General features: G+C 33.0%; 66 protein-coding genes and 1 pseudogene (1 of these 67 cut by a window edge). 48 read left to right on the top strand and 19 right to left on the bottom strand.

Annotated features, from left to right (window positions below):
* On the bottom strand, window positions 1–867 hold the start of the coding sequence (locus QZN33_RS01440) for a YhgE/Pip domain-containing protein (RefSeq protein WP_296788816.1). The gene continues 972 nt to the left of window position 1, outside the view; only the first 867 of its 1839 coding nucleotides appear in the window; its start codon is at window positions 865–867; its stop codon lies beyond the left edge, outside the window.
* Window positions 868–1255: 388 nt separating this feature from the next.
* Here QZN33_RS01440 and iorA point away from each other — a divergent pair, with 388 nt between their 5' ends.
* Genes iorA through QZN33_RS01425 form a run of 3 tightly spaced genes read left to right on the top strand, consistent with a single transcriptional unit; the run spans window position 1256 to window position 4070 of the window.
* Window positions 1256–3148 (top strand): indolepyruvate ferredoxin oxidoreductase subunit alpha, encoded by a 1893-nt coding sequence (gene iorA / locus QZN33_RS01435; protein WP_296788814.1) that lies wholly within the window; start codon window positions 1256–1258, stop codon window positions 3146–3148.
* Window positions 3149–3152: 4 nt separating this feature from the next.
* Complete coding sequence (locus QZN33_RS01430; RefSeq protein ID WP_296788812.1) at window positions 3153–3737, top strand: indolepyruvate oxidoreductase subunit beta; 585 nt, start codon at window positions 3153–3155, stop codon at window positions 3735–3737.
* Window positions 3738–3791: 54 nt separating this feature from the next.
* The gene (locus tag QZN33_RS01425) at window positions 3792–4070 is read left to right on the top strand and encodes a hypothetical protein (protein WP_296788810.1); all 279 of its coding nucleotides are present in this window, start codon (window positions 3792–3794) and stop codon (window positions 4068–4070) included.
* 198 nt (window positions 4071–4268) lie between these two features.
* Here QZN33_RS01425 and QZN33_RS01420 read toward each other — a convergent pair whose 3' ends face one another.
* Genes QZN33_RS01420 through QZN33_RS01410 form a run of 3 tightly spaced genes read right to left on the bottom strand, consistent with a single transcriptional unit; the run spans window position 4269 to window position 6749 of the window.
* Window positions 4269–4973 carry a DUF4013 domain-containing protein gene (locus QZN33_RS01420; protein WP_296788808.1) on the bottom strand — a complete coding sequence of 235 codons (705 nt, stop codon included), beginning with the start codon at window positions 4971–4973 and terminating at the stop codon, window positions 4269–4271.
* A 35-nt stretch (window positions 4974–5008) separates the two neighbouring features.
* The gene (locus tag QZN33_RS01415) at window positions 5009–5440 is read right to left on the bottom strand and encodes an amino acid-binding protein (RefSeq protein WP_296788806.1); all 432 of its coding nucleotides are present in this window, start codon (window positions 5438–5440) and stop codon (window positions 5009–5011) included.
* A 10-nt stretch (window positions 5441–5450) separates the two neighbouring features.
* Complete coding sequence (locus QZN33_RS01410) at window positions 5451–6749, bottom strand: phenylacetate--CoA ligase family protein (RefSeq protein ID WP_296788805.1); 1299 nt, start codon at window positions 6747–6749, stop codon at window positions 5451–5453.
* 208 nt (window positions 6750–6957) lie between these two features.
* Between QZN33_RS01410 and QZN33_RS01405 the strand changes: the two genes are divergently transcribed.
* From QZN33_RS01405 to QZN33_RS11715, 3 genes are all read left to right on the top strand, one after another.
* Window positions 6958–7749: a lipopolysaccharide assembly protein LapB gene (locus QZN33_RS01405; RefSeq protein WP_296788804.1), complete on the top strand. Its 792-nt coding sequence runs from the start codon at window positions 6958–6960 to the stop codon at window positions 7747–7749.
* Window positions 7750–7881: 132 nt separating this feature from the next.
* Window positions 7882–9492, top strand: a complete 1611-nt coding sequence (locus tag QZN33_RS01400; protein ID WP_296788801.1) for a sodium:solute symporter — start codon at window positions 7882–7884, stop codon at window positions 9490–9492.
* The gene (locus QZN33_RS11715; RefSeq protein ID WP_342764127.1) at window positions 9492–9605 is read left to right on the top strand and encodes a symporter small accessory protein; all 114 of its coding nucleotides are present in this window, start codon (window positions 9492–9494) and stop codon (window positions 9603–9605) included. Before QZN33_RS01400 ends, QZN33_RS11715 begins: the two co-directional genes overlap by 1 nt.
* Before the next feature lie 309 nt (window positions 9606–9914).
* Here the strand turns inward: QZN33_RS11715 and QZN33_RS01395 are convergent, their stop codons facing one another.
* On the bottom strand, window positions 9915–10523 hold the full coding sequence (locus QZN33_RS01395) for a carboxypeptidase-like regulatory domain-containing protein (RefSeq protein WP_296788798.1): 609 nt from the start codon (window positions 10521–10523) through the stop codon (window positions 9915–9917).
* A 407-nt stretch (window positions 10524–10930) separates the two neighbouring features.
* Here QZN33_RS01395 and QZN33_RS01390 point away from each other — a divergent pair, with 407 nt between their 5' ends.
* The 6 genes from QZN33_RS01390 (at window position 10931) to QZN33_RS01365 (ending at window position 15979) form a co-directional block, all read left to right on the top strand.
* Window positions 10931–11254 (top strand): hypothetical protein, encoded by a 324-nt coding sequence (locus tag QZN33_RS01390; RefSeq protein ID WP_296788795.1) that lies wholly within the window; start codon window positions 10931–10933, stop codon window positions 11252–11254.
* A 459-nt stretch (window positions 11255–11713) separates the two neighbouring features.
* Window positions 11714–12544: a molybdate ABC transporter substrate-binding protein gene (gene modA / locus QZN33_RS01385; protein WP_296788792.1), complete on the top strand. Its 831-nt coding sequence runs from the start codon at window positions 11714–11716 to the stop codon at window positions 12542–12544.
* A 61-nt stretch (window positions 12545–12605) separates the two neighbouring features.
* Complete coding sequence (gene modB / locus QZN33_RS01380; RefSeq protein WP_296788789.1) at window positions 12606–13283, top strand: molybdate ABC transporter permease subunit; 678 nt, start codon at window positions 12606–12608, stop codon at window positions 13281–13283.
* A 63-nt stretch (window positions 13284–13346) separates the two neighbouring features.
* On the top strand, window positions 13347–14384 hold the full coding sequence (locus tag QZN33_RS01375) for a sulfate/molybdate ABC transporter ATP-binding protein (protein WP_296788786.1): 1038 nt from the start codon (window positions 13347–13349) through the stop codon (window positions 14382–14384).
* Window positions 14385–14794: 410 nt separating this feature from the next.
* Window positions 14795–15514 (top strand): carboxymuconolactone decarboxylase family protein, encoded by a 720-nt coding sequence (locus tag QZN33_RS01370; protein ID WP_296788784.1) that lies wholly within the window; start codon window positions 14795–14797, stop codon window positions 15512–15514.
* A 324-nt stretch (window positions 15515–15838) separates the two neighbouring features.
* Window positions 15839–15979 carry a hypothetical protein gene (locus QZN33_RS01365; RefSeq protein WP_296788781.1) on the top strand — a complete coding sequence of 47 codons (141 nt, stop codon included), beginning with the start codon at window positions 15839–15841 and terminating at the stop codon, window positions 15977–15979.
* A 24-nt stretch (window positions 15980–16003) separates the two neighbouring features.
* On the opposite strand, the gene QZN33_RS01360 is transcribed toward QZN33_RS01365, so the two are convergent.
* Both QZN33_RS01360 and QZN33_RS01355 read right to left on the bottom strand, forming a co-directional pair.
* Window positions 16004–16585, bottom strand: a complete 582-nt coding sequence (locus QZN33_RS01360; RefSeq protein ID WP_296788778.1) for a GNAT family N-acetyltransferase — start codon at window positions 16583–16585, stop codon at window positions 16004–16006.
* 113 nt (window positions 16586–16698) lie between these two features.
* On the bottom strand, window positions 16699–17238 hold the full coding sequence (locus QZN33_RS01355; protein ID WP_296788775.1) for a DNA-3-methyladenine glycosylase I: 540 nt from the start codon (window positions 17236–17238) through the stop codon (window positions 16699–16701).
* Between the two features lie 185 nt (window positions 17239–17423).
* On the opposite strand from QZN33_RS01355, the pseudogene QZN33_RS01350 reads away from it, so the two are divergent.
* Window positions 17424–18494, top strand: a pseudogene (locus QZN33_RS01350) (aldo/keto reductase); the annotation flags it as partial.
* Here the strand turns inward: QZN33_RS01350 and QZN33_RS11735 are convergent.
* Window positions 18453–18569 carry a virulence factor TspB C-terminal domain-related protein gene (locus tag QZN33_RS11735; RefSeq protein WP_369333247.1) on the bottom strand — a complete coding sequence of 39 codons (117 nt, stop codon included), beginning with the start codon at window positions 18567–18569 and terminating at the stop codon, window positions 18453–18455. The pseudogene QZN33_RS01350 and the gene QZN33_RS11735 sit on opposite strands and share 42 nt — an antisense overlap.
* Before the next feature lie 92 nt (window positions 18570–18661).
* On the opposite strand from QZN33_RS11735, the gene QZN33_RS01345 reads away from it, so the two are divergent.
* The 9 genes from QZN33_RS01345 to QZN33_RS01305 all read left to right on the top strand — a co-directional run bounded on the left by QZN33_RS01345 (window position 18662) and on the right by QZN33_RS01305 (window position 26517).
* Window positions 18662–19012, top strand: coding sequence for a nascent polypeptide-associated complex protein (locus QZN33_RS01345; protein WP_296788770.1), 351 nt, complete (start codon window positions 18662–18664; stop codon window positions 19010–19012).
* Between the two features lie 5 nt (window positions 19013–19017).
* Window positions 19018–19761 (top strand): metallophosphoesterase, encoded by a 744-nt coding sequence (locus QZN33_RS01340; protein ID WP_296788768.1) that lies wholly within the window; start codon window positions 19018–19020, stop codon window positions 19759–19761.
* A 77-nt stretch (window positions 19762–19838) separates the two neighbouring features.
* A complete protein-coding gene (locus QZN33_RS01335) occupies window positions 19839–20864 on the top strand; it encodes a Zc3h12a-like ribonuclease (protein ID WP_296788765.1) in 1026 nt (341 codons plus the stop codon).
* Window positions 20857–22059, top strand: coding sequence for a hypothetical protein (locus tag QZN33_RS01330; protein ID WP_296788761.1), 1203 nt, complete (start codon window positions 20857–20859; stop codon window positions 22057–22059). The genes QZN33_RS01335 and QZN33_RS01330 overlap by 8 nt, the downstream gene beginning before the upstream one ends.
* 23 nt (window positions 22060–22082) lie before the next feature.
* On the top strand, window positions 22083–22544 hold the full coding sequence (locus tag QZN33_RS01325) for a hypothetical protein (protein ID WP_296788759.1): 462 nt from the start codon (window positions 22083–22085) through the stop codon (window positions 22542–22544).
* 11 nt (window positions 22545–22555) lie between these two features.
* Complete coding sequence (argJ, locus tag QZN33_RS01320; protein ID WP_296788756.1) at window positions 22556–23779, top strand: bifunctional ornithine acetyltransferase/N-acetylglutamate synthase; 1224 nt, start codon at window positions 22556–22558, stop codon at window positions 23777–23779.
* Window positions 23780–24089: 310 nt separating this feature from the next.
* Window positions 24090–24692, top strand: a complete 603-nt coding sequence (locus tag QZN33_RS01315) for a class I SAM-dependent methyltransferase (RefSeq protein ID WP_296788753.1) — start codon at window positions 24090–24092, stop codon at window positions 24690–24692.
* A 105-nt stretch (window positions 24693–24797) separates the two neighbouring features.
* The gene (locus QZN33_RS01310; protein WP_296788751.1) at window positions 24798–25508 is read left to right on the top strand and encodes a 2-C-methyl-D-erythritol 4-phosphate cytidylyltransferase; all 711 of its coding nucleotides are present in this window, start codon (window positions 24798–24800) and stop codon (window positions 25506–25508) included.
* Entirely contained in the window at window positions 25501–26517 is a 1017-nt protein-coding gene (locus tag QZN33_RS01305) for an alcohol dehydrogenase catalytic domain-containing protein (RefSeq protein WP_296788749.1), read from the top strand. The genes QZN33_RS01310 and QZN33_RS01305 overlap by 8 nt, the downstream gene beginning before the upstream one ends.
* On the opposite strand, the gene QZN33_RS01300 is transcribed toward QZN33_RS01305, so the two are convergent.
* The gene (locus QZN33_RS01300; protein WP_296788747.1) at window positions 26518–27045 is read right to left on the bottom strand and encodes a hypothetical protein; all 528 of its coding nucleotides are present in this window, start codon (window positions 27043–27045) and stop codon (window positions 26518–26520) included. It lies immediately after the preceding gene.
* A gap of 234 nt (window positions 27046–27279) precedes the next feature.
* Between QZN33_RS01300 and QZN33_RS01295 the strand changes: the two genes are divergently transcribed.
* Window positions 27280–27606, top strand: coding sequence for a hypothetical protein (locus QZN33_RS01295; RefSeq protein ID WP_296788744.1), 327 nt, complete (start codon window positions 27280–27282; stop codon window positions 27604–27606).
* Window positions 27607–27654: 48 nt separating this feature from the next.
* On the opposite strand, the gene QZN33_RS01290 is transcribed toward QZN33_RS01295, so the two are convergent.
* Window positions 27655–27831, bottom strand: a complete 177-nt coding sequence (locus QZN33_RS01290; RefSeq protein ID WP_296788742.1) for a hypothetical protein — start codon at window positions 27829–27831, stop codon at window positions 27655–27657.
* A gap of 106 nt (window positions 27832–27937) precedes the next feature.
* Here QZN33_RS01290 and QZN33_RS01285 point away from each other — a divergent pair, with 106 nt between their 5' ends.
* From QZN33_RS01285 to QZN33_RS01255, 7 genes are all read left to right on the top strand, one after another.
* Window positions 27938–28195, top strand: coding sequence for a hypothetical protein (locus QZN33_RS01285; RefSeq protein WP_296788739.1), 258 nt, complete (start codon window positions 27938–27940; stop codon window positions 28193–28195).
* A 283-nt stretch (window positions 28196–28478) separates the two neighbouring features.
* Complete coding sequence (locus QZN33_RS01280; protein WP_296788736.1) at window positions 28479–29294, top strand: hypothetical protein; 816 nt, start codon at window positions 28479–28481, stop codon at window positions 29292–29294.
* Window positions 29284–29541, top strand: coding sequence for a hypothetical protein (locus QZN33_RS01275; protein ID WP_296788734.1), 258 nt, complete (start codon window positions 29284–29286; stop codon window positions 29539–29541). Before QZN33_RS01280 ends, QZN33_RS01275 begins: the two co-directional genes overlap by 11 nt.
* Before the next feature lie 305 nt (window positions 29542–29846).
* Window positions 29847–31136, top strand: a complete 1290-nt coding sequence (locus QZN33_RS01270) for a hypothetical protein (RefSeq protein ID WP_296788732.1) — start codon at window positions 29847–29849, stop codon at window positions 31134–31136.
* Window positions 31137–31460: 324 nt separating this feature from the next.
* Complete coding sequence (locus QZN33_RS01265; protein WP_296788729.1) at window positions 31461–32405, top strand: SAP domain-containing protein; 945 nt, start codon at window positions 31461–31463, stop codon at window positions 32403–32405.
* A 52-nt stretch (window positions 32406–32457) separates the two neighbouring features.
* The gene (locus QZN33_RS01260) at window positions 32458–32994 is read left to right on the top strand and encodes a DUF998 domain-containing protein (RefSeq protein WP_342764129.1); all 537 of its coding nucleotides are present in this window, start codon (window positions 32458–32460) and stop codon (window positions 32992–32994) included.
* 171 nt (window positions 32995–33165) lie between these two features.
* Entirely contained in the window at window positions 33166–33414 is a 249-nt protein-coding gene (locus tag QZN33_RS01255; RefSeq protein WP_296788726.1) for a hypothetical protein, read from the top strand.
* A gap of 101 nt (window positions 33415–33515) precedes the next feature.
* Here the strand turns inward: QZN33_RS01255 and QZN33_RS01250 are convergent, their stop codons facing one another.
* Entirely contained in the window at window positions 33516–34193 is a 678-nt protein-coding gene (locus QZN33_RS01250) for a reductive dehalogenase domain-containing protein (RefSeq protein WP_296788721.1), read from the bottom strand.
* Between the two features lie 78 nt (window positions 34194–34271).
* On the opposite strand from QZN33_RS01250, the gene argB reads away from it, so the two are divergent.
* Window positions 34272–35135, top strand: a complete 864-nt coding sequence (gene argB / locus QZN33_RS01245) for an acetylglutamate kinase (protein WP_296788718.1) — start codon at window positions 34272–34274, stop codon at window positions 35133–35135.
* Between the two features lie 10 nt (window positions 35136–35145).
* Here argB and QZN33_RS01240 read toward each other — a convergent pair whose 3' ends face one another.
* The 3 genes from QZN33_RS01240 to aksF are packed head-to-tail and all read right to left on the bottom strand — an operon-like array spanning window position 35146 to window position 38012.
* The gene (locus tag QZN33_RS01240; RefSeq protein ID WP_296788716.1) at window positions 35146–35550 is read right to left on the bottom strand and encodes a GNAT family N-acetyltransferase; all 405 of its coding nucleotides are present in this window, start codon (window positions 35548–35550) and stop codon (window positions 35146–35148) included.
* Window positions 35551–35552: 2 nt separating this feature from the next.
* Window positions 35553–37022, bottom strand: coding sequence for a class I adenylate-forming enzyme family protein (locus QZN33_RS01235; RefSeq protein WP_296788713.1), 1470 nt, complete (start codon window positions 37020–37022; stop codon window positions 35553–35555).
* Entirely contained in the window at window positions 37023–38012 is a 990-nt protein-coding gene (gene aksF, locus QZN33_RS01230) for a homoisocitrate dehydrogenase (RefSeq protein WP_296788711.1), read from the bottom strand.
* Between the two features lie 183 nt (window positions 38013–38195).
* On the opposite strand from aksF, the gene QZN33_RS01225 reads away from it, so the two are divergent.
* The gene (locus QZN33_RS01225) at window positions 38196–38660 is read left to right on the top strand and encodes a HEAT repeat domain-containing protein (RefSeq protein WP_296788707.1); all 465 of its coding nucleotides are present in this window, start codon (window positions 38196–38198) and stop codon (window positions 38658–38660) included.
* A gap of 985 nt (window positions 38661–39645) precedes the next feature.
* Window positions 39646–39840: a hypothetical protein gene (locus QZN33_RS01220; RefSeq protein WP_296788704.1), complete on the top strand. Its 195-nt coding sequence runs from the start codon at window positions 39646–39648 to the stop codon at window positions 39838–39840.
* A 49-nt stretch (window positions 39841–39889) separates the two neighbouring features.
* On the opposite strand, the gene QZN33_RS01215 is transcribed toward QZN33_RS01220, so the two are convergent.
* Window positions 39890–40345, bottom strand: a complete 456-nt coding sequence (locus QZN33_RS01215) for a hypothetical protein (RefSeq protein WP_296788701.1) — start codon at window positions 40343–40345, stop codon at window positions 39890–39892.
* 76 nt (window positions 40346–40421) lie between these two features.
* Here QZN33_RS01215 and QZN33_RS01210 point away from each other — a divergent pair, with 76 nt between their 5' ends.
* Window positions 40422–40955, top strand: coding sequence for a flavodoxin family protein (locus QZN33_RS01210; RefSeq protein WP_296788698.1), 534 nt, complete (start codon window positions 40422–40424; stop codon window positions 40953–40955).
* 40 nt (window positions 40956–40995) lie between these two features.
* Here QZN33_RS01210 and QZN33_RS01205 read toward each other — a convergent pair whose 3' ends face one another.
* The 3 genes from QZN33_RS01205 to QZN33_RS01195 are packed head-to-tail and all read right to left on the bottom strand — an operon-like array spanning window position 40996 to window position 42748.
* On the bottom strand, window positions 40996–41643 hold the full coding sequence (locus QZN33_RS01205) for a hypothetical protein (protein WP_296788695.1): 648 nt from the start codon (window positions 41641–41643) through the stop codon (window positions 40996–40998).
* A gap of 17 nt (window positions 41644–41660) precedes the next feature.
* Window positions 41661–42188: a TIGR00730 family Rossman fold protein gene (locus QZN33_RS01200; protein WP_296788692.1), complete on the bottom strand. Its 528-nt coding sequence runs from the start codon at window positions 42186–42188 to the stop codon at window positions 41661–41663.
* Between the two features lie 8 nt (window positions 42189–42196).
* Window positions 42197–42748: a DUF2115 domain-containing protein gene (locus QZN33_RS01195; protein WP_296788689.1), complete on the bottom strand. Its 552-nt coding sequence runs from the start codon at window positions 42746–42748 to the stop codon at window positions 42197–42199.
* Window positions 42749–42809: 61 nt separating this feature from the next.
* On the opposite strand from QZN33_RS01195, the gene QZN33_RS01190 reads away from it, so the two are divergent.
* From QZN33_RS01190 to QZN33_RS01140, 11 genes are all read left to right on the top strand, one after another.
* Window positions 42810–43454: a hypothetical protein gene (locus QZN33_RS01190; protein WP_296788687.1), complete on the top strand. Its 645-nt coding sequence runs from the start codon at window positions 42810–42812 to the stop codon at window positions 43452–43454.
* A gap of 56 nt (window positions 43455–43510) precedes the next feature.
* Window positions 43511–43978 (top strand): hypothetical protein, encoded by a 468-nt coding sequence (locus tag QZN33_RS01185; RefSeq protein ID WP_296788685.1) that lies wholly within the window; start codon window positions 43511–43513, stop codon window positions 43976–43978.
* A gap of 105 nt (window positions 43979–44083) precedes the next feature.
* The gene (nikR, locus tag QZN33_RS01180; RefSeq protein ID WP_296788682.1) at window positions 44084–44536 is read left to right on the top strand and encodes a nickel-responsive transcriptional regulator NikR; all 453 of its coding nucleotides are present in this window, start codon (window positions 44084–44086) and stop codon (window positions 44534–44536) included.
* A 6-nt stretch (window positions 44537–44542) separates the two neighbouring features.
* Window positions 44543–45310: a methyltransferase domain-containing protein gene (locus tag QZN33_RS01175; RefSeq protein ID WP_296788679.1), complete on the top strand. Its 768-nt coding sequence runs from the start codon at window positions 44543–44545 to the stop codon at window positions 45308–45310.
* Window positions 45311–45379: 69 nt separating this feature from the next.
* A complete protein-coding gene (gene hycI / locus QZN33_RS01170; protein ID WP_342764128.1) occupies window positions 45380–45808 on the top strand; it encodes a hydrogenase maturation peptidase HycI in 429 nt (142 codons plus the stop codon).
* A complete protein-coding gene (locus tag QZN33_RS01165) occupies window positions 45805–46899 on the top strand; it encodes an acetyl-CoA carboxylase biotin carboxylase subunit family protein (RefSeq protein WP_296788674.1) in 1095 nt (364 codons plus the stop codon). The genes hycI and QZN33_RS01165 overlap by 4 nt, the downstream gene beginning before the upstream one ends.
* 65 nt (window positions 46900–46964) lie before the next feature.
* Window positions 46965–48047 carry a glycosyltransferase family 4 protein gene (locus tag QZN33_RS01160; RefSeq protein WP_296788671.1) on the top strand — a complete coding sequence of 361 codons (1083 nt, stop codon included), beginning with the start codon at window positions 46965–46967 and terminating at the stop codon, window positions 48045–48047.
* Window positions 48048–48071: 24 nt separating this feature from the next.
* On the top strand, window positions 48072–49502 hold the full coding sequence (locus QZN33_RS01155; protein WP_296788668.1) for a Mur ligase family protein: 1431 nt from the start codon (window positions 48072–48074) through the stop codon (window positions 49500–49502).
* Window positions 49503–49583: 81 nt separating this feature from the next.
* Window positions 49584–50024 (top strand): hypothetical protein, encoded by a 441-nt coding sequence (locus QZN33_RS01150; RefSeq protein WP_296788666.1) that lies wholly within the window; start codon window positions 49584–49586, stop codon window positions 50022–50024.
* A complete protein-coding gene (locus tag QZN33_RS01145) occupies window positions 50024–51289 on the top strand; it encodes a hypothetical protein (protein ID WP_296788664.1) in 1266 nt (421 codons plus the stop codon). The genes QZN33_RS01150 and QZN33_RS01145 overlap by 1 nt, the downstream gene beginning before the upstream one ends.
* 39 nt (window positions 51290–51328) lie before the next feature.
* Complete coding sequence (locus QZN33_RS01140) at window positions 51329–51763, top strand: DUF356 domain-containing protein (protein WP_296788663.1); 435 nt, start codon at window positions 51329–51331, stop codon at window positions 51761–51763.
* On the opposite strand, the gene QZN33_RS01135 is transcribed toward QZN33_RS01140, so the two are convergent.
* A complete protein-coding gene (locus QZN33_RS01135; RefSeq protein WP_296788661.1) occupies window positions 51764–52252 on the bottom strand; it encodes a multiprotein bridging factor aMBF1 in 489 nt (162 codons plus the stop codon).
* 388 nt (window positions 52253–52640) lie between these two features.
* On the opposite strand from QZN33_RS01135, the gene QZN33_RS01130 reads away from it, so the two are divergent.
* From QZN33_RS01130 to QZN33_RS01120, 3 genes are all read left to right on the top strand, one after another.
* Complete coding sequence (locus QZN33_RS01130; RefSeq protein WP_394347039.1) at window positions 52641–53897, top strand: proteasome-activating nucleotidase; 1257 nt, start codon at window positions 52641–52643, stop codon at window positions 53895–53897.
* A 150-nt stretch (window positions 53898–54047) separates the two neighbouring features.
* A complete protein-coding gene (locus QZN33_RS01125; RefSeq protein WP_296788659.1) occupies window positions 54048–55082 on the top strand; it encodes a PH domain-containing protein in 1035 nt (344 codons plus the stop codon).
* A 26-nt stretch (window positions 55083–55108) separates the two neighbouring features.
* Window positions 55109–56146 carry a TIGR01177 family methyltransferase gene (locus tag QZN33_RS01120; protein ID WP_296788654.1) on the top strand — a complete coding sequence of 346 codons (1038 nt, stop codon included), beginning with the start codon at window positions 55109–55111 and terminating at the stop codon, window positions 56144–56146.
* The last annotated feature ends 615 nt before the right edge of the window (window positions 56147–56761 follow it).

Raw genomic sequence — 56761 nt, 5'->3', positions numbered from 1 at the left:
ATATTCTTTTACAGGTCCGTCTGGAATTAATGATGGATCTACCGCTGAGTCTAATTCTTCAGAACCTTTTTGAACTTGGCTTGCACCTTGCTGAACTGCACTGGAACCTTGTTTTACTTGGCTTGCACCTTGCTGAACTGCACTTTTTCCCTGTTGTACTTGGCTTGCACCGTCTTTAACTTGACTGGCTCCATCCTGAACCTGGCTAACTCCTGATGAAACCTGACTTGCACCTGATGAAACCTGCGCAGCACCAGCTTGAAGTTGGCCTCCACCACTGGCCAATTGGCCTGCACCCGCTGCAAGACCTTCCTGTAATTCTCCAAGTTTTCCATATGCTGCAAGGTTAATAATTTGGATAATTTTTGCGTTAAGTGTTGTATAAACAGTATTTGCACCGGTATCTGTCAATTTGGTAGCTACAGGGTTGGATTTAACATTTACGACATATTCCAATTCTGCCTGTTTCGGGTCATCTCCTGCAATCGAAACAACGTTTTCCGTCAAATTTTTGGGTATTACTATGCCTGCATAATACCGCCCGCTATGCACTCCATCTCGCAGTTCGTCTTCTGTGACAAATGTCCATTTGAATTTGTCATTCTTCTTCAAATCTTTAACAAGTTCATTTCCAACATTTATGTTCGCACCCTCAAAAGATGAACCATTGTCCAAATTGGCAATTGCAAATTCCACGTTTCCCGTATTTCCATAAGGGTCCCAACATGCCTGTATGTTTAAAAGAGCATAAAGGGATGGGAGAATAATTATTCCAATTAAAACAAGGGTTACAATAGGGTTTGAAAATACTGATTTGAAATCATTTTTCATTATCTCGATAATATTGCCTATATCTTTACTACCCATATATTCTCACTTTATATATTGGTTAAAAAAATTAAAAATAAAGTTTCTAAAGTTTTAACATGTTTTATAATTCAGATATAAATCTAAACTGTTAAGATTTACTTAATTGCTGATGAACTTTACCTATAATTTTTATACATTTTTATTTAAGAAAAAGATTTTATAAAAGAGTTTCTATTATATGTCTAAAATTCATGTCTTTCATTCTAAAAAATAAAAATAATGGGAAATTGATTATTTTTTTTAAAGAGGTTTCCGGAAGAGTTAACTGATTTTGTTGAATTTAAAATTAGATTTTATCATGTAATTTTTTTCATTTTTAATATAATATTTATACTTTGAAGTGAAATATTATATATGTATAAATGATTACTTTGAGGAAAATATAATGAATTTAAAAGAATTAGTCACAGGAGAATCTGGTGATAAACAATTTTTACTAGGTAATGAAGCTGCTGTAAGAGGTGTTATAGAAGCAGGCGTTTCTATTGCAGCTACATATCCAGGTACTCCTTCTTCAGAAATTGGAAATGTATTATCAGTATTGGCAAAAGATGCTAATATTTATTTTGAATTTTCTACTAATGAAAAGGTAGCGATGGAGGTTGCAGCAACTGCCGCCGCTTCAGGTCTCAGGTCATTCACATTCATGAAGCATGTGGGTATGAATGTTGCGGCAGATTCATTCATGACAACTGCATATTCAGGCGTAAATGGTGGAATGGTTATTTTATCCGCTGATGATCCTTCATTGTTTTCATCTCAAAACGAGCAGGACACCCGTAACTATGCAAGATTAGCCAATGTGCCTATTTTGGAACCGTCAAACTGTCAGGAAGTAAAAGATATGGTAAAATACGCATTTGATTTATCTGAACAAATCAATTTGCCTGTAATTGTTAGAACAACAACCCGTGTATCTCACATGAGGGGAGTTGTTGAATTTGGGGATGTTAAAGATAACTCCTCAAACAATGAAAACCATTGGAAAAGAGGTCACTTCAATAAAGACCCTTCAAAATATGTTCCTGTTCCTGCTTTTGCAGGAGATATGCATGTAAGACTATGGGATAAGATTCACAAACTTGAAGAAGAAACCAATAAAAGTGAATTTAACAAAGAAATTGATTTTGCTGATGATAAAAAATATGGTTTAATCGCTTCAAGCAGTGCATATAACTATGCTCATGATGTTGTCAAATTCAACAATCTGGATGTTGACATTTTAAAATTAGGATTTTCATATCCGTTCCCGCAGGAAAAGGTCGCTGAATTTTTAGAAGGCATTGACGAAGTATTCATTGTTGAAGAAGTTGACCCGATTATGGAAAGGGAAACTTTAGCTACCATAGGTGCTAAAAACTTAAATGTTTCTGTTCACGGTAAGTTAGATGGAACATTCCCGCTTTATCATGAATTCAATTCTGATGTTGTTGCAAACGGTTTAAATAAAATATTGAATTTCTCTGATAATATTGATCTCAAATTTTCATCAAGTTTGGAAAAATTACAGGAGGATATTCCAAACAGAGCTCCGGTTTTATGTGCAGGATGTCCTCACAGAGCGATGTATTATGGAATAAACAAAGCTATTGAAGAATTAGGTTTACAAACTTCAGATGTGGTATTCGCTTCAGATATAGGATGTTATACATTAGGTATCAACCCGCCTTATAACGCTGCAGATTATCTTCTGTCAATGGGTTCAAGCGTAGGGGACGGTTGCGGATTTTCAGTATCAACTGACCAAAAAGTTGCAAGCTTTATCGGTGATTCAACATTTTTCCACAGCGGTGTTTCACCATTGATTAATGCAGTTCACAACAAACATAACTTTGTCCTGACTGTTTTGGACAACAGAATTACAGCAATGACTGGCGGTCAGCCAAATCCGGGTATTCCTGTTGATGGAATGGGGGATGATGCTCCTGAAGTTTCCATTCGTAAATTAGCTCTTGCTTGCGGATGTGATTATGTACGTGTAATCAACCCATTTAATCTGGAACAGGTTGTTAAAACTTATGTTGAAGCATTCCAAAGAGATGATACAGCAGTTATTATTTCTAAAGCTCCATGTACATTAATTAAAGGTTTAACCAAAAAACCACCAGTTAATTTAATTGAAAAGAATTGTAATAATTGTGACAAATGTGTCAGTGAACTGGCATGTCCTGCTATTTCAAAAATCAATGGAAAAATTGTTATTGATAAAGCACAATGTGACGGATGCAATGTATGTATTCAGGTCTGTAAATATGGTGCACTAGAGGCAGGTAGGTGAGAAAATGGATAATCATTATAGTATTTATATTTGTGGCGTAGGGGGCCAAGGAATTATTAAAACCTCTACAATAATCGGTGAAGCTGCTATGAATCAGGGTTTGGATGTAGTAATGAGTGAAATTCACGGAATGTCTCAAAGAGGAGGTTCTGTTTCTACAGAATTAAAAATAGGTGGATTTAACTCTTCAATTATCCCAAATCAGGGTGCAAATATGTTGCTTGCTTTTGAGCCAATTGAAACAATTAGGGGACTTGATAAAGTTAACGAAGATACTAAAATTGTTTACAATACCCATCCGATCATTCCGTCTTCAACAGATAAACCTTATCCGAGTGTTGACAGTATAACCAAAACATTAAAGGAAAACTTTAAACATGTTCTTCCTATTGACGGAACTCAGCTGGCTATTGATGCAGGCAGTGTCCTGTCATTGAATATGGTACTTTTAGGTGCAGTAACTGCTGATGATAAGTTTCCTCTTACAAAAGATTCAGTTATTGATGCAATGAAAAATAATTTAAAACCTAAATTCCATGAAATGAATTTAAAAGCTATTGAAAGCGGTTATAAATCTATCAAAGGTTAAATTTTATATAGTATTTTAAATAAACTTTTAATTAGATAACAACGTTGTGGTATTATGGCTTACAAAATTGACAATGCAATTGTAAAAAAAGATATGGCAGGTAACTTAACATTAATTGACCCGGATAATGTTTTTGATGAGGAAGATGCATTCATTGCTGTTAAAAGTGATGATTTAATTACTATTCAACTTTTAATTAATGGGATTTTAAAAAATGATTTTAAAAGCTGGAGAGAATTAGGTGTTGTTCCTGAAACTGATCCGCTCAAAAGTCTTTTTGTACGTTTAGGTTACTCAAAAGAAGATATAGCTAACATGTTGAAAGAATTATAGCTATTTTCTTTACTTTTTTTATATTTCAGCGCTTTTTTTTAGTTGATACTCTCATTTTTTTTCATAATCATGCATGTATTGAGCAAATCATTTTAAATTTACTTAAATCCGATGAAAAACCGGGAGATCTCTTAAAAAATTGTGTTCCTTTAGAAAAGGTACTTAAAATTAAAGAAAAATATTTTAAGTCTTTTCTTTTCAATTTTTTGGAATAATTTCTTTAAATGTTAATCCGATTAATCGTTTTGTTGAAATTAATGTAAGTGGGGCTAAAAAGAAAGTTAAAATTGCTAGTATTACGTCAATAATTGTTAATCCTGGATGAATATCCACAATACATGAAATTACAAAGGACTGTGAAATAAGTATGCTGATTATTACGTAGATTAATTTTTTTAGTTTATACTGTTTAAATAACATCAGCATTTCCTTCAAGTTGAAAGCTTTTTTAAACTCGTTGTTGTGTATAAATTTATTAATCATACCTAAACTCAATAAAACGTTAACAACAATAATTAAAAAGTCGCAAACAGCAGCTTCTATGCTGTAAAATGGAAAATATGTTTCTATTCTGAATAATAATATAGAAATCAATCCATAGGCTAAATAAATTAAAGTTCTCTTAAATCCTTCTTTAATTAATTCCCATATGTTAGTTAACTTGGGAGGAGTATCATGTCCCAAATAACTTGTTCTAATGATTTCTGCACCGTATCCAACTTCAATAAAAATCAATATGTCTAAAAGGATTGCTGCTATGGGAGATATGATGTCAGAACGGTTTTCTGAAATATATCCCAAAGCTGAAATAACAAGCATTAATGTCGCAATCAGAAGAACAGTCTTATAATTGCTGAAAGTATATCTTATAATGTCTTTTAAGGTGATTTTTACAGATGTCATTTTAAAAAAAGTAGTAGAAAAGAGGTTAATCTTTTCTAAAGGTCTTTAATATCGCTTTCATCTAAAATTTTAATATCGCTATTATTTAAAGCTTCGATAGCTTTTTCCATGTTTTCTAATCTCATAACTACTATAGCTTCATCTGTTTTGCTGCTTACAAATGCATATAAGTATTCCAGATTAATGTTTTTATCATCGAAAATAGCTAAAGTGGAGTTTAATCCATTAGGTTCATCAGGAACAGCTAAGATAATTACTTCGTTTTCTTTAACAATGAAACCATCAGCTTCAAGAGCTTCAATCGCTTTTTCATTGTCTGAAACGATTAATCTTAAAATTCCATATTTTGTGGTATCTGCTATTGAAAGTGCACGAATGTTAATATTCTGTTTTGCTAATGTATCAATAGCTTTTTTAATTCTTCCCTCTTTGTTTTCTACAAAAATTGAAATTTGTTTTACTGCCATTTTATCACCTTTATAAATTCCTTTCATCGATTACACGGACAGCTTTACCTTCACTTCTTGGAAGTGATTCCGGTTCGACAATACTTACATCTACTCTTATACCTGTTTCAGATCTGATTGATGCCTGAATTTCTTTTTCTACTCTTTCCATCTCTTTCATTTCATCTGAGAACAGTTCTTTTGTAGCTTCAACTTTAACTTCAACTTCATCTAAGATATCAGGTCTTGTTACGTGAATCATATAGTTAGGACTGATTCCGCTAACTTTAAGCAAAGCCTTTTCGATTTGTGATGGGAATACCATAACACCTTTGATTTTTAACATGTCGTCACTTCTACCTGTGATTCTTGTCATTCTAACTGTTGTTCTTCCGCATTCACATTTTTCTGCAATTAGTGAAGTCAGGTCTTTAGTTCTAAATCTTAAAATAGGCATTCCTGTTTTGGTTAATGATGTTAAAACCAGTTCTCCTTTTTCACCAGGATTTAATGTTTCTCCGGTTTCAGGGTTGATGATTTCGGGATAGAATAAATCATCCTGAATGTGCATTCCGTTCTGGTATTCACATTCCTGAGCAACACCAGGTCCCATAACTTCTGTTAAACCGTAGATATTATGGGTTTTTATTCCAAGAGATGCTTCGATTCTTTTTCTCATTTCATCGGTCCACATTTCTGCTCCGTGAATTCCCGCTTTCAGATTAATGTCTTCTAGTGGAATTCCTGCTTTTTCTCTTGATTCACCAAGATACATTGCATAGGAAGGAGTACATGTTAGGATATCACTTTGGAAGTCGACCATGGTATCGAGTTGCCTTTTTGTATTTCCTGCTGAAATAGGTATTGTAATTGCACCCATTTTATTTCCACCGTGGTGAATTCCAAAACCTCCTGTAAATAATCCGTATCCGTAAGCATTTTGGATAATGTAGTCTTTTTCAGCACCTGCCATTTTAAGACCTCTTGCAATACATTCTCCCCAGATGTCCAAGTCATTTCTGGTGTATGCTGTTACTGTAGGTTTTCCGGTGGTTCCTGAAGATGCGTGTACTTCTACAATTTCTTCACGTGGGACTGCAAGCAATCCTAAAGGATAAGCTTCTCTTAAATCACTTTTGGTAGTGTATGGGATTTTTTCAATGTCTTCTAGTGTTTTAATGTCTTCTGGTTTCAGTCCAATAGCGTCAAATCTTTTTTTGTAAAACTCAACATTGTCATATGCGAGTTTCACAGTCTTTTGAAGTCTTTCTAGTTGTATTTTTTCTTTTTCTTCTTTTTCCATACATTCTGCTTTTTCATTCCAAAACATTTTATCCCTATTTTAAAATTTTATCACTGTTTAATTATAGTGTTCATTTCATTTAAAACTTTGTTGTACTGTTTAATTTTAGTATTTTTACATGCTGAAATAAAAATTGATTTAAGTTTGTAATATTTTATTTTAACATCAATAATTACTTTATTTTTTCAATAAACTATTTATAAGTCTTTAATCATAAAATAAATTGGTGATTATCATGAATTCCAATATTGTAAATGGTAAAAGGGAGTATGATGAAAAAAATTATGATGCGGCTTTAAAATATTTTGACAGGGTATCAAGCAGTGATGAGGATTACTCATACATGCTGATATATAAGATAAATTCTCTCATGGAGCTGGAGGAATATGAAAAATGCCTGAAACTTTTAAATTCATTAATTGAAGATATGCCTTACGACAGGCTGTTGTGGTATGAAAAAATCAGATGCCATATTTTCCTAAAACAGGATGAAAAGGCTTTCAAGTCATTATCTGAGTTTGAAAGGCTGATTGATGAGGATGACAAATATTTCACATTGTCTGTCGCTAAATTTTATGATGTGCTCGGGGATTCAGAATCTGCTTTAAAGTTCTGCAATAGAGCACTTGAAATCGATGAAAACTATGAGGAGGCTCTTCAGCAGAAAGCTCAAATTGCATGTCTCAATAAGAATGAGGATCTTATGATGGAATGCAGTGAAAAACTAATCGAACTTGCCAAAGGGGACATAATAAAGCTCATGCTTCCATTTCTTTTGAACTTGTTTTCCGGAAATTACATAAGGGCATATGAAATTATTCCTATGATGGATGAAATAGATGATGAGCACAGTGAACTGTTGAAATCAGCTATCTATCAGCATATGGTGGATGATTTAAAACTTGAAATCAGGCTGACATCTCCTGCTGAATGGCATGTTGATGATGCGTTGAAATTGCTGTTTAAATATAAATATGAGGGCATTGAAGCAGGCATCTTTAAGGGTGTCGGCTATTTCATTGTCTAATTTTTTTTAATTATTATTTTCATAGTACAAAAATGTACATTATTGTATTTTAGTAATCTTTATATAAGTTATATTTCAAATTACTTAATGTAATATTAAAAATAATTTAATATTTCTTAGAGGTAATTATTTATGGACGTTATGATTTTAGCAATTGTATTTATAATCTACATATTCGCACTTGTTTTCGTAGGTTATTATGCATACAAAAAGACTAATTCCTCTGAAGACTTCATGATTGCTGGTAAAGATACACATCCATTTATCATGGCAATGAGTTATGGTGCTACATTTATCTCGACAGCGGCTATTGTCGGTTTCGGAGGTGTTGCGGGCCAATATGGTATGAGTGTTTTATGGTTAGCATTCTTAAACATTATTATTGGTGTATTCATCGCATTTGTATTTTTAGGAAAAAGAACTCGTCGTATGGGTCATGCTTTGGAATCACTGACCTTCCCTGAGTTTTTAGGAAAACGTTTTGACTCAAAATTTATCCAATATGCTTCAGGATTAATTATTTTCTGCGCAATGCCGATTTATGCAGCTGTAGTATTGATTGGGGCTGCAAGATTTTTAGAATCTTCCTTACTGATTGATTTCAGTATTGCACTTTTAATCTTATCAATTATTATCACATTCTATGTACTGTTTGGTGGAATCCGTGGAGTAATGTATACCGATGCTCTTCAAGGAACAATCATGGTTATTGCAATGGTATTCCTTTTAGTATTCGTATATTGGTTACTTGGAGGAGTTGACACTGCAAACACTGCATTAACAAATATGGGTAATCTATATCCTGCAGATGCTATGGCAACTGGAGGTACGGGATGGACGTCGTTCCCAGAGTTTGGAAGTCCGTTCTGGTGGTCTTTAGTTTCATCCACATTAATCGGTGTAGGTATTGGGGTACTCGCACAACCTTCATTGATTGTAAGGTTCATGACTGTTAAATCAGACAAAGAACTCAACAGGTCTGTTTTAATTGGAGGAATCTTCATTGCAATAATGCCTACTACTGCATATATCGTCGGATCTCTTTCAAATGTATATTTCTTCGACAAAGTGGGAAAAATCGCTGTGGATGTAGTTGGAGGAAACATTGATAAAATCATTCCAACATTTATTACAATGGCGCTACCTGAATGGTTTGTATATATCTTCCTGTTATCCCTGATTGCAGCTGCAATGTCTACAATATCTTCACAATTGCACACACAGGGAACAGCTTTCGGTGTTGATATTTACTCTGTAATAAGGGACAAATCCAAACAGAAACTTGATCAGGTATCTATTTCAAGAGTGGGTATTTTAATAGCTATTATTTTAGCATTGATTATGGCATATTCACTTCCTGGAAGTGTAGTTGCACTCGGTACAAGTCTGTTCTTTGAAATCTGTGCAGCAGCATTCCTGCCAGTATTTTTAGGTGCACTTTACTGGAAAGGCATTACAAGACTGGGAGCTATTGCAGGAATAGTATCCGGAACATTAGTAAGTTTGTTCTGGCTGATATTTGTATTTAAGAAAACTGCTGTTGGGCTTGGAATCTGTAAATTCATATTTGGCGTAGAAACAATTTTACCTCAGGCTCCATGGCCATTTATGGACGTAATGTTGATAGCAGTTCCTGTTGCAGCAATATTTACAATTGTTGTAAGTTTACTTACCAAACCTCCTGCTCAAGAGGTTGTTGATAAAGCATTTTCAAACATAGACAAAAAAGGAAGTGATGCATAATGATGATTTTAGGTATTGAAGATCCTCTGATTTGGGGTGTTTACATTGGAATTATCTTATCCACACTTTTATGTATTGTTTATGGAATTGTAAACTGGAATAAGGGAGATTAGATTCTCCTTCTTTTTTTATTTTTTTCAATAGCATATTTTTTTTAATTTGTTTGATATGTAGGTTATTTTGTATACTTTTTAATTAAAGCCAATATTTTAATATTGGCTGTCTTATTGTCTATTTTTTAGAAGAATGTTTCATTATCTTTTTTAATTTAATATATAACTAGAACGTATATTTTGATACAAATCATAGTAATATATTTTTTTAGTAAACTGATTTATCATATATATCTTACCAATTTCCCAAAAAACTTGAAAAAATAGAAAAATATAGATGCATAGGCATCTATTAATTATTTAACTTCTTTATTTTGATTTATCAATATATTTTGCTCCAGATTCGGCATTTGGGTAATTGACACTGTTAGGATTGTTAGGATAATATTTTTGACTTGGTCCTAAAGTTTGAATATGGTTTCCGTTGTCATCTACTACATAGTAATATCCGTCTTCTCCCATAATTGTATGTGTATTACTGCTCTGACTGCTACTTTGACTGCTGCTTGAACTTGTTGTTTGGGATTCAACAACTTTTTCTTCAATTGTTATCTTTTTAGTGGCATTACATCCTGCATAATTGTCATTTCCGTTATAAGTAACTGTAACATTATATTTTCCAGGACTTTTTTCAAGTTTTAATGTGCCTATACCTTTGTCATTAGTAACAACAGTGTGATAATCTTTTGATTTATCTTTGTTTGTAATTGTTATATTAACTGTCTGATTAGCTATTGCGGTTTTGTTTTCATCGGTTAATTTAATTTTCAATGAATCTCCCTCGGTTAATGTGGAGTTACTCTTAAATGTTAATTTTGTATCTTTTTTAGTTGTATTAGGCATCACTGCAACTATTCCGACTAGTAGTGCAGCAATAATTACTATTAATGCAATTATCATTATTTTGTTCTTTTCCATATTTTCACATCCATTTTATTGGAATAATCTTCCATATATTTCTTCAGTTTTTAAATCTACAATATTAGGTAATTTTTGTGTTCTATTTTACCATCTGTTTCATACATTTGTATGTATTAATCACATCATATATTATTTGCTAATATATTGATAATAAATGGCTTATTATTGAAGGGGATAGTGTTATTTTCGAAATATGTTTCAGGCAAGTCATGGTTCATCAATCTTTGCAAGATTATTTTGACCTTTATTAATTTTCTTTCAATGAGTTTGAAGAATAGGAACAAATGTTCATTAATTTGCAGAATATCTGAAATTTGATTATTTTAAGTTTTAGCAGTTATTGTAAAACTATTAATAGTTAAATAATTAAACTATTATACTAATTAGAAAATTATGGTGAAATTATGAGTGAAAAACTTTCATATGATGATGTTAAACAGTATGAACATCTTTTTTCATTAGTACCTTCATTCATGCTTGAAAGAATGGCTAAAAAGAATAGGAATTTAGTGGATAAATTCAAATCAAAAATTCAGCCTCGTCTGGAATCATTATCCGATAATCAAAGAAATAAATATGAAATGATTCTAAACAGTGACGTTGACGAGTTACAGTCCATAATGGCTGAAGCTTATGAAAAGACAGATAAAAAACAGTATAAGATATTGGCAAATCCTGAATACAGGAAATTTATTGAGACTAATATCGAAGAATTAAAAAAATTATAATTCTTTTCTAATTATTTTTTTTTAAATAGCCTATATATGGTTTTTAGGTTTTTTTTTTGTTTCTTATTTTTTTTAGATGATAGTGTTCTTTTAACTATCGAATGTGAATGAAATTCACAATGTAATAAATATGTGGCATATTTTTCAAATGAAACTGCTCGATATGATAATATTTATATATCATAATTTTATAAATTATAATTGCTAATCATGATATTTATTTAATGATTTAAGGTTATAGAGCTGATGGTTGAAAATTGTTGGGAATTTGAATAAAAATCATTGTTTTATTAATTCTATTCAGTTTCTTTTATGTTTATTTTCTCAAGCTCATGCAGGATGTAAATGTGTAATATCATTGCTCTTTGGATATGTATGAGTTTATCTGTCGGCATATTATTTAATCTTGGATTATTGAATTTCTGATATAGTGCTTATATAATTTAAAGGAGAATAATCATGAAATATAATAAACTATTACTCATTGGTATTATCGCTTTGGTAGCGATTATTAGTGTAGGTTCAGTTTCCGCTGGTTTATTTGATTTTTTAGGCGGTGACTCCAGTAATGCTTCTAATTCTAATTTAACTGGAAAAGATGTTAACTTGGCTGCTGCAGCTAGTTTGAAAAATGCTTTTGACGAAAAATTAATCCCTATGTTTGAACAAAAATATCCTGGCGTAAAAGTTACTCCAACTTATGCTTCAAGCGGAGATTTGCAGACCCAAATTGAAAACGGTTTGGAAGCGGATGTATTTATGTCTGCTGCTAATAAACAGATGAATGCTTTAGCTGAAAAAGGTTTAGTTGATAACTCCACTAACCTCCAGTTCTTGGAAAACAAAGTTGTTTTAATTGTCCCTGCTAACTCAAGCAGCAACATTTCTTCATTCGATGACTTGAAAAATTTAAGCGGTAACATCGCTATCGGAGACCCTGAATCTGTACCTGCAGGACAATACGCTAAAGAAGTGTTAAACAACACAGGCATATGGAATGATGTTGAATCCAAATTATCATTAGGTACTGATGTAACTGCAGTATTAAACCAGGTAGCTCAAGGATCTGCTGAATGCGGTATTGTATATGCGACCGATGCTAAATCCACTAATGATGTAAAAGTAGTCTGTGAAGCTCCTGAAAATGCTTTAAAAACTCCAGTTATTTACCCAGTAGCTGCTTTGAAAAATTCCACTGATGACGATGCTACAAAAGCATTCATGGACTTCTTACAAACTAAAGAAGCTAAAGATGTATTTGTAGAATATGGATTTACAATTCATGAATAAATTTTAATATTGGATTCATGCAGATATATAATTAACAAAAAATTTTAAAGGAAATATAAACATGGCAACAGATTGGTCACCAATTTTCATTTCAATGAAAACAGCAAGCTTATCAATTTTAATAACCTTTTTTGTAGGGTTGATTGTTGCTTGGGCTATTGTCATGATTAAAAATGATACAATAAAGAGTGTACTTGACGGTATTTTTACATTGCCGTTAGTATTGCCTCCTACTGTAGTAGGGTTCTTTTTGCTGTATATTTTTGGTGTCAGAGGACCTATCGGAAGTTTCTTTATAGAATTTTTCGCTGTAAAAATAGCTTTCTCATGGCATGCGACAGTTATTGCCGCAGTTGTCATGTCTTTTCCTTTAATGTATCGTTCCGCTCGAAGTGCATTTGAACAGGTGGATTCCAACCTGCTTGATGCCGGCCGTACATTGGGCATGTCCGAGTGGAAAATCTTCTGGAAAATTTTATTTGCAAATGCACTGCCTGGAATTATCGGTGGAGGAATTCTTGCATATGCCCGTGGTTTGGGCGAATTCGGTGCTACCGCTATGCTTGCAGGTAACATTGCAGGTTTAACCAGAACACTCCCTATGGCAGTATACTCTGAAGTGGCTGCCGGAAATATGGGGGAAGCATTCAATTACGTAATTGTAATTGTTGTTATAGCATTTGTAGCTATTTTTATCATGGATTATGTTTCTATACGTAAGGAAAAGCAATGGAGATAATTTTATATTTTCGAAGTATAGAAATATATTTAAATATTTTTTTAATGTCTGCGGGGAAGGATTATGGCCAATAAATCATTGAAAGTAAACATCCATAAAAAACTTAAAGAATTTGACTTAGATATTGATTTTGAATTGAAAGAAGGGTGTTTGGGCATTCTTGGTCCTTCTGGCTGCGGTAAAAGTATGACATTGAAATCCGTTGCAGGTATTGTCAATCCTGATAGCGGTTTTGTAAGTTTGAATACTGGCGAAGAACATGTTTATTTTGATTCTGAAAAAAAGATTAATTTAAAACCTCAAAAAAGAAATGTGGGTTATCTATTTCAGAATTATGCTTTATTTCCAAATATGACTGTTGAGGAAAATGTTGCTGCCGGTTTGTCAAAAAATTATGATAAAGGAATCGTTTCTGAAATGATTAAGCGTTTTCATTTGGAAGGGCTTGAAAAAAGATATCCCAGACAGCTTTCCGGAGGTCAGCAGCAAAGGGTTGCTTTAGCCCGTATATTGGCTTATGGGCCTGATGTATTATTGTTAGATGAACCGTTTAGTGCAATGGATACAGTTCTAAAAGGGCAGTTACGTATGGAACTTGTCAATCTGTTAACAGGTTTTGACGGATTTTCTATTTTAGTAACTCACGATCGTGATGAGGCTTTCCAGTTCTGTGACGAAATTATAGTGCTGGATAAAGGAAAGATTATAGCAAAGGGAAAGACTCATGAACTGTTTGAAAATCCAAAAAAAGTTGAAGTCGCCAGATTAACAGGATGTAAAAATATCTCTAAAATTGAAATAATTGATGATTATCATCTTAAATCTCTTGACTGGGGAATTACATTTGAAGTATCCAAGAAAATCTCTCCAAATATTACACATATTGGAATAAGAGCTCATGATTTTACTCCGTGTAAAAAGGATGATGTTAATGTAATCGACACTTCAAATGCTTCAAAAATGGAAATGCCATTTGAATGGGAAGTTACTCTTGAAAACGGTTTGTGGTGGATTGTCGATAAGCAGATTCGTGAGCATGAATTTGTAATTCCTGAATATGTAACTGTAAATCCTGAAAACATAATTCTGCTTGAAGAGTAGTTAATTATATCATTTTCACTTTAACATCCAAAATCTTACATTTTGCATCTTTTTTTAATCTTGGATATATATCTTAATTTTTAATTAAAGTAAAATTTCAATATGCTTCATGTTAATGTAAAAACCTATTGATATTTTTCATCATTTCTCTGTAACTATTAATATAATAAACTCTATTTTTAATTAAAAAGCACACTTGATGGTGTTGGATTTTCAATAGTGTGGTGATGAAAACTAGTCAATGCAATGACCTGTGAATATTTTTTCACTGGATTATTAATATGGCATGAAAAGAACTTAAAAAGATATTTTCACGGTTTGAAAAGTTTAAACAGTATTGTGCAGGGATTTTTAAGAATTCTATGTTAGATACGATATGTTTTTATATTTATTTTTTTAAATTTTAATTCATGAAATATTTATTTGACAATTTTGGAAGAATCGAGAAAAACGACCCTGAATTTCATGAAATTTTCAAAAACTTTGCTTTTGGAGAAGTATTTGAGCACTCAACATTATCTGAAAAAGACAGCGTTCTGGCTATTTTGGCAAGTTTAATTGCCTGTCAGTCACCTAAGGCATTTAAAAAGATTTTACTTTCCGCTCTGGATAAGGATATAACTCCGCAGGAAGTTAAAGAACTGCTCTACCAGTCTGTTGCTTATGTAGGATTTGGAAGGGCGCACAATTTCTTTGGCGTTGTAATTAAGGTATTTGACAAAAAAGGAATCGAGATGCCTTTGGAAAACAGATCAAATACCAATCCTCAAAACAGGTATGAAAAAGGTCTGGAAATTCAAAACAGGTACTTTGGAGAAGATTTTATAAAAGCAATGAAAGAAAACACTCCTGAAGACCAGCAGCACTTCAACAGGTTTTTGGAAGGTTACTGCTTCGGTGATTTTTACACTCGTGACGGTTTAAATGACCAGCAAAGGGAACTGATAACCTTTGTATTTCTTTCAAGTTTGGGCGGCTGTGAAAATCAGTTGAGTGGACATACTCAGGGCAATCTCTCAGTAGGTAATGATAAGGAAAAATTAATTTCAGCAATAACAGTTATCATGCCTTACATTGGTTTTCCAAGAACTCTTAATGCATTGGCTATCGTCAATGAGATTTGCAAGTGAGTATTAATGTATTGTGTTAATATTTAAGAGTATATCTTCTTAAATATTCATTTTTTCCTCATTGTGGGTGATTTTGTAGAAATACTCTAACTTGGGTCATTGTAAAAAAATTATCATTTTAATTTGATATTTGATATATGAGCGTTCTTAATTTTGATTTTTGTTATTTATTATCAATTAATTCAATGATTTGGGGTCTTTTGTGGAGTATGATAAAATTTGATGTAAAAGAAAAATATATTAGAGGTATTATACAAAATATAATTTGTGTAATAATTGTGGATTGTATAGGAAAATTATCAATGAAACAATGGATGTGTAAAAATGGCTAAACCAATAGGACCAACACCAGAATTGGAAGGAAAAGATGCAATTGAATTTTTAAAAAGGATGTATGAACCACCTAGTGAAAAAGATAAGGAGTTTGCAAAGAAAATAAAATCCCAAAGGAATGTTCCATTTTAGGTTAAACATTAAGATTTGGAATTTTCATTCTAAATCTTTCAAATCAAAATACAAGTAGAATGTCCTTGTAGGGTCTTGTTTTTTAATTTGATGAATGTGGTTAATTTTCTTTTCATCTCTTTTTAAATTTTTAAAGTTGTTGTGTGTGACATAGAAGTTATATGCTGATGCATATCCTTCAACAATAACAAATCTTAAACCTACTTGAGTTTCAGCAATTTCACGAATGTTGGATATGATATTTCTGATAATTTTGGTTCCTAAACCTTTGCCAGAATATTTTTTGTCAATTGCAAAACGCCCTATTTTAATTGCAGGAATTGTATTGTTTTCAGAAATATTTAATTTGTCTTTGATTTTTTCTTTTTGAACTTCATCTCTTAACAGTTTCAGTTTCATGGAATCTGTCAATAATGATACGAAACCTATGATATTTTCATCGCAGGTTATCAGTTTTGTATGATTCAGGTTTTCCTGCTGCTGTTTGAGCGCATCTTTTTTTAGAAATTCATTCAAATCTTCAGAGTCGCATTCAAAGCCGGTCAAATCATGGTCTGGTGTCAATGTTTCAAATCTATAATTATTTTTAATGTATTCTATATCCATAATACTTAATTAAATTTGATTATATTTATTCTTATTGATTTTTTAGACTTTAAAATTGATTTAACCTGATTAAATTGTCTTAATTTGGAAATATACTTGTGGAATTGTAATTTTCAATACTTGAAGCAATTTTGCTGGTGATTGTCAATAATGCCTATTGATTCAAGATACGAATAAATTATGGTCGGACCGACAAAACTCATTCCACGTTTTTTAAGATCTTTGGAAATCCTTTTGGATAAATCTGATTCTGTCAGAAATTCTGCTTTAATGATTTTGCCCTCTGTAAATCCCCAGATATACTCATCAAAGCTTCCGAATTCGTCCTGAATTTCAATGAATGCCTGGGCATTTTTGATTGCAGCATTGATTTTGCCTTTGTGACGGATAATTCCAGCATTTTCTCTAAGCTCGTTGACTTTATTTTCATCATAATTTGCCACTTTAACAACATCAAAATTGTCAAAGGCCTTTTTGAAGTTTTCACGCTTTTTAAGTATTGTTATCCATGAAAGTCCTGCCTGAAATGACTCCAGAACAAGCATTTCAAATAGCTGCCTGTCGTCATGGGTTGGAATTCCCCACTCTTCATCATGGTATTTTACATAAATCTCTTCAACATCAGTTGCCCAGTTGCATCGTTTTTTGTTCATGGAAATAGTTATAATGATAATTGATTAAATAGGTATTCTTTTCAATAGCCTATCAAAAGATTTAAAATATAATTATATTAATAATAGATAATAATGCCGAAATTTATGGTAATTTCGAGCAACGGAAAGATTATTGAATATTCATTGAGTTATATAATTTAAAAATCGTATTTTGGGGAATTAAAATGGCTAGTTTAGGTTTTGGAATGATGAGACTTCCACTTTTGGATGAAAATGATGTTACAAGCATTGATATTGAACAGGTAAATGAAATGGTGGATTTGTATATGGAAAGTGGATTTAACCATTTTGATACTGCATTCGTTTACCATGAAGGTGTTGGTGAAAAGACTTTTAAAGAGACTGTAGTGGACAGATATCCTCGTGAATCATTTAAAATTGCAACAAAACTTCCTTTGTTTGTAATTACTGAAGAATCACAGTTGGAACCTATTTTTGCTCAGCAGCTTGAAAACTGCGGTGTTGACTACTTTGATTATTACATGCTGCATAATGTAAGTGGCTTCACTGAAAATGCATGGAAAAATGTGGATTTATATTCATTCATACAAAAGAAAAAAGAAGAAGGATTTATTAAGCATATTGGTATTTCCACACATGGGGATTCTGAGTTTCTTGAAGAAATTTTATTTGATCATCCTGAACTGGAATTTGTTTTATTGCAGATTAATTACCTTGACTGGGAAGATGAGAATATTGAATCTAGGAAATGTCTGGAAGTTGCAAAAAAATATGGCAAATCAGTAATGGTTATGGAACCTTTCAAAGGAGGATTTTTAGCAGATGTTCCTGAAGATGCTGAAAAACTGATGAAGGATTATAATCCTGATGATCCTGTTACATCATGGGCAATGAGATTTGTAGCAGGTCTTGATGGAGTAGATGTCACTTTAACCGGTGCAAGCAACCTTAATCAGCTAAAAGAAAATATTGAATCATTTAAAAACTTCAAACCGTTAAATGATGAAGAGCATGAAATAGTCAAGGAAGTTGCTGAAATTATCAACAGTAACATTACAGTTGACTGTACAAAGTGCAGATACTGTGTTGACTCATGTCCTGAAGAGATTAACATTGCCAAAATCTTTGATTTGTACAACAAAGAAAAGATTGTAAACAAAAAAGGGGAAGAATGGACACAGTTCGGAAATGCTTATCTCAACTATTCAAAACTTCCTGATGTGGGGCTTGCTTCAGACTGCAGCGAATGTGAAACCTGTATTGAGGAATGTCCTCAGCAGATTAATATTCCTGAAGTATTGAAGGAAGTTGCAAAGACATTTGAAACTGAAGGATACGGATTTACCAATTAAATCCGTTAATTTTTTTTTAAATATTCAACCAAATTTTTAATAATAATTAGAAATATAATTATAAATAGTTATTTTATTGAGGATTAAAAATGATACCTGGTATGAATAAAAAACAAATGAAACAGATGGAAAGACAGATGAAAAAGATGGGAATGAAAATGGACGAGCTTGAAGGTGTCCGTGAAGTCATTATCCGCTTTGACGAAAAAGAATTAATCATCGACAATCCTAGTGTAAGCCTAATGAATGTAATGGGTCAGGAAACTTACCAGATTGAAGGTAAAGCACGTGAAGTAGAACTTGACTATGAAATTGAAATTCCTGATGAAGATGTTGAAATGGTAGCTAACAGTGCCAATGTTTCTGAAGATGAAGCAAGAGCTGCACTTGAAGAGTGCAAAGGAGACCTTGCAGAAGCTATCATGAAATTAAACCAATAGATATAATGACATTTATTGCACACATTTCCGATTTGCATGTAAGTGCGTCAGAGTTTAATGAAGAAATATTCATGAAAGCTGTAGCTGAAATCAATCACTTACAACCGGACATGATAATATTGACCGGGGATCTCACTGAACATGGTTATTATAAAGAGTTTCAACAGGCAACCAAATATCTTGAAATGTTTGAAGCACCATTATTTGCCGTTCCAGGAAACCATGATTCACGTAATTTAGGTTATCAAAGTTTTGAAGAATTAGTCGGTGAAAAAAGCTGGAAACTTACATTTGGTGAAAAATATACAGTTGTCGGTCTTGACAGCAGTTCTCCTGATGAAAACAAGGGGCATATCGGAACTCCTCAACATTTGTGGCTGGAACACCAGCTGGATGAGTGTGTCATAAACGATCATTTTTCCATTGTAGCTCTGCACCATCATATTGTTCCGATTCCTCAGACAGGACGTGAACGTAATGTATTGTCTGATGCGGGAGATATTCTAAAGACATTAACAACCCATGAAGTCGACCTTGTTTTATCCGGACACAAGCATGTGCCGAATATTTGGAAAATAAACGAAACAGTCGTTGTCAATGCAGGTTCATTGTGTTCATCAAAGCTGAGAGGAAAAATCAAAAATTCATATAATGTTTACCATATTACAGACACAGACATTGAAATTTATCTAAATAATGTCGGTGGTGAAAAATTTTTATTTGGAAAATATCCAATAAATACCATATAACTTAAATATTATATATACATTTAAACAAATATAGTATACTGATTTAAAAAATAATATAATGTTGATTAGGTGATATTATGAAAGTTGTAGTTGATGCTTCAAATGTAGCTTTTCACGTTAAAAATCAAAATGGTCAACCTCAAATGAGTAATATTCTTGCTGCTGTTAAAGCACTTGAGGAAAGTGAGGATGAATTTGTAATTATTGCCGATGCATCACTTCGTCATGATATTGATGATAAGGAAAAATTCTTGAAACTGCTGGAAAGTGAAAATGTGGAGGAAGTTCCTGCAGGTAATGATGCTGATCATTTTATTTTAGAAATTGCTACAAGTGAAAAAGCAAAAATATTATCTAACGATAAATTCAGAGATTATGCTGCTGAATTCAGAAATATCTCTTCAATGAGAATTCCATTCATTATTGATAATGGCAGACTTACCTTTGGTAAGCCAAACAAACCTAAAAAAGATAAAAACATTCTTCAACATATCTGTGATGAGATTATCAAGGAACTGAACTTTAAAAAATGGGAAATCTACACTGGTAAGGAAGGACTCGAGATTTCTCCATTGAACATTGCTAAACAGGCTATCATTCGTATTGACAATGAAAACAATGCGGATTCCAGGCTTGAAAATATCTTTTCAAAAATACCAATGTTCAACAAAATCGTTGAGATGGTTGATGATGTTGAAATCGCAGCACCATATGTGATTTTTGTACTGGTGCATCCTAAAGATTATAAGTTAGCTGTTAAAAACGCAGGTAATATATCTGTTACTGTAGCAGACAGGTTAGGCCTTGAGAAAAAGCCATTGATTGCAGTTCGTAACGATTTATTTACAAGACCAGGTAATTTTGAATTAAATATTCTGCTAGCTGATGAAGTAACCGAAAACGCACCATATAACATATTAGTGCGCGTCAGTTCTCATGATGAAGTGTTCATAAAAAGAAACTCCAGAAATATTGCAAGTACAATAGCCGGAAGACTGGGATCCTGGAAATTCCCATTTGTATCTGTCAAACCTGATATGATTTTGGAAAAACCTGGTGATTTCGAAATAGAACTTGAGAAAGGAGATGCATTCGATGACTAGTTTTCTAACTAAAGCATATATCAAACTCACAACAAAGCTTAATCCTATTGCTGTGGGGACAAAATTTTTCCCGACAAATACTCTGGAAACAGAATATGTAGAGTTATTCAATTATACTCAAACTATTCTTTTTGAGCTGGAAAAAGCACAAATTACCTCAGAATCAATTCAGGAAAATCTTATACGTGATGTGGGTGCTGAAAACATTCCTGAGGAATACAGTTTTTATGAACTGTCTCCTGCTGAAAATAGGGTTGAAGAATATGCGTTAGTTAGTAATATTATCATGGGTAGTGACCGTTATTTTTATATTGAACTGGAACATCCTTCTAATTTAATTAATATTTTTGTAAAAATTATCCAAACAGAAAAAGGAGAAATTGTCGAAAAAACAGCTACTGAGCTTGTTGCAAGAATGTTAAGCAAAAATGATGCAATTCGTGTAGCTATTGAACTTATTGGAATAGGATTGTCTGAAGGTATTCAGGTAATTTCCGCAGTGGGAATGACTGGAGCAGCTTCCATTGAGCGTGCAATTCACTACACTCAAAATGTTGGAAGTTTCCCTGGAATTGCATTTACAAAACTTGGCGGAGAATATGCGCTGGTATTTGATTCTCCATTTTTGCTTAAAGAATCCCGTCCTGTTGATTTGGAAAATTATTTATTCATTGATCTTATTGATTCCACTAAATTTATTGATAAAAACGGCAGAAATCAGCTTGTAGACTTGATGACCGGAATCAAAAACTTCATTGAAACAGAATGTGACGGTGAGCTTGAAGGTTATAGGGAAGGTGGTGATGATTTCATTGCAAGATTCCCATCTAAAGATTTGGCAATTCGTGCAGGTCTTGATGCAGCATGGTTTGCTCTTGACAACGGTGCAAAAATCAGAGCAGGAGTAGGCAGAAGCAGACGTGAAGCTGGAGAAAGAGCTCAGTTGGTGGACAGTTTACCTTCTACATCTCCGCTGTCACTGGTTGTATTCGAACTTGCTAACGGATTATATGCGTATAATATTCCGTCTGAATTTTCAAGGACTTTAATTAACCTGGTGGAAAATCAAAAAGCAAAACTGATTGGTGTTTTTGCATTCGTATTTATTTTTGTATATCTGATGTCTATTTTAGGATTAGGCATGTTTGGTTTTGTTGGAATTATATTGGCTTTAGTATATGCATTTATTGCATAATGAATTAAAAAAGAGTACATAATATGAGACGAAAAAAAGACGATAAGAGAGTATTAAGACCTGGAAATGGTAACTATAATAAAAAGGGTCATAAATCATCTTTTAATAGAAACAATAGTAAAAGAAGTATAAAATCTTCTTTCATGAAAAGAAATAATCGTCAGGATTCTCGTAGAAATAATAAGTATAACAGACAGAAGAAAGGTGGCGGCAAAACCGTTTTGGTCATGATTATAATTTTATTGGCATTCATTATTGGAGCTTCGGCCGGTGTTTTCATGAGTTTTGAAAGCACAAACAATGATACTGCCAATAATACTACTCACATTGAAAATGTAACTGTTGAAATGACTACCAATTTGAATAAAAGCGATGGTGTGGTATTTGACGAATCTGATGAAGTGGACTATAATGAAAACCAGTCTGCAGAGATTCTGGGTGTTGAAGATAATCCTTATTACAATAATGTTGAACATTTATACTAAATGGTGATTTTATGGATTTTATTAAAGATTTAGATGGCGGATTTTCCGTAATTGATAATGTTAAAGTATCTGGAGCTCGTGAAGGAAAGTATGGTGTTACTATTATCCTTTGCCCTAACAGTACTGCTTCAGCGGTATTTACTTCAAACAAAGTTGTAGCTGCTCCTGTTAAATACACTAAAAATGTTGTCAAGAATGGAAAAGTTTCTGCTGTTTTTGTAAATAGTGGAAATGCTAACTGTTTTACCGGAGATCAGGGCATTAAAGATTGTGAAACTTTAGTTGAACTTGTCTCCCGTGATTTGAAAATACCTAAAGAGGAAATTGCGATTTCTTCAACAGGTGTTATTGGTCGTGAAATGCCTATCGATATAATTTCCAAAGTCGCATATGAATCACTTTCAAAATTAGGCGACGAACCGGAAAATTCTCTTGCTGCTGCAAAAGCTATCATGACAACAGATACTTTTCCGAAGGAATGTGCAGTGGAAGTCACATTAACTACTGGTGAAACCGTAAAAATTGCAGGTATCACAAAAGGAAGCGGCATGATTGCTCCGAATATGGGTACAATGCTGTCATTTGTTGTAACTGATGCAGCAGTTCCTGCTGATGAAATTAAAAAAGCATTAAAGCAGGCAGCGGATGTCAGTTTTAACATGATAGTTGTTGACGGCGATGAAAGTACAAACGACACATGTTTAATGATGGCCAACGGTGCATCAGGTGTTGACGTTGTTAAAGAAGGCAAAATGGATGAGAATTTCCAGGAAGCGCTGAATTATCTGTGTATCGATCTTGCTAAAAAGATGGCTCGTGATGGTGAAGGAGCAACTAAATTCATAGAAGCTAATGTTGTCGGCGCAAAAGATGACAATGACGCAAGACTGGCTGCAAAATCAATTATTTCTTCAAGTTTATTCAAATCAGCAGTATTTGGTGGTGATCCAAATTGGGGAAGAATCGTTTCAGCTATAGGATACTCCGGCTGTGATTTAAATCCTGATATTGTGACAATTTCAATTGCTGATGATGTGGATGATGTTGATTTGGTTAGAAAAGGTGAAATTCTGGCTTTTGAAGACACACCGTACCTTGAAAGAGCAGAAAAGATAATGCAATCCAAAAATGTGACTGTCAATATTGACATGTTTCTAGGTGACGGTCAGGCTACAGCATGGGGTTGTGATTTAACTTATGATTATGTAAAAATTAATGCAGAATACACCACTTAAAGAAAAGCTTTAAATATATTGAAAACAAATATTTTTTTGTTATATATATTATCTAATTTTATGATTATCAATTTTAAGGAGGGGAAAATATGGCAAAAGTAAAAGGGACTAATAGAAGAACCAGACAAAAAAGAAGTTACACCAAACCTGGAAGTAAAAGAGGAAGAGGAGTAAAACAAACTTGGAAAAAATAATCCTCTTATAACTTTTTTTTATTATTTTTAACTATTTTTTTTAACGTTATTAACTAATTTTACTATTGACAAATATTATATACTATTTTTTAAAGATTATGATTTAGGTGAAAATTATGATGATGCCTGAAAACGGACATAGAGCTCATGGGTTTTCCAGTGCGCTTTTTCTGGATTCTAATGAAATTTTAAACGAATTAGACCTTAAAGGTGATGAAATTTTCATGGATGCAGGTTGTGGAGACGGACATATTGCAATTCAGGTAATTGAAGAAAAACTTACAACCAATACTGTTTATGCAGTGGACGTTTATGACGCATCTATTGAAGATATGGAAACCTACAAAAAGGAAAATAATGTTGAAAATCTCGTAAACATTGAAGCGGATATTCCTAAAGGAATTCCTGGCGTTGAAGATGAATCCGTTGATGTGGTTCTGCTTGTCAACGTTTTCCATGGATTTAAAGCTTCCAGACAGCTTGATGAAGCTGCCGCAGAACTTGCAAGAATAGTTAAAAAAGATGGAAAAATTGCTATTATGGATTATAAACCATGGGATGTTCCTAAAGGACCTCCTACAAAAATGAGAAGTTCTCCTGATGATTTGGAAGAACTCTTCAAAAAACAGGGTCTTAAGAGGATATATCTCAATGAGGAGATTGGTGAGGATATTCCTGAAGGCAAGTCTCACTTTTTAATAATGTTTCAAAAGGATTGAAAACTTTAATTTAAGAGTTTTCACTCTCAAAACTTTTTTTTTAAAAATTATATATACTATTTTTTAAAGATATTTATCTAGGAAAATAGGAAAGGAGTAATATTAATGATTTTTGCAGCTATTTTAGCAGGCGGTGTCGGATCAAGAATGGGTGGCACAGACACTCCAAAGCAGTTCCTGCCTTTGGGAGGTAAGCCTGTTATCATTCACACTATCGAAAAATTTGTAATTAACAGTAAAATAGATAAAATCATTGTTTTAACACCTCAAAATTATATAAATCATACTACACATCTTATAAAAGAGCATATTGGCAGTGATGATGATATTATTGTTATTGAAGGTGGAAAAACAAGAAATGATACTTTATTGAACAGTATAAACTATATTGATGAACATTTCGGAATCGATGATGAGTCAATTATAATAACTCATGATTCTGTAAGGCCGTTTGTTACTCATAGAATTATTGAAGACAATATAGAAGCTGCAAAAAAATACGGTGCCTGCGATACAGTCATTCCTGCAACAGATACTATTGTTGAGAGTATCAACGCAAAAACTATTGAAAGCATTCCTGTAAGGGATTATTATTACCAGGGCCAGACTCCACAGAGCTTCAATATAAAGAAACTTTTCAATCTCATCAACAGCTTAACAGAAGAGGAAAGCAATATCCTGACAGATGCATGTAAAATATTCACTCTTAAAGATGAAGATGTATATCTGGTCGACGGTGAAGTCACAAATATCAAGATTACATACCCTTATGATTTGAAACTGGCAAATACAATACTTGAGGACAAGCATGATTAACATTGTTTACAGATTAAAATCTCCTAAGTTTTTTGAAGAATCAATCGATGAAATCGAATTGGACGGCGTAGTCGTAAGACCGACCTACCTTTCAATCTGTCAGGCCGACCAGAGATACTATCAGGGATCAAGGCCTGCTGAGATTCTCGATAAGAAATTGCCTATGGCACTGATTCATGAAGGAATCGGTGAGGTAGTATATGACGGCAATAATAATTTCAAATCAGGAGATAAGGTGGTAATGATACCTAACACTCCTTCAGGGGATGATGTCTGTAGACTGAATTATTCATACTCTTCCAAATTCAGAGGAAGCGGATTTGACGGTTTTACTTCAGATTTAATTAAACTTGATGATACTCGTGTTGTTAAGATCCCCGATGATTTCAACCCTCATGTCAGTGCATTCATGGAATTGATTACAGTAGCATATCAGGGAATTTCCAAATTTGAAGATTTGGCAATAACTCCAAAAGACGTTCTGGGCGTTTGGGGTGATGGAAATTTGGGTTTCATCACTACTTTGCTTTTAAAAGTGAAATTTCCAGATTCCAAAGTTATAGCTTTCGGAAAGCACCAGAATAATCTCAATCTTTTTTCATTTGCTGATGAAATCTATAGAATTCATGATGTCCCTGATGATTTGGCAATTGACCACGGATTTGAATGTGTTGGTTCAAGCGCATCACAGTCCGCCATTGACCAAATTATCGATTTGATTAATCCTCAGGGGACAATAAATCTCTTCGGTGTAAGCGAATACCCTGTTCCTATAAACACACGTATGGTTTTGGAAAAAGGTTTGACTCTTCAGGGAAACAGCCGCTCTGAGAGAGAAGATTTTATAGGAGTCGTTAAACTCCTCAGTGAAAATCCTCACATGTTTGATTATTTAGAAAAATTAATCACCAATATCTGTGAAATAAATTCCTTAAATGACCTGAAGGAAGCCTTTGATATTGATCATATTTCTAAATTCGGCAAAACCATTTTAAAATGGAACAAGTAATCAGTAAAGTAGGCGATTACGTATTTTAATCGATTCTGACCTGAAATAATGTTTTTTGTCTTTATCACACATTACAGGAAGCATTGCCAGTGCATGGAAATCGTCTTCATCGAGAAATTCGTTATTTTTTATCTTATTTTTAATTCCGTTTAAAATCACTTCGCAAGGGTCTATATTTGTGCAGCATAGTTTTATTGTAAAATCCGCATCGGACATTATCTCAATTTCCTTGACGTATACATTTATGTATTTCGGACAGAGAATATAGATTCTAATTTTTCTTTCGTATTTTTCATGTAAATTTTCAGCAAGTTCAATGAACTTTACGAGTTCATCTTCAGTAAAATCTGTAAATTGGAATTCCAAATCAACAAATTCTCCGTCTTCAGTCATGAAAAAGTCCCCTTCCTGGTGAATGTTTTCATCCAGTTCAAGTTCTTCTGTCGGAATGTGGCATTTAATATTTTTATCGTCCATAAATGTTTCTTTTATAATATTGGTTCTAGTTTCAAAATCTTTTTTATTCATAGTATAACCTACGATTTTTAGTTGGTGTTCTTTATATCTGTTTTCAAGGTTTATAAATTGCACAGTATTAAATTAAAACAATTTTATAAGGTTAAACTAATTTTTAAAGGTTATAGTAATTTTACTTGATGGGATTTATTTTCTAAATCTCTCAATTTTTCACATTGGGGGATAAATAATTGATATCATTAATGATTAAATATTGATTGAACAAATATAATTTCAGGTGTTCTTATGGACTATGAATCAATAATTTCTGAAAAATTTCCTAATTGTGATGTTGAAATCATAACTCCGGATGTTTTCAAGCTGGATATGCTGATTGAATATATCACTGACGATATTGTTGTCTATAATCCTTTTTCAATCATGGTATACAGGCATCTAATCAGATTCATGATGAATGTCGGGGAAAGGGGAAAAATATACTATCTGGAAGGATTTGATGATGAAAAATTAAATGAAATCCATGAAGGTCTTTTGAAGTTCACATGGAGAAGCGATACTAAAATCAATCTCTTCAAGAATGCAGATCCTGACAGGGATGTTTTGGGATTGTAGTTTGTCATTTGAATTAAAATTGAGTGTGATAGGTGCGGTGAACATGTTCTATGGTAATTGCGCGGAATCAAAAAATTCATCGCAGTATTCACAGTAATAGTCGTATTTGCTGGTGCAGCAGTTTCCAAATATTATTTCACCATTAAGAGACTCAACAGCCAGTTCGTCTGTTGTGTCATGAAATACTCTGATGAGTTTTCTTTGACATTTCGGGCAAGTTTTCATTGTTCCACCTAAACTATATTTCTGTAATGATTCTGAATATATAATTTGGGTGTTTTGCAAAACTGTTTATTTATGATGAAGTTTAAAAATAAATGTAGGTGTAAAAATGCTTATTAATGTTGGTGCAGAATTTGGTACTCATTTGGAATCCAGTGATATTGCAGTTGAACTGGTGGAAATTCTAAATAAGATACCTGAAGAAGAATTTATACTTGATTTTAAGGATGTAATGTTTATTACTATGAACTATGCTCAGGCTTATTACAATGCCAAATATGAATCTCCCAAAAAGATTTCAGAAATCAATATTTCCGATGAAATCAGCGTTATAATGGGAGCTGCTGATGAAGCTTGCAATCCTTGATTATCATCTATTTTTTTAATATTTCTCTTTTTTTCAATATTTTTGAATTAATTTAGCTAGTTTTGCTTTAGTTTTTAGAATATCTGACTGTTATCCAATTTTTATAGCTATTTTTAAGAAAAAGTCGTATGACTTAATAAAATTGTGTTAAGTTCTTAAAATTGTTTTTATTTGAAACTGACTATTTTAAATACTTATTTTGATAAATTAACTGTGTAAACTAAATGTTTGTTTAAATCAGGATTTTTTCACATTCTAGTTTCAATTATAAATTGGGGGCATTATGATTGTGCTTAAAAATTTGTTTGAAAACTATATGGAATTTGAAAAGATTATACATGATAAACATGGTGATAAAATTGATTTAGGGAGCTTAAAACTTAATCCTGCTACGGTTCTTCCTTTATTGTGCGAATGTAAAAATCAAAATTTGATGTTGTCAAACAATGAAAATGCATTCGATTATCTGAAAAATAAGTTGGAATCTGACAAATTATTTTCTGAATTGCCTAACTCTAGAATTGAGAGTGACAAAGTGGATTTTCTTACTAACTATATGGGTAATTTAGATACGAATTATGGAAGTTATTTTGCATTGAGGACAATTATTTCAGAGTTAGCAAATAATGTTTATGATCATTCTAAATTGGACAATAATTTTGTTCAAAGTTATATTTTTTCTAACTTACTTTCGGATTATAAAAAATTAGATGTTTGTGTTATAGATGATGGATTATCGATTCCGGGGTTGTTTGAAAGAGAAAATGTTGGCTTTAAAAATGATTGTCAAGCAATTGAAAAAGCTGTTGGCACTTTTTCTACAATTTCTGATTCACAATTTGAGAGGGGAAATGGGTTATGGACGGTCATCCAATTAGTGGCAGAAGGAAATTGGGGTGAAATATTAATGGTGTCACGTGCAGGCTGCTTACATATTTCTGGTGAAAATTATAAATATTATTTATTAAAGAAAAAACATATCTTTAATGGTACATTAATTGCAATAAGATTAAATAAATATGAAATCCAAAATATTTATAATTTGATAGAATTCAATAAACCAGGTTCCTTTAAATTAGGTGTGATTCATGATTATTAAAATTAAAGATGAAATAAATGATGCTTTAGATTTCAATCAATCGGCTACTGATTTTATAAATAAAATAAATCAAATTAATAACGATGATTTTGTTATAGATTTTAGTGGAGTATTTTATATCAGCAGGAGTTTTGCGCAAGCATATTATGCTTCTAAAAAAAGATCTCCAAAAAATATTACTGAAATCAATATGTCTGATGATGTTAGGCCTATGATGGATATGATTGAAAAACAAATTTATTTCTAATTTATTTTTTTTATATTTTTTTCTAGTAGTGTTATTTAACTTATATTGGCATATTTAATCTATTTTTAAAAAATTAATGGTTGATTCTTGTTTTTTAAGATATCTGATTATTTATATATTTCTTTAACTATTTTTAAGAAAAAGTTGTATGACTTAATAAAATTGTTCTGACTTCTTAAAATTGTTCTTATTTGAAACTGACTATTTTAAATACTTTAATGATGATATTACTTTATTAAGTAAATACAATTGTAAAAATATGTATTTTACTAGCTTATTCAATTATCACTTTTGGGGACTGCCATATGAAAGAAGAATTTTGTCAGAAATATTTTGAAAATAAAGTAAAACCTAAACATCTGCGTGAATTTGAAGCTGAAACACCACAGGGCAATGTTATCAGAGGATATATTTGCAGAAAACCGAACAGGTATCTCGGATCAATGATTATTACTCACATAACAGAAAAAAGTGGCAGAAGTTATGATACCGAGCAGTTTGTACAGTCATTTCCAAAAATTCATTACTGGGATGACAGACACAAATTGAAAGAGGATGATGAAAGCATTGTCTATTACTGTCAGGAAAAACTTGACGGTACCTGTCTGATAATCTATTCTCTCAATGATGATTTGGGAGATTCAATTGAAATAGTTCCAAAAACAAGAGGCCAGCCTGTAGCGGACGAACATATTCTTGACATGTTCAAGCTTGTTGACAAAAAAGCAATTGAAGACTTCTTTGGGGAAAATTTCCATTCCAATGATGTTTTGATGTTTGAGCTTTATGGAATTTTAAACAAACATGAAATCGATTACATGGATGCCTATATCGATATTCGCTTAATCGGAGCTTATGTTGATGAAACATTTCTCAATTACATATCCATGAAATGCTATTCTGATTTGGACGGTTTTCAAACTCCCGACAGCATATTCGCAATAGAGAAATACCCTTTTGAAAATTCATTTTCAATAATGTGGTGCGGAAGAAATCATAAACTTCAAAAATATAAAGTTGTTTGCCAAGATTCATTCCCAACATTATATGATGCCATCCAGCAAGTAAAATCACTTCTTAAGCAGATCAATGACGAATACAAAAAACGTAACGGCAGACGAGTAATTGAAGGGGTTGTCATCAACGGCGAACATTTCAAAGGAGGTCAGATGTATCTTAAAATCAAACCAAGAGACATCGAAGATGAAGCAAGAAAACCTGATAGTGTTCCCCGCAGATTCGTCTTAAAGGAAATCTATAAATATTTTGATGAATTCGGTCTGCAGATTCCTGAAATCTATCAAAAAGATGATACTCACTACATTAGATATGTAAAACATCAGCTTAAAGAAGAGTTTGACTATGAACAGATTGAGGACCCAAGAACACTCAGAAGAATCAAAAATGTCTTTATGGATGTTTGGGATTCAAAGGTTCCTCCAAAAAGCCTGCAGAATATTGCAGAAGAACTTGTTCACCAAAATCCTGATAAAAATATTTCAGAGCTCATGAAAATATTTGCCAGGACATATCCGAGCAAAAAAAGAGAATCCCGTCATGTTTTTAATATCATATCCAAAATACTTAAAAGGTGATGTTAATGTTAGACTTATTTTCTCTCATTAACATCTCTTTAATTGTTGTTTTAACTATTTTAATCTTAAAAAACAGGTCATGGAAAAATCAGCATCTTTTTATATTAATTTTCACTGTGGTGGTGATAATTTTTATAATTATTGAATTCTTCACAATTGCCATTTAAAAAATTCCATAGATTTAAGCAAAGTATTAAATTAACAAAAAAAGATATATTATATTGTTAAGTTAAATTTCGAACTAATTTGCTATCTTTATGGGGAGTTTAATTATAACATTCGGTAATATCTTATTATTGCTGAGGAAATATAAAAGGTGTTTAAGTGAGTGAACAAAAATTAGAAGTATTCAATGTTTTAAATTTTTTAAACAGCGGTTATTCAATCGAGCAAATTTTAAATGAAGGAAATTTCGGTACTTTTCAATCAGGTGAAGATTGCGTAAAATATCTGATTGAAGAAGGATACCTTGAAGGGGAAATAGGTGAAATCTCAGCTGAAAGCGATAGTGAAGCATTAACAGCTGAAGAAGTATCCAAAAAATATACTGTTGCTGAACTGAAAGACCTTTTAAGGGAAAATGGTCTTAAAGTTTCAGGTAAAAAACAGGAATTGGTAGAAAGATTATTGCCTGTTTTAAATGGTGAAGAAGCTGAATCCGGTGAAGCAACATTAAGTGATTTTGACAAATCCGATGATTTGAAATTAACTGATAAGGCACTTGACTTTGTTAAGGATAATGATTGGATTGACTTGTACATGTTTGCTCTTGTAGCATTCAGATTTGAAGATTATGAAACATATGTCAATTCATCTTCCGATGATAAAATCGAAACTGCATTAAACTTCTGTGATGAAATCATATCAAGAGCATTGGTCGCAAATCAGTTTTTAGTATTCATCGATGCATTGTCTGCAAAAGCTCATGTTTATGCATATAACCAGGATTATGATTCATTCATGGATTATGACCTGCAAAGATACATCCTTGGTTTAAACCCTATTGTAATGGATGCCCAAACATATGCAACATATGACGTAATAAATGAAGCTAACATTATTAATCTTAAAAATGTAGTTGAAAAGCTTGAAATCAAAAATCTTAAGAAAAGATTTGATAAAATATGGAACAAATCCCATATTACTGATATTACTGTACCTAAAAAATCCTGCTATAAAATATTGCAGAAAGCTATTGGCGGTGCAGATATTGAAGAATTAAACTTTGATTTAAAAGAAAAATACTTCAATAGAAAATTCGGAATTTAAAAATGAAGTCTAAAGTTGCAGGAATTGTCTTTATAATTGGTATCTTTACTATATAATAGCTGAAGCTGTTTCCGCAACTTTTTTTAAAGCTTCTATTTTTGAAACTTATATTTTTCACACCATTTCGGAGCTTGGTATTCCAAATCCGAACTCACCATTATTCTGGCTTATGAACTCTGCCTTTATATTAATTGGTTTGGTCCTGCTTTTCGGCAGTTTCTACAGACTTAAGGATTTCATAGTCAAAAACAAAATAATTTATTATATTTTTTCTCTGATTACTGCATTGGGAGTCATTATCGTCGGTCTTATTCATGGGGGAAATCCTTTAACTTCAGGATACCATACTCTGGGTGCTGTAATGACAATACTTGGAGGAAACATTTTACTTATCCTGGTTTCAAGATCGATGAACGAATTTGAAGCCTATCAAAAAAGCACATTAATCCTTGGAATTTTTGGCCTTATAATATTCTGGGTAATGTTTTTCAGCATAAGTAGTATCTACATGCCAGTCTATGAAAGGCTTTCAGCATACACCTTAATCATATGGAGTTTTCTGACAGGTATGTACCTTCTCAGAAATTAAAAGTAGCTTTTATAATTTTATAGTTTACTTTAAAATCAGGTCATTTTATTAATTGGATTTTTAATATATTTAATTTAGTTAAAAAATTTTTACTTTTATTTCAATGTCATCTACATTCAAGTACAAAAATTTAAATACTTCGTAAATTAATTAACAATTACAGGTGATATTATGGCAAACTTAGATAAAGAAATTGAAGAAAAAATCTTAGCAATTGTCGAAAAATACCAAAAAGAAAACACTAAACTTTTAAACTACCTCATAACTGATGATGAGATAACCTTTTTCTCACCAATAGCTAACGGTAGTGCAATCACTGCAAGTGACCTGCAAAAAGTTGCAGAAATTTTAAACGGTTCATTTGAAGGAATGGAAATTGTAAACCAAGAGTACAGATTCAAATTCAAATGCGGATTATAGGAGTTTCAAAACTCCTAACTATTTTTTTTAATTATTTAATAGTAAAATACTTCACTTATTTTTCTAATTTCAACGGAAATTCATAAATGTGGAATTTTTCTTTACTCTCGTTTCAGATATTCCTGAGTGAGTTTACACTCGCTCATGCATTTTGTACATCCAAGTCCTGCCTTATACTGGTCGATAATATACTCGCTGCAGGTTTCGATATCTATAATGTCTTTCCTGCTTAAACGGTCATTCCATTTTTGAGGATTTATTGCATCTACAGGACATGCTTCCTGACAGTTGGTACACTCATCACATTCACTGTCAGTAATTGGTGTTCCAAAATCAAGCGGCATATCAGTTAAGATACCTCCTAAAGCTACAGCTGAACCGTATTCTGGTGTGACGAATAGTGCTGAGCGTCCAATCCAGCCTAGGCCTGATTTGGTGGCCATTGTTTTATATGGTAAAATGCTTAACAGTTTTTTCATGTCACATTCATTACGAGTCATTGTAAGTCCGAATGCATTGTATCCCAAATTTTTTATATACGCTTCACCTTTTAGCGAAATTTCAGTTAACTTGTCAATTTGCTTGTGAAAAGATGCCCAGTACTCTCCATAGCTTTCATCTTTAACTAACTGTATGGTTTCTTTTGGAATTTTCAGAACAATGCTTATAGCATTAGGCAAATCAACAAATTCGCTGGCCAGACCGTTCACATCTGCAAAACCGACTTTGCTTGCACCCAAACTTATAAGATAATCTTTAATGTTATTCATCTCAGACATAATAATGGGTTGATTTTCTGAACATATAAACTTAAAAGATTATAAATGATGAAACAAAATATTTAATGTAGTGATAAAATGACAGAAATTGATGTTTTAGTTGAAGCTTTACCATTTATTAAGGAATTTTACTGTAAAAAAATTCTAATTAAATATGGTGGGCATGCAATGATTGATGATGATGCAAAATCATCCACAGCTCGTGATGTAGTACTGTTGAGATATGTTGGAATGGAACCTGTTATAGTCCATGGAGGAGGTCCTGAAATTTCAAGGTCTATGGAAAAAATGGGTAAGGAAGCTAAATTCATCAAAGGTTTAAGAGTAACTGATGAGGAAACCATGGAAATTATTGAAATGGTTCTTGCAGGTAAAATCTCAACTGAAATTGTTTCAGAACTTATCAAACATGACGGTGACGCAATTAGTTTGTCCGGTAAAGATTCAAGTTTAATTTATGCTCATAAAAAGCCGGCCAGTAAAATCGATGAGGAACTTGTTGATTTGGGTCTTGTCGGTGAAGTTGAAAGAATCAACACAGAAATGCTTGAAATGTTTCTGGAGTATGACGTAACTCCTGTAATTTCCCCAATTGGTATTGATAAGGATGGAAAAAGTTTGAATCTTAACGCTGATACTGCTGCCGGTGAGATTGCCAGTGCATTGGGTGCAGAAAAATTAATTATTCTAACTGATGTTCGCGGTGTTTTAAGAGACCCTTCAGATCCGTCAACTTTAATTCAAAAAATCAGAATTTCAGAAGTTCCTGATTTAATTGAACAGGGAATTATTACTGGTGGTATGATTCCAAAAATCGAAACCTGTGTAAATGCAATTAAAAATGGTGTTAAATCCTGTCATATCATTGACGGAAGGATAGAACATGCCCTGCTTTATGAAATATTTACCACCGAGGGCATTGGAACTATGATTTTCGAATAATCAGGTTTTTTTAATCTTCAAGTTCCGTTAGAAATAACGGTACTTTATCTTCTCTTTTTTCAAATTCGCAGTATTCATAGAATCTGCTTTTTTCATGCATTGTAATAACAGCTATTCTTTGGTAATCTTTGTAATGCTCTTTTACTTTTTCAACCAATGTTTTTCCGATTCCTTTAAGCTGATATTCAGGTTTTACAAGAAGGTAATTGATATAAGCGTTCATTACGCCGTCATCCATGGCAGAAATCAATCCGACCAGTTCATCACCGTTCCATGCAGAGTAAACGCAATTGGTATTTCTCATGGCAAGTACTAGTTTTTTCGGAAATTCTCCGGAAGACCACTCAACTGATTTGAACAGTTCTTCCAGTTGTCTTTTTGAAAAGTTGTGGGTATTTTTGTAGGTTATACTCATTTTTACTCCTTAAACATTTCTCTAAGTTCTCTTCGAAGCAGTTTCCAACCGTTTACTCTTGGAAGCTCATCAAGTGTAAATATTTTTCTTGGAACTTTATATCTGGATAAGTTTTCACGTGCATAGCTGATTAGTCCTTCTTCATCTGCGTCATTTTCCCAGACAACTGCTGCTACAGGCAATTCTCCCCTGTGGCAATCGTTAATGCTGAAAATGGCTATTTCTTTTACAGCAGGATATTTTATCAGTACTTCCTCCACTTCTGTCGGATAGATTTTCCATCCGCTCATTACAATCATGTCCTTTTTACGGTCGGTAATAAACAGACGATTGTCCTCATCAAGATAACCGACATCACCTGTTAAAAACCATCCGTCATCTAAAAATGATGATTTTGTTTTTTCTTCATTTCCCCAGTATCCTTTTGCAACAGCAGGGCCTCTAAGAGCAATTTCACCCTGTTCGTATTGTGGTAAAATCTTTGAAGAGTCTGTTTCATCAACAATTTTGACTTCTGAAAAGCACACTGGATGACCTACACTTTCAAAACGGTCAGCTTCCCAGTAATCTTCAGGTCTTATAACTGTTCCTGTTCCGATTACGATTGTTTCAGACAGTCCGTAAGCGTTAATGATAGGAATCTGATATGTCTGGTGGAAATCCTTCCAGATTTTTTTGTGAAGAGGACCTCCTCCTGAGATGATTTCACGAACGGTTCTTAAATGCTTACGGGCATCCATTGTTGTTAGGGAATGTATTACTGGAGGCATTCCTGTCAGTACCGTAACCTTTTCCTTTTCACATAACTCAAGGTATTCCTCGATATTGAACTGTTCTATTAAAATGTAATAAGCCGCTGCTCTTAAGGCTGAAATCGCCCAGGATAGGCCTACATGAGCCATCGGATAAATTCCTAAAAATACGTCGTCCTGTTTTAAAGTAAGCACATCACATTCGTTGTGTATTGCAGTGAAATAGTTTCCATGTGTGAGCATTGCTCCTTTAGGCTGGCCGGTGGTTCCTGAGGTATATTGCAGCTGACATAAATCATCCCAATCTGTATTTTCAGCATCCAAAACTTCACAGTCTTTATATTCGGAAATATTTTCCGGGATGTATGTGTCAATGTCAATCAGATCTTTTCCTTCATTGTCTGTAATCATTAATTTGGCTTTTGAGTCATCTGCGAGATAGTCAAGTTCAACCGCAGTCATTATTCTGTTTGTCGGAATGGCTATTGCACCTATTCTCCATATTGCAAAAAGTGAAAGCAGATATTCTTCAGAGTTATTTAAATAAATTATAACACGGTCTCCTTTGCTTATTCCTAAATCTTTTAAATTACGTCCGATTTCAGAAACGATTGACAGCAGTTCATGGGAATTGTATTTATTTCCTGTAGTAGGGTTATACAGCACGTCCTTGTCCAGGCGTTTTGAATTTGCATCTAAAAAAGTTGTAATGTTTAACATTTATATTAACTCCCTTACAATAGCTTTTGTCACATCCATTGTTGATGAATCTCCTCCCAGATCTGGAGTTCTGATTTTGCACTCGGCAATCACTTTTTCAACGGCATTTTTGATGCTGTTTGAGATTTCCCATTCTCCAAGGTAGTCAAGCATCATGGAAGCGGACAGTATCATTGAACAAGGATTTGCAATGTTTTTGCCTGCAATATCAGGTGCTGATCCGTGAACCGGTTCGAATAAACCGTTATAATCTCCAATATTTCCTGACGGTGCAAGTCCAAGGCCTCCTACAAGTCCTGCACTTTCATCGGATAATATGTCTCCAAAGAGATTGCTTGATACTATAACGTCAAAGTTTTGAGGCTGTGTGACCAGATACATTGCCATTGCATCAACATAATAATCTTCAGTTTGAATTTGCGGATAATTCTTTGCAATTTTGTAGAAACTTTCTTTAAATACTCCGTCAGTCTTTTTCAGGACATTGCTTTTGTGAACGCATGTAACTTTGCTCTGGCCTCTTTTAATGCATAAATTGAATGCTGCTTTTGAAATTCTCTCAGATGCTTTTCTGGTTATTATTCTTTCAGCCATCATCTTTTCGCTGTCGCCGTATTCGACCTGGGAGTAGAGTCCTTCGGTGTTTTCTCTAACTATAACAAAATCAATATCGTCACGAATGCAGTTAACGCCTTTATATGATTTTATTGGTCTGATATTTGCATATACGTTCAGTTCTTTTCTCAGATTTATAATGGGGCTAGGCTGACCTGGTGTTGATGTTGATGCTCCGAAAAGCACAGCATCACTGTTTTTTGCTATTTTAACGGTTTCATCAGGTAATGTTGTTCCGTTATTGTTGAAACAATCAAAACCGGCTTCACCATATTTAAAACTGAAATCCAAATCCAGTTTGTCCAGCAAATATTCGCATGCACCCATTACTTCTCTGCCTATTCCGTCTCCACTTATGATTGCAATATTATACATTATTTCACTTGAAAAATTTTTAATATATTAATAGTTTTGAAATTATCATTATATAGCAATTTTGTTTTAACATAAAATTTTGTTCGTATACTATCGAAATACTTTTATATTATACTAACTATAAATTATAGTAATTACATAATTAAAAGTAGTTAAATACCTTATTGAAAAAGAGGGATTGAAATGGAAAGAAGTATCGATGAATTAATTGAGCTATTAAATGATAAAGATGACTTTGTTGTTGAAGATGCAGTTGGTGAATTAGAATTAAGAGCTGATGAAGCTTTAGACCCATTAATTGAAGCATTATCCAGCAGGAAAAAACAAATCAGATTAAATGCAGCAACTTTATTAGGTGCAATAAATAATCCAAAAGCAATTCCTGCATTAATTGAAACAATGCATGACAATAACAAACTTGTTAGAAGAGAAGCATCCACCGCAGTCTCACGTATGGGTGAACCTGCTGTTGACCCGTTAATTGAAACTTTAGAAGATGAAGACTGGAGAGTAAGAGGAGCAGCTGCTTGGGCTTTAGGAAACTTAGGTGATGAAAAAGCTATTCCTGCACTCGAAAAACTCTTGGATGATGAAAGCGGTTTTGTAAAACAAGGTGCACAAAGCGCTATCAACTCAATCAATAAATAAGCTTTTAGCTTATTCTTTTTTTCTTATTTTTAATTGATTTTTCTCATAATTTGCACTATTTTTTTTCTTAAATATCTTAATTTTTAATTTCAAACTCAATGGGTATTTTTGATTATGTTAAGTGGTAGTTCAAAAGAAGCTATAAATTAGTTCTATTTGCAGGTTTACAATCCCAATTTTAGATGAACTTGGGAAATAATATTAATTATTGAGAATTTCAATTGCAATATGGAAAAAATTAGTTATTGTAATCAATATCAATTGTAGAACAATGTTCTACAATATTAGCCCTGATATTGATTAACCACATTATTTAAAGAAGTTTTGACTTCTTATAATACTATTAATGTTAATACTATTTAAATGTTTAGATAAATGAAGTGACTATTTTGATTAAGGAGTCTCTAAATAGGGCTAACTATTTTTTAACTGTAAAATAATGGTTTTTTCAGATATCTAAACGAGAGGAGGCTCTTATTTTTTTTTAACTTATGATGTTAAGATAACCATGTATTATCAAAAAAATTAAATTTAAGCTAAATTTTAAATCTAATTTTCCATCAATAGTTATGGATATTGTTATATCCATTAAAGGAACCTCCAATTAAATAATGTGGTGAAATTGAGTGAATTATCCAATTTATTTTTATAGTATATTTAAAATAAATCTTCATTTAATCACCTCAATATGATGAGACTCTGAGAGTATATTGATTTTTGTAGTATTTAAAGATTTAAAGTTTTTATTTCTATTAATATTGAGTTTAATGTATTTTTTAGTTATAAAATGATTAAATTGTTTTCATATTGTAATTTGAACATCATTTTATAATTTAATGGTTATTTAAATTATTTTACTGTAATTTGTTAATTCATATTAAATTTCAAAATGTCTTGCTTTAACATTGTTGTGCAAGAATTCTTCGGCTTCTTTAAGCCGGAGATGAATTGCACTTTTAATTGCATAAATATTATACATTATCTGATGGCCAGAACTTTAATTAAAGTGAATCCTGATGATGAAAACTTGATAAATGCACTAAACATTAAAAATGGTATGATTATTCCGTTAATATTATTTGTTGTTGGTGTGATTGTTGCATTGTCAGGTTATCCTGTTGCAATAAGTATCTGCTGTCTAATTATAATAGTCAGGTCAATATTCTATTCTTTGAAATGAGAGTTTTGAAAAAATATGTAAAAAATAGAAAAAAATAACCTTTAAAAGGTTATTTTAAACTTTTAATAATGTCAGTAACTGGATTGTCATCGTTTTCTCCAGGCTGTTCACTGCTTGGGATGGTATATGTTATAACACAGTATTTGCCGTCTTTCATTTCGAAATCATAGCTGTATACTGTAAGGCTGTCTTTTTCAAAATTTTGCTGATTAACGGAGTAACCGTTTGCATCATAGCTGTTCTGACCTATAAATGTATATCCTTTTGATTCAAGGTTTGCTTTTGCATCATCACTGCTTGAAACACTGTCTGCAAATATGACAACAATCGCATGGGTGTCATCTTTTTCCAGGGTTGCCTGGGTGTCTGTAATGTCGGTTGATTTATAGTCGTCCGGAATTTCAAAAGTGTAGTCTCCTACACTTGCACTTTCTGCTGAAATAGCTGTAATGCTGCATGCCATTATGAGAACAGCTAATGCCAGGATTATTGATTTGCTTTTCATTTTTTAATCTCCTTTTAATAGGTAATAAATGATATATATTTTGGATTATTTAAATCTATATAAAGAGGTTTTAGATATGAAAATAGTAGTTTTGAAAGGAAGTCCCAACAAAAATGGTTCATCAAATATGTTGGCTGAAAATTTCACAAAAGGAGCCCTCGAAGCAGGCCACAGCGTCGAAGAGATAGATGCTGCCCATGCGGATATTTCTCCCTGCATAGGATGTGTGCACTGCGGTTATGAAGGAGAATGCATCTTAAGTGATGATATGGATGAAATCCGAGAAAAAATTATCGATGCTGACATGATGGTTTTCGTAACTCCTTTGTATTATTACGGAATGTCTGCACAGCTAAAAATACTTGTTGACAGATTCTGCTCCAGAAACTTTTCAATTCAGCAGAAACATATGAAGTCAGCACTTCTGACAGTTGCATATAACAGTGATGACTGGACATTTGACGCTTTGCAATCTCATTATGATACATTGCTTCGCTATCTCAATTTAACCGACTGCGGAAGGGTTTTAGGTTATGGCTGCGGAACTCCATCAATGACCAAATTCTCAAAATACCCTGATGAGGCATATAATCTGGGAAAAAGTATCTGAAAAAGTTCAATGTTCAGTCATTGATTTTTTTTGAAAATCATTATTTTAAAACAACAGTTTTGCTGATCATTTCAATTAATATTTTATTGATCGGATTTTTAAGTGATAACGGGTGTTCCTTTTGATAATCAACACCTAACGGAAGAACTCTGAAGCTTGACATGCACTGGTCTGTTGAGCGAAGTGCAAAATAGGCTTTATATTCTCCATCTATAATGTTTATCATTAATCCGACATCTTCAGTTCTCTCATGAGCAGCAATTCCTTCTTCAGCATAAACTCTGAATTTTTTAACCTCATCAGCTGTAATCAGTGCATATTCCACAAGATATTCCAGTTCATCATCATCCAAATCATAGTCGTCATATTCGATTATTTCACTGCATTCGCTGTCCGGAATCATCATATTGGCTGCGCAGTAGCCGAGTGAAATGTAAATTCCATCATGGTCAAGGGCTTTGGAGATGATGTCAAAATAAAGATTGTCCAGCTTCATGGATTTGTATCTGTCACCGAAAATTTCAGGAACCATATGTGTCATTCCGCCTTCTTCAATAACTGTGCAGTAGAAATGTTCTTCTCCAAGATATCCTGCAGTAGCTGCTTTTTCAATGGTTTTTTTAATATCGATATTACCGGCATTTTCTATTTTTTGAGCAATCTGTAAAGCTTCACTATCACTTATCATTGAAATCACTTTTAATTTCATTCCAAAATTTCAAATATCTCCTCTATGCTGTAAGCTACTTTAAATATGTGCTCCTGTTTGTAGAGAAAACCTTTTTCACTCATCTCATCAATCATTTTAAGCATTGTATCAAAGAAACCTGAGATGTTGAATACTATAATTTCCTTATCGTGCTGTTTTAGTTTTTTGAGGGTTATGATTTCGAAAAATTCATCCAGGGTGCCTATTCCTCCTGGAGATATTATGAATGCGTCTGAATTTTCCACAAATTTGTTTTTTCGCTCATCCATTGAGTCGACATATATAAATTCGCTGCAGTCATCACATAAAGGTTCAAAGTTTCCAATCCATGGCGGAGCTATTCCTAAACTTTTCCCGTCATTGTCACGAACGCCTTTTGCACATGCTCCCATCATTCCAGTATCTCCTCCGCCAAAAACAAGGCTGTGGCCTCTTTTTGCAATTTCACTTCCTAATCTGTAAGCTTCATCTGTATAAATCTCATCAATATCCGGGCTTCCTGATCCGTAAAGACATATTCTCATCTTATCACCTAAATGTTAGGGGTCTGTTCTGCAAGGCATAAATGGCAGATAGCATTGACATTGTCCTTTTGGTTTTCCTTAACCGGACAGAAAAATTCTCCATTTTTCTCTTCCACAAACAAACTTCCTGGAAATTCACTTCCAACTGGATGAATCGGTTCTTCTAAAATGAATGTGGTGTAAAGTGCTGTAATTACATATATTAACGGGAACTTGTCATCATCGGCATTTCCAAGCCTTTCCTTTTCAAAGGTTCTCTTAAGCATAGGAAATGATTCGTCAAATGCTTTTTTATCTATTGGAGTATCTACATAATCCTCTTTTTCTTTAACTTCCTTCATGCGCATTATAAAATATTTTATATAGACTTTAAGGTATTTTTCACGGTAATTTGCCTGAACATATTCTCCGTCTTTTCTCATTCGTGCTGTAGCCAGCATCAAATCGTTTACAGAGATGATACGGGCATATTTTTTAAGTATCACCATCAGTTCTGATTTTGTAATTTTATCATTTGGAGATAATTCTTTAAGTTCTGTTAATATGTCTTCAGCATTCATGATTAACTTTATAAAATTTATAATTAATAAAATATAACTAATTAATAGTGGAGATGTTTCAATGGATGAAAGATTTATGGAGATTTCAAAAGAGGAAATTGAAGAAATTGAAAATGCTTTAAAAACCAATGCTGATTATAAATTAAAAAACACCAAATTCAACACTAATACATTTGAAAAAGGCAGGGAAATTGTTATTGTTCAATATGTAGCTAATGTTGAAAATGAGCTGGTATTTTCAACCAAAGTGGAAAACGGCAAATACTATATTTCAGAGGCTTTTGATTTATTTATAGAAAATATCCTTAACGGCAACGTTTCAAGGGATGTTTTCCAGTCTGTCTATCAGTATTTCCACAGGGTTATTGCTGATGAGGAAAATGACTTTGCAGATGAAAAGGAAGAACTGATCAGCTTTTTAATGCTTACCGAAGAGTATGAGGAATCAAAACTTCAAAATGATTTGGACCCTGAAAAAATTCGTCAGGAGTATAAGCAGGACCATGATAGGATTTACACAGATGAATCATTGAACAGAGTTCAGAAAAGCCTAGCTCTTAAAGAACTTCTCCATATGTCAATTTGCCAGGTTGTAAATGATATGGATTTATTTTTCACAAGACCTTATGACTTGACTCCCGAAGAAAATGCCGAGAAAAACCGCCAGGAAGCTAAGGCACTGGAAAACGAAATGCAGTTATCATAAACATTAAGTAATATTAAATTAAAAAATATTATTATAAAACTATTAGAATTGATTATATGATTACCATTACTAAAAAAGAACAGGTTGTTCTCGACCAGATTAAAATATTTAATATAGAGTATCCTGACGGAGTTCCTACCTCTGTTTTAAGAAAGGAACTGGGATTTCACGAATATGATTTAGTTGAGATTTTAGAGGAGCTTCAGGACAAAGATTTGGTTGTTTTTAAAGACAATAAAGCTAGCCTGTCTGAACATGAAAAAGAAATTAATACGGTTAATTCCAAACAGGATTTGGAAGAGCTGGAATTGAACATGAAGGAAAAGGAATCATATAAACTGATTCGGGATTTGGTTGATGATAAAAATCTTGTTTCCAAGTATATTTTAGAAGGCCATTTATTATATGGGGATTTAAAACTCACTAATTTTAGAATGTATCATATCATATTGTCTCTGCAAAATAAAGGGCTTTTAAAATCCATCACTAAAGAAGATGGGGAATATTATCTTCTGGTTGGATAATACGTTATGATATAAAAAAGTAATATTTTTTTTCATATTTATCATAACATTTATATATTTTTAAAATATAATATTTATTAACAATATGTAAATCGATGTGTTTTTATGATGAGAATAAGTATGTCATTACCTAAAAAGTTATTAGCAGATTTTGACGAAGTATTACGAGAAAGGGGATATCAGTCACGTTCAAAAGGAATTCGGGATGCACTTCAGGATTATATTGTAAGATACCAATGGATGAACTCTATGGAAGGTCAAAGAATTGGTATTATAACAGTTATCTATGATCATCATTACACTGGTGTTATGGAAAGCCTAGCAGATATTCAGCACAGCTTCAGAAATGAAATCAATACCAGTATGCACATTCACATGACCGACAAATATTGTATGGAAATTATTGTCGTAAATGGTGATATTGCAGAAATCCGTGATTTAACTGAAAGGATTATGAGACTCAAAGGTGTCGAACACGTTAAACTCACAAGTACTGCAAACGGTGAAGAATTTAATGAACCGGACCACTCTCACAGTCATGCACACCACCATCATTAAGTTCTCATGAAATTCAAAACTACTCCTTACCATTTTGACCTGCTTAAGGATTCAGACAGATTGGCGGCCTTTTATCAGGCCATAAAAGACAATGATACAAATGCTGATTTGGCTTTTGATTTGGGATGTGGTAGTGGAGTCTTATCTTATTTTTTAAGCGAATATTTTAAAGAGATTACAGCTGTTGAAGTAGACAGAAGCACATTTAACTGTGCAAAAGAAAATCTTTCAGATTTTAAAAATGTCAATGTAGTCAACAGTGATGTTTTAGAATATGATTTTGACCGGAAAGCTGATTTGATCGTTTGCGAGATGATGGATACAGCCCTGATTGATGAAGAGGAAGTTCCAATCCTCAATCATGCTAAAAAATATTTGAAAGAAGATGGTAAAATCATTCCACAGGGAGTTATCAATTCCGCCGAGCTTGTTTTTATGGAAAGGGAATATCTTCACTGGGATGAAAATGCAAAATATGAAGTTATCTCAAGGCCTGTAATTTACTCCCAATTTGATTTTCTCGATGATATCAATCCTGAATTTGATGCGGAAATAGAATTTAAAGCAGCAAAAAGTGCAAGGATTAATGGAATTAAAATCACAACATTCACAAAATTAAATGATAACCTCATTGCAGGACCAACACCTATGTTTAATCCGCCTTTAATGGTTCCGGTTAAAGAGACCAATGTAAAAGCCAATGATTTAATAATTGTAAAACTAAAATATATAATGGGAAATGGAATTGAGAGTATCGAAACAGATATTCTATAAAGGTGCATATAAATGTCATTTGAATTGCAGTTGAAATCTTTTTTGGAAAATTTCGAAAAATTAATTGTACTGGGCGTTGGTAACGAGCTTAAATGCGATGACGGTATCGGACCATACATAATTAAAGAACTGAAAAAAGAAAATATTGAAGATGATGACAGAATTATGTTCATTGATGCTCAGACAGTTCCTGAAAACTTTACAGGCAAAATCCGAAAAGAAAATCCAAGCCACCTGATTATAGTGGATGCATGTCTCATGGATGGTGAAGCGGGAGATATGAAAATTGTCGATAAAGATGATTTTGCAAACATTGGTATTTCAACTCATTCAATGTCTCTGTCATTTTTTGTACGATATCTCGAACAGGACACAGACTTTAAAATAATTTTCGTCGGTATTGAACCTGAATCCATGGATTATGCAGATGAACCGACACCAAAAGTTGAAAAAGCCGCCTGTGAATTTGTAAACATTTTAAAAGGGATTATATTATGAAAATTTTATTTATTGGATCAAGATTATACGATGACATCGACTGGTATGTTAAAGAGAAAGGTATAGAAAGTGTACTTACAGAATCAAATGAGGAAGCTGTTAATTTGGATTTGCCTGACCAGGTATTTATCGTTCCTCGCGGAATGGACGGTCCGAAACAGGTCGCACTGATGCAGAATGTAGATGCAATAGTTCCTCTGATTGGAATTGACCCTCCGCTTATAGATGTTGCATATATGAAGGAGGAAGTTGAAAATGAATATGGCATTCCTGTCGTTGCAGCGGGTGTACGTGCAGTTGAACTGACTTCAAATAAAATTAAAACCAAGGAATTTTACTCAGAAATTAATGTTGCAACTCCAAATTATCAAATCTTAAACAGTCCTGATGAGCTGGAACTTGATTTTCCTGTTGTATTAAAACAGGGTGAAGGACAGGGCGGAAAAGACATTAAGGTTGCAAATTCAATCGAAGACGTTAATGAGTACTTTGACAAGTTCGACCAGGCACTTTGCGAAGAGTTTATTGAAGGGTCTGAAATATCAATTGAAGTACTTGGATTTGACGGTGAATATGTTGCACTGCCTCCAATTTATAAGGGCGAAACTACAATTGAAGGCACACATCCTCTAAATAAGGTTAAAACAGGTCCATGTATGGTTGAAGGTCTTGACAACAATCTGGTTCAGCATACTGCATATAAAGTTGCTCGAAACCTTGATTCTGACGGAATCTTTGAGATGGATTTCATGTACTGTCCTGAAAGGGATCAGCTGTATGCTATTGAAGTCAATACCCGTCCTAACGGTACAAGATATCTTACAACCGCAACATGTGGTGTTAATTCATTATGCGAATTGATTAATATGGCAATCGGCGAATTCAGTCTTGCAAACATTTCAGATAAATTAAAATATTATCATTCTACAGAAATTCCTATAGGCAATTATGAAGGTCCGTCTCCAAATGAACCTGTAAAATCATTTGATTATAATGATTTTGTTGTTCATGGTCCTGAAGGCTATCAGAGAATCACAGCAAGAGCTAATTCTAAAAAAGAGCTTGAAGATTTGGTTGAAAAATTAACTTAAACAATCAGTATAAGTTATAATTATATACTATTATGAATAAATATCTTCAATGATTAGAAATTTTTGTGTGTGGTAAGATGAATAATACGGAAATGTTAATTCTTTTTTTAGTAACATTATGCGCTTCAATATTCTTTACATGGTATGTAAAAAGAATATTGCTTCAAGCAAGGATTGCAGACAATCCAATTGTTAGTGAACATAGACATAAGAGCGGTACTCCTACAATGGGCGGTATTGCATTCTTATTTGCAATTTCTTTAATTATAGCATTGTATTATCAGAACAATCACATTCTTATAGTGTCATATATAATGCTTGCGGGAGGAATTGTAGGTCTTGTTGACGATTTGATTGGTCTTAAAGTTAAAGAAATACAGAAAATTGTTGTTAACGTTTCTGATGAAGTAATTACTCTTGGCAGGTTGGAAGTTCAGCCTGATGAAGAGGTTCGTGTTGCTACACCAAAAGCAAAAGCTGAAGTTGATGATTTGCTTGATGCAGGTAAAGTTAAAGTAATCGGTGAAGTTCCAATCAAAACAGAACCTGAAGAACTTGAAAAAATCATATGTCAGATAGTTTTAGGTTTATGTCTGGGACTGACTGGTGCAGTCACTACATTAGGTGGATTTACTTTAGGTATATTGGCTATTCCTGTTGTTGTAATAGCAATTTTAGGATGTATTAATTCAGTTAACTTGATTGACGGTATGGATGGTCTGGCTGCAGGTATTGTGGGAATTGCATCACTGGCATGTGCTTTTTACGGCGATTTCTTTGGTCCTCAAACTATCGTTCCTCCATTTTTAATATTGACAGCATTATGTTTAGGATTTTTAGTATTCAACAAATATCCTGCTAAAATATTTATGGGAGATACAGGTTCATTTGTACTGGGAACAGGTTATGCTGCAGCAGTACTGGTAGGAGATATTCCATTTTTCGGAGTTTTGGCTTTAGGTGTTCCAATCCTGTCAGTTATCGTCAGTTTACTTCACAGGGCACATATTATTAAACTGCCTGTAGAACCGCTACATCATACTTTAAATCATTATGGTATGTCCGAAGTAAAAATTGTACTTACTTACTGGGGAACTACCGTATTATTATGTGTTATAGGCATCTTAGCTAAGATGTTCTTATTCTAATTTTATTTTTTTTTGGTGATTTTTATGGATATTCAAGATTTGGCTAGAGATATTGAAGGAAAATTAATCGGTAATGTTGATTTTTTCTCTATTGATGGATTTACTGGAAAATTTACTTTTTTAAATGATGCTCATACGGGGGATATAGTTATAAGGCATTGGATTGATGCAACAGGTATTGAAATAGCATTTCGGAAAAATATTGCCTGTTTAATCACCCAAAACCCTAAAGACGGAGCATGTCAAATGGCTGAAAAGCTTAATTTTCCGTTGATTATTGTTGATAAGATAGAACTTGCAAATGCTTATGCACTTTCTCATACTATTGAGAAATATTCTCCAAATTCAACAAATATTGTAATTACCGGAACTAACGGCAAGTCCACTACCTCACATTTAATTTATCATATATTGAATTCTGCAGGATATCATGTTTTAACAAATACTGACAGTGAATCAGAATTTAATACACTCATTGATCCTATGGTGTCCAAATTAATTTCAGATGAAGTAATTGAAAATGGTGAATTGGATTATCTTGTAATTGAAGTCTCTGAAGTTCAGGGATGGTTAGGCAGTCTCATGAAAAATCATGCTGCATTAATGTCTGAAGCGGTAAGTCCTAAAGTGGGCGTAATCACAAATATTGCCATGGATCATATCGGACTTATAAATTCAATAGAAGAAGTCTTTGAAGAAATTAAGGCGGTTCCAAAAGCTATCGGTGATGGCGTTTGCGTATTGAATCATGATGATGAGCTTGTCATGAAACTGGATGCTGAAAATCCGTTCTATACATCAATGTGTGAAATTGAAGGCGAAAATTCAGTTTACTTTAACGGCAGCGACATTATATATAAAGGAGAAAGCGTTCTGACAAACAGTGAACTTCCTTTTAAAAGCGCTCATTTTATTCAGAATATTTTATCTGCCATGGGTGCAGCAATATCATTAGGTCTGGATATGGATGTTATTGTCAATGGTGTGAAATCATATAAGGCATTAAACAGACGTTTTGCAAAGATTTGTGATGCTCCTCTAATTTTGGATGATTTTGCACATAACCCAGATGGAATAAAAGCAACAATTTCAGAGACAAAAAAATTGCTTCCTCCAAATCAGACACTGTATGTAGTCTGCGCCATTAGAGGTTCAAGAGGTGTTGAAATCAATCAGTTAAATGTTGATGCTGTTGTTGAATCAATGGATGAAAATATTCAGCTGATTTTATCCTCAAGCAGGGATGTTGTAAATGAGTTAAACGTTGTTGAAAGTGAGGAAAAAGATGTATTTTTCAACACATTAAAAGAAAACAATATTGAATTTATTCATTATGATGAGTTAAAACAGTGTTTAGCTGATACTTATAAAAAAGCAGATAAAAATGATGTTATTCTATTAATTGGAGCTCAGGGAATGGATCCCGCAGAGTCACTTTTACAGGACATTATATAAATTTAAATATTATATTAACTTAATATAATAAATGTATAATTTATTCTTGATTGAGAATAATATGATTATGAGGATATAAACATGTTTATAAAGATTAGAAGAGACACATTAATTATTTTATTACTTGCGTTTATTTTGATTCTTTGTGGCCGTTTAATCACTTATGTGGCTTTTGCATCCTCTGATGAAATGAATGACGGTATTCCAATTTCAGGTATTATCGTTAAAGGAAATGATATTGTTCCTGTTGATACAATCAGAGCAAATGTGATGCAGGCTGGTTTTAGGGATGGTAGTGTAATTTATGGAGATATATTAAAAACTTCCAAGAGGGAGGTATCGCTCCAAGACGCGCTGCAGACGGCTCAGGAATTCGCAGTACAATCGACGGTTCCAGGTACATCTGTAATGCCTATTACTGCGGCAGATGTTCAAGTTGATAAAAATACTGGAGTCGTTACAGTTACAGTTATAGAAGACTTTTCGTCTGTTGAATTAGAGAATAAAACGAGGGGTCGTTGATGAAATCAAAAAGTGCCAAGATGTCAATAGTTTTTTTAATTGTATTTTTAATGACTATGAGCAGTGTTGCTGCAACTTGTAACATTATTGTAATCACTGACCCTACAGGCCAAGATCCTAACGGTGCGGCCGCAGGAAGTATGTCCTTTGCGGAGAACATGTTCCAGTCTACATTTTTAATGTCAAAGAATAATCAGTTTGCTGTACTCTCCGGGGGTACCGGTAGTTCAGATACAAGGCTGGATTCTATTGTAGATGCTGTTGCTACTTTAGAAAATAATGCATCAGCAGCTTCTGCAGCGGCAGTTGCTTCTGCTTATGATGGGGCTCGTCTTCTTGTCGGAGGTCCGAATATCGGTGCTGCAATTGGTGGGTCTTTTGATGCTTATGTTATTACTGTTGAAGATGCATCCAATACTATTAAGGTTACTCCGTATAACAGTGGTATAGCTACTCTGCAACCTGGTCAGAAAGGAGCTATTATTCACTTGAGGAATACTAATGGTAACCCTATGTACGGTACTGCAGATTCCGTAAGAAAAGAAACTGCAATGAACATTGGAAAAATGATTAGGGACGGTTATCCTGCAACCACTATTCTTTCAGAAGCTTTAGGTGAAGTAGCTAATGACTCTGGAGAAAAATACGGTGGGGGTGGAGTAAATCTCGTCTCAGGAATATCTACCGGAGACATGTTCACTCCTAAAGACATGAACGAAACGGGTTATCCTATGGATGAGGAATATTCTAAAGTCTGTGAAGACTGCGGATGGAGTGTAGGATATCCGGCTTCTGAAGGTTATGACAAATGTCCGGTATGTGATGGAAACCTTAAAACCGTGTATGCATATCAGGCTTTAGGTGATGCATTGACGGTCAGCCCTAATGCGGTCAGTGTATCGGTTTATGGAAGTGACAAATCCGGTCTGGCTGCAACTACCAAAGAAATTGTAGAAGCATCAGTTGCTAAAAACGGATATGATGCATCTGCTATTGCAGGTTCCATTAACAGAGGTATTAACAATGGTCTTTTAATGGGTGTTGATCATGTTGAACCTAAGGATATTAATGTAAAACAAGGTTCTAAAGCAGTTGGTGTTTATTATAATGCTTTACCTGGAGACAGATCATCTCCTGCATGGGATTTACCTATCGACGGTAACATCTTAAACATTCTGGGCAGTATTCAAACTGCGGTAGGTATTATTTTAATTCTGCTGGTTGTATTTAGAAGCAGATTGTTAAAATCTTTCCAAAATAGGTGATTTCCACCTTTTACTTCTTTTTTTTATTTGGTGATTATTATGGCTTTAATTTTAGTTAGGGGAGAAAACAATTCAAAATTACTTAGTGCAATTGCTGATATGGAGAGACATGCTAACATAAATCTGGTAACAAAACCTAAAGTTATTGATTCTAATTTTGCCGATTCATTGGTGGAAAAAATTCTTAATGCTACTCTTAAAACCAAATCAAATGTTGCTACTGCATTTTTCGTTAAGGAAGATACTACATTAAGTATTTTACAGATAAAAAAGATTCATCCTCCTGCTCACGTTGTTGTAGTTAGTGATGAATATGATGGTTATAATCAGTTAAAAAATATGCTCGATACTGCTGATGATTTTAAAGGTTATCATTCTAATAAGGCTAAAAACGAGGGTATGATTGATTATAAAATTCAGGGAAAAGACAGATATGTAAAAAATGAAAAATTAAATAGTTATCTTAAAAAATAACTATTTCCTTTTTATTTTCATAATATTTCCAAGTGTACGTTCACCTGATGAGCTGTTTATAAATTGGTTCAAATCAACATTGTCTACTTTTTCAAGCAGCTTAATGTCCAATGCTTTTTCTAATTTTTTTGTTAATTTTATATCAGGTGTCATTTTTCCGGTTTCAATTCTGGTTATGACTGAAACCCTTTCATTGATTTTTTTTCCTAAAACTTCACGAGACCAATCTCTAGATTCTCTGGCTTTTCTAATTGCAAAATCGAAATCTTCAATCAGCTCTTCGGAAGGTTCATCATTTCTAGAATAATTTCTCTTAGGTTTATTCTTTTGCTGTTTGTTTTTTTGCTGCACAAATTTTGGTTTAGGTGGTGCTTTTTGAATCTTTCCAAGCTTTGAACATTCTTTACAAACAATCATAACTGATCCTTCAATTTTAGCTCGTATTGGATTATGTTCTGGTACTGGTTTACCGCAAATTTCACATTCCATATTAATCAGTTTCCTTTATATTTTTCTTATTATATTATATGGAATTTCTTATTATAGTACTTTACCAAATTAATGTATGATTATATGAAAATTACATGGCCGATAAATTTTAAGAATATGCTGATTATCCGGCTATTACTGCATTATTTTTTGTTTAACAGTTATTTCATGTTTATATAATATATAATCAATTTTAATAATTATTTGAAGCAAAAATCCTTTTTTAAGCAATTTTTCAATGAAAACAATTTCAATATAATTTTTTGAAAATAACTGTAATATTTTGTTAGTATGCCCTAAAATGAATACCTTTAAATACTTTAAAATTACAAATTGTTATTAAAGTAACATGATGTATGAAATTATTAACTAACTGGAGATGATTCACATGGATGATTTTGATGATTTGGAAAATTCTTCAAAAGAACAATTAATCGAAAAAGTAGAATCTTTACAAGAAGAGATAGATTCTTTAAGAGAAGAAAAATCCAAAGCTAAAAGTAACTTAATGTGGAAAGTTAGGAAATTAGAAAAGGATAAAGTCCTAATAGAAAATGAAAAGATTAGATTAGAAAGAGAAACTAAATCTTTACGTTCTGAAGTAGATAGATTTAGATCACCTCCTTTAGTATTAGCTACAATTACTGAAGTTTTAGATGATAACAGAATGACTGTTAAAAGTAGCACCGGACCAAGTTTTCTGGTTAATTATTCAAAATTCTTAGATGAAAAATTATTAGTGCCTGGTTCAAGAGTAGCACTTAATCAACAGACTTTCGGTATAGTCGAGGTATTGCCTTCTGAAAAAGATGCAAATGTTTCTGGTATGGAAATAGAAACAAAACCTGATATTACTTATGATAAAATTGGCGGTTTAGAAGAGCAGATTGTGGAAGTTAAAGAAACTGTAGAACTTCCGTTAACTGAACCGGAATTATTCGAAAAAGTAGGTATTGAACCTCCAAAAGGAATATTGTTATACGGTCCTCCTGGAACCGGTAAGACTTTGCTTGCAAAAGCTGTAGCAAATGAAACCAATGCAACATTCATTAAAATCGTTGCATCTGAATTTGTTAAAAAGTACATCGGTGAAGGTGCAAGACTTGTTCGTGAAGTATTCGAACTGGCTAAAGAAAAAGCACCTGCAATCATATTCATTGATGAACTTGATGCTGTTGCAGCTAAAAGACTTAAAAGTTCCACCAGTGGGGACAGAGAAGTCCAAAGGACTTTAATGCAGTTACTTGCTGAACTTGACGGATTTGAATCAAGAGGAGATATCGGAATTATCGGAGCTACTAACAGGCCGGATATTCTTGATCCTGCATTACTGCGTCCTGGACGTTTCGACAGATTTATTGAAGTTCCTCTTCCTAATATCGACGGAAGAAAAGAAATTCTTAAAATCCATACTAAAAACATGTCATTTGAAGAAGAAGCAGACGTTGACCTGTTAGCAGATTTGACTGATGGACTATCTGGTGCAGATTTGAAAGCTGTATGTACTGAAGCAGGTATGTTTGCTATTCGTGAAAAACGTGATAAGATCACTGTTGATGACTTTATGGATGCAATCGAAAAAGTCATGAGCAAGACTAGTGAAGAAGAACTTTACAATACTGAAGCCGGCGTAATGTTCGGTTAATTATATTCACTGCATATATTTGAAAAATAAGTCTATGATGAACCCTATGAGCTCTGAATAGTGATGAATGATGGGCGAGCTGAGACTTATTTTTCTTTTTTAAATCTTTTTTTCTAAAACTTTATTTAAAAGTAAATTCAATGTATAATTATGTTATTTAGTAAAAATGATGAAAGAGCTAATGAGAGAGTTCTTTATAAAACAAAACCTAATATGTTTTTAGGTTGCAAAAAAGCAATTTTTGGTGTTGTTTTATTAGCCATTATTTTTTTCGTATCTCCTATGGTAATTCAGTTCATAGGCAAGTTGCAAGTTTATCTGATATCACATATTCAGTTGCCCTTAACCAGATATACTGCTATAGGATTTTTTGTCATTATCCTTGTTGTGGTGCTTTACATTATCTGGCAGCTTTTAAAGTGGTATTCCATGGAGTATACATTAACTGATAGCAGAATCATAATTAAATCCGGATTGTTATCCACTAAGAAAAACTATATGCCTTATTCAACCATTCAGGATATTAATACTTCTCAAAGTGTTTTTGCAAGAGTATTTAATGTCGGAACAGTTTCAGCATATAGTGCATATGATAATAATCAGATTAAACTGGAAAATATTTCTGAACCTTCCAAAGTGGAAGACATTATCTTCTCTCATATGATGGGATATAGGAATTTCCAGGAGCCTCCAAGAAATTACATAAATAATCATAATGCTCCTAGAGGTTATTCTCCAATGAATCAGCAGAATGAGTTTGTTGAAGATGAATATTATGATGAGTATGAGCCTATTACTCCAATCAATCGTGAGAGAATCGCTTATAAACCTAGAGAATATGAATATTATCCTGAAGAGTTTAGTTTTCAGGAAAGTTCTCACAAAAAATATGAATATGAACCTTATGGGGGAGAGTTTGAAAGTACTATGAACCGTGCCGTGAACAATTCAAACGACAGTGTTTATGAGGAAGCTTCAAGGCATTTTTCAAATGAACCTAGTTATAATGAATCAAGGGCCGATTATTCTCAAAGTGATGATGAATACTATCAGAATTATGAACCTAAAATCTATCCTCCTCAAGAGGAAGAGAAAGCTTATCAAGATGAACCTGAACAAGTGGACCAAATCGATGATTCAAGTGAAACTGTAATAAGAAGACATTTTGATAAATTTAAAAAATAATTTTTTTTATATTCAGAGGTATTATAATGGAATTATTGTGTATACAATCTCAGGAACATCCTCAGTTGCCTCAGGCAGAACTTAGGGCAGTTATGGAATGTGAAAATATAGAAGCTGATGTGGATGTCATCTGTGAAGGATTAGTAATTTTGAAAAATATTCCTTCTGATAAAATTAATGAATACTATGCAATTCTAACAAAAAGATTGGGATATACTCATGAAGTTCATGAAATAATTACAAAATCATCTGCAGATACATTGGATGAAGATATTTCAGCTATTGACTGGCCGTTTTATATTAGTGAAACTTTTGCCGTTCGTGTTAAAAGATTTCACTCAGAAATTGACACTGTTGCAACCGAAAGAAAAATCGGTTCATTAATTTTGGAAAATCATGACGATATAAAAGTCAAGTTAAGAGATCCTCATTCATTGGTCCGTATAGTCGCTTTTGAAAATGATGTGTATGTGGCAATTGAAAAAATCAAATTGAATAAAAAACATTTTCAGGAAAGCAAACCCCATAAAAGACCATTTTTTTATCCAGGATCAATGAGTCCGAAACTTGCAAGATGTATGGTTAATCTCTCAAGAGTCAAGGAGGGGCAATTATTGCTTGATCCGTTTTGCGGAACCGGTGGGATTCTTATTGAAGCAGGTCTTATAGGATGTAAGGTAGTCGGTTCAGATATCTATTGGAAAATGAAAAACGGAACTGCTATTAATTTGGATTATTATGGCATTACTGATTACAGAACATTCAATCTTGATGTTCGTGAACTTAAGATGTATGAAAAGGTAGCGGCTGTTGTTACTGATCCTCCTTATGGAATTTCAACATCCACCGGAGACATTGAAGGAAACGATATTTTCAAAGAATTCTTCAAATCTATTTATGATAATATGAAAGATGATGCATACCTGTGCATGGCCAGTCCTCATTATGTAGATTTAAAACCGATTGCAGATGAAGTTGGCTTTGAAATTATTGAACAATATGGAATTAAAATGCATAGAAGTTTAACAAGAATAATTTCTGTAATTCAAAAAAAATTGGATTAATCATATAATTATAGTTATATTTATATAGTAGTTACTTAATTTCTTGATATTTTCTAGGGCATATTCATTGTTCTTTCTTTTTTTATTATTTTCTCTGATGAGTATTTTTTGTTTTGATTTTTTTCAGGTTTTAAAAATTTTAATTTTAATATTTTTTATTTTCTTTTTTCACTAAAATACATATAAAATTTTAAGTATTATTCGTAATTGAGGATATATATTTTTATTTATTTGTATTGAAATATTATTGCAATATTTTTTAATTGATTTTGTTACTAAAATTTGTCTGTCTAATAGATGTGCTATATGTTTTATGGCGTTGGTCTAAGTTTTATTGTATAAACAATTATGACTATGATGACTGCTTTTCCACATGTAGCTATACTTTAGTGAGTACTTGAATTTTCTCAAGTATGATGTTGGTTTTGTAGATGTGGTGAATTAGTTACAAATTAATTTGTTTCAAATTTAGTGTATACTCGTCTATATTTTTAGCGTACTTCATAATACTTATTAATATTATTATGTTCTGTTATGTGTTCAATTCTGTTTGATCCTGGCAGATGCTACTGCTATTGGGATTCGATTAAGCCATGCAAGTCGAACGAGTTTAGA

Source organism: uncultured Methanobrevibacter sp. (genome assembly GCF_900314615.1).
Classification (GTDB): domain Archaea; phylum Methanobacteriota; class Methanobacteria; order Methanobacteriales; family Methanobacteriaceae; genus Methanocatella.
The sequence above is the reverse complement of the archived record's forward strand: the minus strand, read 5'-3'. Positions and strand labels throughout refer to the sequence as shown.

Bases quoted from the DNA above. Each gene is read 5' to 3' on its own strand.
- iorA (WP_296788814.1), top strand. From the start codon at position 1,256: ATGAATTTAAAAGAATTAGTCACAGGAGAATCTGGTGATAAACAATTT.
- QZN33_RS01430 (WP_296788812.1), top strand. From the start codon at position 3,153: ATGGATAATCATTATAGTATTTATATTTGTGGCGTAGGGGGCCAAGGA.
- QZN33_RS01425 (WP_296788810.1), top strand. From the start codon at position 3,792: ATGGCTTACAAAATTGACAATGCAATTGTAAAAAAAGATATGGCAGGT.
- QZN33_RS01420 (WP_296788808.1), bottom strand. From the start codon at position 4,973: ATGACATCTGTAAAAATCACCTTAAAAGACATTATAAGATATACTTTC.
- QZN33_RS01415 (WP_296788806.1), bottom strand. From the start codon at position 5,440: ATGGCAGTAAAACAAATTTCAATTTTTGTAGAAAACAAAGAGGGAAGA.
- QZN33_RS01410 (WP_296788805.1), bottom strand. From the start codon at position 6,749: ATGTTTTGGAATGAAAAAGCAGAATGTATGGAAAAAGAAGAAAAAGAA.
- QZN33_RS01405 (WP_296788804.1), top strand. From the start codon at position 6,958: ATGAATTCCAATATTGTAAATGGTAAAAGGGAGTATGATGAAAAAAAT.
- QZN33_RS01400 (WP_296788801.1), top strand. From the start codon at position 7,882: ATGGACGTTATGATTTTAGCAATTGTATTTATAATCTACATATTCGCA.
- QZN33_RS11715 (WP_342764127.1), top strand. From the start codon at position 9,492: ATGATGATTTTAGGTATTGAAGATCCTCTGATTTGGGGTGTTTACATT.
- QZN33_RS01395 (WP_296788798.1), bottom strand. From the start codon at position 10,523: ATGGAAAAGAACAAAATAATGATAATTGCATTAATAGTAATTATTGCT.
- QZN33_RS01390 (WP_296788795.1), top strand. From the start codon at position 10,931: ATGAGTGAAAAACTTTCATATGATGATGTTAAACAGTATGAACATCTT.
- modA (WP_296788792.1), top strand. From the start codon at position 11,714: ATGAAATATAATAAACTATTACTCATTGGTATTATCGCTTTGGTAGCG.
- modB (WP_296788789.1), top strand. From the start codon at position 12,606: ATGGCAACAGATTGGTCACCAATTTTCATTTCAATGAAAACAGCAAGC.
- QZN33_RS01375 (WP_296788786.1), top strand. From the start codon at position 13,347: ATGGCCAATAAATCATTGAAAGTAAACATCCATAAAAAACTTAAAGAA.
- QZN33_RS01370 (WP_296788784.1), top strand. From the start codon at position 14,795: ATGAAATATTTATTTGACAATTTTGGAAGAATCGAGAAAAACGACCCT.
- QZN33_RS01365 (WP_296788781.1), top strand. From the start codon at position 15,839: ATGGCTAAACCAATAGGACCAACACCAGAATTGGAAGGAAAAGATGCA.
- QZN33_RS01360 (WP_296788778.1), bottom strand. From the start codon at position 16,585: ATGGATATAGAATACATTAAAAATAATTATAGATTTGAAACATTGACA.
- QZN33_RS01355 (WP_296788775.1), bottom strand. From the start codon at position 17,238: ATGAACAAAAAACGATGCAACTGGGCAACTGATGTTGAAGAGATTTAT.
- QZN33_RS01345 (WP_296788770.1), top strand. From the start codon at position 18,662: ATGATACCTGGTATGAATAAAAAACAAATGAAACAGATGGAAAGACAG.
- QZN33_RS01340 (WP_296788768.1), top strand. From the start codon at position 19,018: ATGACATTTATTGCACACATTTCCGATTTGCATGTAAGTGCGTCAGAG.
- QZN33_RS01335 (WP_296788765.1), top strand. From the start codon at position 19,839: ATGAAAGTTGTAGTTGATGCTTCAAATGTAGCTTTTCACGTTAAAAAT.
- QZN33_RS01330 (WP_296788761.1), top strand. From the start codon at position 20,857: ATGACTAGTTTTCTAACTAAAGCATATATCAAACTCACAACAAAGCTT.
- QZN33_RS01325 (WP_296788759.1), top strand. From the start codon at position 22,083: ATGAGACGAAAAAAAGACGATAAGAGAGTATTAAGACCTGGAAATGGT.
- argJ (WP_296788756.1), top strand. From the start codon at position 22,556: ATGGATTTTATTAAAGATTTAGATGGCGGATTTTCCGTAATTGATAAT.
- QZN33_RS01315 (WP_296788753.1), top strand. From the start codon at position 24,090: ATGATGATGCCTGAAAACGGACATAGAGCTCATGGGTTTTCCAGTGCG.
- QZN33_RS01310 (WP_296788751.1), top strand. From the start codon at position 24,798: ATGATTTTTGCAGCTATTTTAGCAGGCGGTGTCGGATCAAGAATGGGT.
- QZN33_RS01305 (WP_296788749.1), top strand. From the start codon at position 25,501: ATGATTAACATTGTTTACAGATTAAAATCTCCTAAGTTTTTTGAAGAA.
- QZN33_RS01300 (WP_296788747.1), bottom strand. From the start codon at position 27,045: ATGAATAAAAAAGATTTTGAAACTAGAACCAATATTATAAAAGAAACA.
- QZN33_RS01295 (WP_296788744.1), top strand. From the start codon at position 27,280: ATGGACTATGAATCAATAATTTCTGAAAAATTTCCTAATTGTGATGTT.
- QZN33_RS01290 (WP_296788742.1), bottom strand. From the start codon at position 27,831: ATGAAAACTTGCCCGAAATGTCAAAGAAAACTCATCAGAGTATTTCAT.
- QZN33_RS01285 (WP_296788739.1), top strand. From the start codon at position 27,938: ATGCTTATTAATGTTGGTGCAGAATTTGGTACTCATTTGGAATCCAGT.
- QZN33_RS01280 (WP_296788736.1), top strand. From the start codon at position 28,479: ATGATTGTGCTTAAAAATTTGTTTGAAAACTATATGGAATTTGAAAAG.
- QZN33_RS01275 (WP_296788734.1), top strand. From the start codon at position 29,284: ATGATTATTAAAATTAAAGATGAAATAAATGATGCTTTAGATTTCAAT.
- QZN33_RS01270 (WP_296788732.1), top strand. From the start codon at position 29,847: ATGAAAGAAGAATTTTGTCAGAAATATTTTGAAAATAAAGTAAAACCT.
- QZN33_RS01255 (WP_296788726.1), top strand. From the start codon at position 33,166: ATGGCAAACTTAGATAAAGAAATTGAAGAAAAAATCTTAGCAATTGTC.
- QZN33_RS01250 (WP_296788721.1), bottom strand. From the start codon at position 34,193: ATGTCTGAGATGAATAACATTAAAGATTATCTTATAAGTTTGGGTGCA.
- argB (WP_296788718.1), top strand. From the start codon at position 34,272: ATGACAGAAATTGATGTTTTAGTTGAAGCTTTACCATTTATTAAGGAA.
- QZN33_RS01240 (WP_296788716.1), bottom strand. From the start codon at position 35,550: ATGAGTATAACCTACAAAAATACCCACAACTTTTCAAAAAGACAACTG.
- QZN33_RS01235 (WP_296788713.1), bottom strand. From the start codon at position 37,022: ATGTTAAACATTACAACTTTTTTAGATGCAAATTCAAAACGCCTGGAC.
- aksF (WP_296788711.1), bottom strand. From the start codon at position 38,012: ATGTATAATATTGCAATCATAAGTGGAGACGGAATAGGCAGAGAAGTA.
- QZN33_RS01225 (WP_296788707.1), top strand. From the start codon at position 38,196: ATGGAAAGAAGTATCGATGAATTAATTGAGCTATTAAATGATAAAGAT.
- QZN33_RS01220 (WP_296788704.1), top strand. From the start codon at position 39,646: ATGGCCAGAACTTTAATTAAAGTGAATCCTGATGATGAAAACTTGATA.
- QZN33_RS01215 (WP_296788701.1), bottom strand. From the start codon at position 40,345: ATGAAAAGCAAATCAATAATCCTGGCATTAGCTGTTCTCATAATGGCA.
- QZN33_RS01210 (WP_296788698.1), top strand. From the start codon at position 40,422: ATGAAAATAGTAGTTTTGAAAGGAAGTCCCAACAAAAATGGTTCATCA.
- QZN33_RS01205 (WP_296788695.1), bottom strand. From the start codon at position 41,643: ATGATAAGTGATAGTGAAGCTTTACAGATTGCTCAAAAAATAGAAAAT.
- QZN33_RS01200 (WP_296788692.1), bottom strand. From the start codon at position 42,188: ATGAGAATATGTCTTTACGGATCAGGAAGCCCGGATATTGATGAGATT.
- QZN33_RS01195 (WP_296788689.1), bottom strand. From the start codon at position 42,748: ATGAATGCTGAAGACATATTAACAGAACTTAAAGAATTATCTCCAAAT.
- QZN33_RS01190 (WP_296788687.1), top strand. From the start codon at position 42,810: ATGGATGAAAGATTTATGGAGATTTCAAAAGAGGAAATTGAAGAAATT.
- QZN33_RS01185 (WP_296788685.1), top strand. From the start codon at position 43,511: ATGATTACCATTACTAAAAAAGAACAGGTTGTTCTCGACCAGATTAAA.
- nikR (WP_296788682.1), top strand. From the start codon at position 44,084: ATGATGAGAATAAGTATGTCATTACCTAAAAAGTTATTAGCAGATTTT.
- QZN33_RS01175 (WP_296788679.1), top strand. From the start codon at position 44,543: ATGAAATTCAAAACTACTCCTTACCATTTTGACCTGCTTAAGGATTCA.
- QZN33_RS01165 (WP_296788674.1), top strand. From the start codon at position 45,805: ATGAAAATTTTATTTATTGGATCAAGATTATACGATGACATCGACTGG.
- QZN33_RS01155 (WP_296788668.1), top strand. From the start codon at position 48,072: ATGGATATTCAAGATTTGGCTAGAGATATTGAAGGAAAATTAATCGGT.
- QZN33_RS01150 (WP_296788666.1), top strand. From the start codon at position 49,584: ATGTTTATAAAGATTAGAAGAGACACATTAATTATTTTATTACTTGCG.
- QZN33_RS01145 (WP_296788664.1), top strand. From the start codon at position 50,024: ATGAAATCAAAAAGTGCCAAGATGTCAATAGTTTTTTTAATTGTATTT.
- QZN33_RS01140 (WP_296788663.1), top strand. From the start codon at position 51,329: ATGGCTTTAATTTTAGTTAGGGGAGAAAACAATTCAAAATTACTTAGT.
- QZN33_RS01135 (WP_296788661.1), bottom strand. From the start codon at position 52,252: ATGGAATGTGAAATTTGCGGTAAACCAGTACCAGAACATAATCCAATA.
- QZN33_RS01130 (WP_394347039.1), top strand. From the start codon at position 52,641: ATGGATGATTTTGATGATTTGGAAAATTCTTCAAAAGAACAATTAATC.
- QZN33_RS01125 (WP_296788659.1), top strand. From the start codon at position 54,048: ATGTTATTTAGTAAAAATGATGAAAGAGCTAATGAGAGAGTTCTTTAT.
- QZN33_RS01120 (WP_296788654.1), top strand. From the start codon at position 55,109: ATGGAATTATTGTGTATACAATCTCAGGAACATCCTCAGTTGCCTCAG.